Source organism: Paraburkholderia piptadeniae (genome assembly GCF_900007165.1).
Taxonomy (GTDB): Bacteria; Pseudomonadota; Gammaproteobacteria; order Burkholderiales; family Burkholderiaceae; genus Paraburkholderia; species Paraburkholderia piptadeniae.
In genome coordinates this window covers 1-56224 of sequence record NZ_CYGY02000064.1, presented here as the reverse complement: position 1 = coordinate 56224, position 56224 = coordinate 1, and the positions used below count along the sequence as shown (strand labels likewise).

Below are 56224 nucleotides of genomic sequence, written 5' to 3'. Positions count from 1 at the left end.
GCCGCACGCGCGCTCGTCCGTATTCGCTGACTTGTCCCTACGTCTTTCTCCACTGCGGCGCAGGCCGTCGATGTGCATGTGCGGCGCAGGCCGTCGATGTGCATGTGCGACGCATGCCGCGCGCTTCGTCTATTCTTCTGTCTTTTCCTCTTCGTGTGCAGCCTCCGGCTGTCTCAAGCTCAATGATCCGTTCGCTTCATGTCGGCGCGCTTGGCGCGATCGCGCTCTCCTTCGCCCTCGCCTTCGCGCCGACACCCGCGCGCGCCGATGGCGACGACACCGCGCTCACCAATCTGATCGCGCTCGTCTCGCAGCGTCTGTCGCTGGCCGAGCCTGTTGCGCGCTACAAGTGGGCGCACCATCAGCCGATAACCGATACGCCGCGCGAGCAGGCGCTGCTCGCCGACGTCGGGAAGCGCGCGACGAACGCGGGCGTCGATCCCGCGTTCGCGCGCGCGTTCTTCCAGGATCAGATCGACGCGAGCAAGGAAGTGCAGAACGCGCTGTTCGATTCGTGGCGCGCAACCCGGCCGCCCGAAGGCGCGGCACCCGATCTCGCAACCAGCCTGAGGCCGCAACTGGACAAGCTGACGCAATCGCTGATTGCCGCTCTCGCGCGCGTGCAGACGCTGCGCGCGCAGGACGATTGCCCGACACGCGTCGCGCGCGGCATCGATAACTGGAAATCGCTCACCCGCTACGACAACACGCGCAATGCCGCGCTCATGCGAGCGCTCGGGCATGTGTGCGAAGCGGGGGGCGTCGGGGCGACGGGCTAGGCCGCGTCGATCACTGCCGTAGCCGGCGCGGCCACGGCCTCGCCCAGCGCGCGGGACAGCGGCAGCACGCGCAGTCCGCGCGCGAGGTGCGTCTGGAGGATGCGCCATGTCGACAGCTCGAACGCGCCGCGCGTGCCGGCAGCAAGCAGCGCCGAGGCTTCGGCCAGCGACGGCGCGTGTCCGAGATAGCGCCACCCGTCGACGACATGAAAGACGCGCGCGCCTTCTGACGCATCGCGCTCCTCGAACGCAATTGCGCCTTCGAAAGGCCACGGAGCATCGACGGGATCGGCGCGGCTCACGCGCGGCAAACGGTTGAGCGGCGGACGCAGCGTCGCGATCCACTGCGCTTCCGCGAGCAGTGCGCCAATCTCGCCGCCCGTCGCGCGCCACTCGACGCGCCGAACCTGCTGCGCAAGCCTGATCTCTTTCGACGAACGGCGCTCGCCCGTCAGATGCGAACGCAGACGCTGCCGCACGCGCACGCTTCGACCGACGTACAGCGGCGCGTCGGCCTCGCCATAGAACGCATACACGCCGCAGCCGGCCGGCGCGGTATCGAGCAGATCCTCGGTGATGTCGCCCGCCAACTGGTAGCGACGCATCGTCTTGTCGATCTGCGCGCGCAGCACGTCGACGGGGACTAGACCGTGCAGGCGCTGCCAGAACTGCCAGAGCAGATCGGCGTCGGCGAGCGCGCGGTGTCGGTCCGACGGCACGAGCGCATGCCGCTCGACAAGCGCATCGAGTCCGTGGCGCTTTTCCGCCGGAAACAGCGCACGCGACAGGCGCACGGTGCACAGCACGTCCGGATTGAACGCGTAGCCCGCGCGCTGGAACTCATTGCGCAGGAATCCGCGATCGAAACTGGCGTTGTGCGCGATGAAGAGCTTGCCTTCGAGCCGCGCGAACAGATCCGCCGCAATCGATTCGAACGTGGGCGCGCCGCGCACCATGTCGTCGGTGATGCCCGTCAACTGCTGGATGAAAGGTGGAATCGGCTGGCCGGGATCGACGAGGGTGGTCCAGCGGGACGCGCCGCTCGGCCCTACCTCGACGATGCCGATTTCCGTGATCCGATGAGTGCCTACGGAGCCGCCCGTGGTTTCGAGGTCGACGAAGGCGATCGGCACATCGAGGGCCGGATCAGGCAGAAACGGTACGGACATGGGAAAACTTGTGCAATGCGGGACTTGGTACAAGTATGCCCTATCGACGGCACTGCTTGCGCACACGATTTTCACGTCATGGGAATTTGCGGTCGACCGTTACCGCGCTCGCCGGATTATGTTTACTCGGCTTGCCCGTCATAAATAAATCATCAATCAGGGATTACGCTAGTTTCCGGATTAACCTCGATCGATTTGCACGCGGGAGCAACGTTTTCGAACTCTGCCCGCCAAGGCGGCATGGATTCGAACGCCGCATTAATGTTCATCGCGCGATTAATGATAAACCCTCGCAAAAGCGAGGGTTTATCCTCAGAGCGAACGTTCGATGAAAATCAGAGCGGCTGGATGTTGGCAGCCTGCTTGCCCTTCGGGCCGGCCTTGACGTCGAACGACACCCGCTGGTTCTCTTTCAGCGACTTGAACCCTTCCGCACGGATCTCCGAGAAGTGCGCGAAGAGATCTTCGCCGCCCGTGTCGGACGTGATAAAGCCATAGCCTTTAGCATCGTTAAACCATTTGACGACACCGGTTTCCATATTCCACTTTCCTCGATATTTGACTGAACAGGCAATGCCCTTTAATGCCGATTACGATTCACGAATTTCAAAAAACGGAAATATACGCGTAAAGCACAGATTAGCGTCCCGCTATCGAAAATCCAGCATCGCATTTATACGGGGAACCGGATAGAGGCGTCAAGCGGTTTCAAATTGACGTTTGGATGCTCGTCAAACCGGTCATAAAAACGAACGTAAGCGTGAGAAATTTTAAAGTATTCAGAATAAAATCGGTCTGTATTGCCGGTTTCTGTCTGCTATAACAAAGAGACGGGCGCAAATTTTTCCGCTATGTAACAAATCGTGTCTTTCGTAAGTGTTTCCACGGGTTGTTAAGGTAACACCTGAGACGCAAGATTTCAGCCAGCAGTTCGCAATTGGAGAAATGCCATGTTGTTCGATACCCTCCTCCGCATCGCCGCCCAACTGTTCCACTCCCCGAAAGACTCGCCGCGCGCCGACGGCTCCGCGCAGCGCACATCCGCGCTGGAGTTCGATCCGATGTGGCACGGCGATCACTGGCAGAACCTGCTGTCATCCCCAATGGACGCGCGTCACTATGTGATCGAAGATTGGAGCCTCACGCCGGGACTCGAATTTGCTCCCGTCGTTCCGGATGGAAAGCATCAATAAATCGGTGCAGTAAGCGCAGGCAAAAAAAAGCGCGACTTGGAGAAAGTCGCGCCGACAAAGGTTTGGAGATCTTTTTCGTCAACGAAAAAGTCTGCTTCGGAAAGCAGAAATTTGAGTATAGCGCCGGCTACGGATTTGAATAGATGCGCATCTCGCAAACTACTATTTCAGAGCTGACAACAATCTGAATTCCGCCATTTTCACGTTGTTTTCGCACATCATTTCGTGTCGTAATTGAACAACGCATAAAGGTTGACACCCTCCCCTGGCACGACTCAATCGGCCTGAAAGCCTTTCTGAATAAGGCTTTCAGGCCTTCGCTCGATAATTTCCTATCCTGTAATACTTTATTGCGAAATTCGGAACGGCCATCTGGCAAGCCACGTCTCTACACTTTGGCTACCCGGAAACGAACGCACGTCGGTCACCGTGCGTTGTTCACGCGATTTGCCTCTCGCAGCGCTCGCGTGAAGTTTCCTTCAAGCCTGGGTACTAAAACCCATCCTGTTCTCGGAGTTACAAAGATGAAAAAGACTCTCATGGTCGCTGCCCTGACGGGCGTATTTGCAACGGCTGCGCATGCGCAAAGCAGCGTCACGCTGTACGGCTTGATCGACGCCGGCATCACCTACACGAACAACCAGCACGGCCATAGCAACTGGCAAGAAACGACGGGTTCGGTGAACGGCAGCCGTTTCGGCCTGCGCGGCGCTGAAGACCTCGGCGGCGGCCTGAAGGCAATCTTCACGTTGGAAAACGGTTTCGGCATCAATGACGGCACGCTGAAGCAAGGCAGCCGTCTGTTCGGCCGCCAGGCGTTCGTCGGTCTGGCAAGCGACCAGTACGGTGCGGTGACCCTCGGCCGTCAATATGACAGCATGGTCGACTATGTTGCCCCGCTGACGCTGACGGGTACGCAATACGGTGGCACGCAGTTCGCCCACCCGTTCGATAACGACAACCTGAACAACTCGTTCCGTATCAACAACTCGGTCAAATACACGAGCGCGAACTACGCGGGCTTCAAGTTCGGCGCGTTGTACGGCTTCTCGAACCAGGCTAACGGCTTCGCGAACAACCGTGCATACAGCGCGGGCGCATCGTACAGCTTCGCAGGCTTCAACTTCGCGGCTGCTTACCTGCAACTGAACAGCAACGGCTCGCTGGCAAGCAACACGGCGGCGTTCAACTCGGGCGGCGCAGTGACGGGCGACAACACGTTCTTCGCGCAGCGTCAACAAACGTGGGGCGCAGGCCTGAACTACACGTTTGGCCCGGCAACGGCTGGCCTCGTGTACTCGCAGACGAACCTGTCGGGCCTGTCGGGCATCGGCGCGGGCGCATCGGGTCAAACGGCCGGCGTCGGCGGCTTCGGCGGCAGCAGCGCTCACTTCCAGAACTTCGAGGCGAATGCACGCTACGCTCTGACGCCGGCAGTCAGCATCGCTGGTTCGTACACGTACACCCGTGCAAGCCTGGCTGGCACGCGTCCGCACTGGAACCAGTTCAACCTGCAAACGGCATATGCACTGTCGAAGCGCACCGACGTGTACCTGCAGGGCGAATACCAGCAAGTCAACGAAAACGCGATCGTCAATGCAGACATCAACGGTCTGGCTGCTTCAGGCAACAACAAGCAAGTCGCTGTGACGGCTGGCCTGCGCCACCGCTTCTAAGCATCAGCAGTACTCGCAGCATGGAAAAGGCGCCGCTTGCGGCGCCTTTTTTTCGTCCTCGTTTTTCGCGCTGGCCCTCGTTTTTCGGCCCTCGGTGCTCTTCATCGGCGACGCTACACAGCCGTCACGGGCCTTTGGAGCCGCCTACGCGTCCCCCTCTTCCTCGCGCGTCGGATAGGTCACGTCCAGCACATCGATCGTTTGCGGACCCGCAGGCGTATGCAACGTCACCTGATCGCCGATCTTCGCTTTCAGCAACGCGCGCGCGACCGGCGAGATCCAGCTGACGTGCCCCTCGTCCAGATTCACCTCGTCGATGCCCACGATCTTCACCGTGTGTGTCTCGCCGTCTTCCGTCGCGTATTCGACGGTCGCGCCGAAGAACACCTGATCCGTGTTTTCCTGCCGGCTGCTGTGCACGACCTCGGCCAGATCGATGCGCTTGGTCAGAAAGCGGATACGACGGTCGATTTCGCGCAGCCGCCGCTTGCCATAGATGTAGTCGCCGTTTTCGGAGCGGTCGCCGTTCGATGCCGCCCACGACACCAGCTTGACCACGTCGGGCCGCTCGTCGTCGATCAGATGCAGCAGTTCATCGCGCAAGCGCCCGTAGCCGGCAGGCGTGATGTAGTTCTTCGCGCCCGCGGGCACGTCGGGTTGAGCGGCTTCGAAGTCGTCGTCGCTCTCGTCAGTCGATTCTTTGACAAAGGCTTTGTTCATGATGATTCAGCGTTAAAGCGGACATCCCAATACCAAGCGTACATGATACGGCCACTGTCACAAATTTCAGGGTTAGCCCTTCCCTTTTTCCGAGACATTGCTATAATCTCATTTCTGCGTGCGGCTGTAGCTCAGTTGGATAGAGTACTTGGCTACGAACCAAGGGGTCGTGGGTTCGAATCCTGCCAGCCGCGCCACCTCTTTCGAGGGCCTTCCTTCAGGAAGGCCCTTTCGTTTCACCGGGTTGCACGCGATGCAGTACGCGTCACCACCCAGCAGTTCAAGTTTAGCGTGCGGCTGTAGCTCAGTTGGATAGAGTACTTGGCTACGAACCAAGGGGTCGTGGGTTCGAATCCTGCCAGCCGCGCCACCCATGAAGGGCCTTCCATCCGGAAGGCCCTTTGTCTTTCTGCGACCGTTTTTGCCTTCTTTCCCCGATCGTCCTGCGCGTGAGGCCTCGTCAACGCGGCGTCGACTTGATATCGCCGATCTCGCCATCAGGCTTCGGCAGTTCGTTCTCGATGCCCAACGGCGACGCCTGCTCGCCGATCGGCGTCGCGCGCATCCCAAAGAGCGCCTGAGGCTGGCGCAGCACATCGTCGACGGTATCGCCGAAGCGGCTGATCACGAAGGCTCTCAGCAGCGCGTTACGCAGCGATTCACCATGCGCCGACACCGTCCCGTGCCCGCCCTCGAAATCGGCGACGCAATGTGCCGAGCCGTCGCGCGTGCGCTCGCGCACTTCGAGCCGCTGCGCACGTTCGAGCACGACGGCCGCCGCTTCCCAGGACGTCGACGGCGTGAAGCGCCCATCCCAGGCACGGCCGCGGTCGTTGCCGCGTATCGAGACGACGCGGCCGCTATCGGTGAAGTGGATTTCGCGCACGAAGTCGTGCAGGCTGCGTGCGACCCAGTAGTCGAGCGCGAGGCCGGAGAGATCAGCTACGTTCATCGCGTCGTTCCCGTGAAAACAGGCAGAAGCTTGCGCGCAGTGGTGCAAACGGCGCGCCCGCCGCTCAACTTCGATTTCAGTAATCGGCGCGCTCGCGTTCGATCCGCATGCCGCCGTCGTGATGACGATGCCCTTCCTCGCTCGGACGTTCGCGCGCGATGCGCATCACGTCGGGATTGGTCCGCACGCGGCGCATCACGTTCGCGAGATGCACGCGGTCGCTCACCTGAATGACGAAACGCAGCACCGTCGATTCTTGCGACTGATCTTCGTCCATCGCAATGTGGACGATATTCGCGTCGGCGGACGTGATATCCGCCGCGACGCGCGCGAACACACCCTTGGTGTTCTTGACCAGCACCTTGACCGCGACGTCGAACAGACGCCCCGGCTGCGGCGCCCACGCGACGTCGATCCAGCGGCCCGGGTCGCGCCTGTGAATGCGCTGCGCGACACGGCAATCCGTCGTGTGGATCGCCATGCCGAGGCCGATGCCGATATAGCCCATGATGTCGTCGCCGGGAATCGGCCGGCAGCAGGCGGAAAGCTGCACCGACATCCCTTCCGTGCCCGTGATGACGACGGGCGGCGCACTCGGCGTCGCGCCCTGCTCGGCACGCGGGTTCTCGTCGTCGGCTTCATGGCCTTCGCGGCCGCTCATCAGCACTTCGATGCGCTTGGCCATCACCGCGGCGACGCGCCGGCCGAGACCGATATCCGCGAAGATTTCCTGACGGTTCTTGTTGCCCGTCCACAGCACGAGCTTGTCCCAGACTTCCGGCGTGACGTCGGTGAGCGACAGCCCATAGCCCTTGAGCGACTGATCGACGAGGCGTTCGCCCAGCTGCACCGACTCGTTCAGGCGCATCGTCTTCAGATAGTGGCGGATCGCGGTACGCGCCTTGCCCGTGCGCACGAAGCCCAGCCACGCGGGATTCGGCTTCGAATACGGCGCGGTGATCACTTCGACGATATCGCCGCTCTTCAGCTCGGTGCGCAGCGGCAGCAGTTCGTTGTTGATCTTCACCGCGACGCACTGGTTGCCCAGATCGCTGTGGATCGAATACGCGAAGTCGAGCGCCGTGGCGCCGCGCGGCAGCGCCATGATCTTCGACTTCGGCGTGAACACGTAGACGGCATCCGGGAACAGATCGATCTTCACGTGTTCGAGGAACTCGCTCGAATCGCCGACTTCGCTCTGAATGTCGAGCAATGACTTGAGCCACTGATGCGCGCGCTTCTGCACGTCGTTCAGATCAGCGCCGCCGTTCTTGTACAGCCAGTGCGCGGCGACGCCCGCCTCCGCGATCTCGTGCATCTTGCGCGTGCGCACCTGGAACTCGATCGGCGCACCGAACGGCCCCACCAGTGTCGTATGCAGCGACTGGTAGCCGTTGACCTTCGGAATCGCGATGTAGTCCTTGAACTTGCCCGGCACCGGCTTGTAGAGCGCGTGCAACGCGCCGAGGCACGTATAGCATTCAAGCGCGCTCTCGACGACCACGCGAAAGCCGTACACGTCGAGCACCTGCGAGAACGACAGCTGCTTGTCGCGCATCTTCTTATAGATGCTGAAGATGGTTTTCTCGCGGCCCGTCACCTCGGCGTCGAGCTTCGCATCCGAAATCGCGCGCTGCACCGATTCGAGAATCTTGCCGACCACTTCGCGGCGATTGCCGCGCGCCGCCTTCACGGCCTTCTCGAGCGTCGCGTAACGATGCGGATTGAAGTTCGCGAAGCTCAGGTCCTGCAACTCGCGATACGTGTTGTTGAGGCCGAGCCGGTGTGCGATCGGTGCGTAGATGTCGAGCGTCTCGCGCGCAACGCGGCGGCGCTTTTCCGGCGGCACTGCGCCGAGCGTGCGCATGTTGTGAAGCCGGTCCGCGAGCTTCACGAGAATCACGCGCACGTCGCGCGCCATCGCGAGCAGCATCTTGCGGAAGTTCTCCGCCTGCGCTTCCTCGCGATTGCGGAACTCCATTTTGTCCAGCTTCGACAACCCGTCGACCAGTTCCGCGACCTTCGCGCCGAAGCGCTCCGCGAGTTCGGTCTTGGTCACGCCCTGGTCTTCCATCACGTCGTGCAGGAGCGCGGCCATGATCGACTGCGCGTCGAGCTTCCAGGCCGCGCAGATCTCCGCGACGGCCACTGGGTGCGTGATGTAGGGTTCGCCGCTTTGACGGTATTGCCCGAGGTGGGCTTCGTCGCTGAAGTGGAAAGCCGCTTTGACTTCCTTGATCTCTTCCGGGCTCAGATAGCCGGATAGCGCGGACGTCAGCTTGGCGATCGAGACGACGTCATGCCGGCGCGGCTGCTCCGGCGTGGCGGTCGGTCCGAACAGATGGCGAAACGATTGTTCGAGGACCGCGTCGATGTACTTGCGTGCAGACGATGGCGATTCGCTATCGTGTTCGTGGGCAGCGTGTTCCACTTCCGTTGCGGATGGCGAGGGGTTGGTGCTCATGGTCGCCTCCGTTTTGCGATTGTGCCGTCTGCACGCGTTGGGTTGAGTTACATGACGATCGAAAGTTGAAGCGCGCCTTAGACGGGCACCTTCTTCAGCATTTCGACGCCAACCTGGCCAGCCGCAATCTCACGCAGCGCGAGGACCGTGGGCTTGTCGCGGCTTTCGATTTTCGGCGTGTGGCCTTGAGCGAGCTGACGTGCGCGATAGGTCGCGGCAAGCGCCAGTTCGAAACGATTCGGGATCTGTTTCAGACAGTCTTCGACGGTAATGCGGGCCATGTTGATAATTCCTTCTCTGTATGTCGGTTATTCTACCTTATGTCCTCGAGAGCTCGCCCGTATCAGACGTGCGGCAAGTGAATGCCGAGCTGCATGAAGAGGTCCGTGTGGCGCGCGTATTGCGATGTGAAGCGCGAGCGTGTCGCCGAGACGAGGCACTGCAGTTCGGCGAGCGCGTGATCGAACTTTTCGTTGATCACGACATACTCCGCTTCCGCCGCGTGCGCCATCTCGCTGCCCGCTGCGAGAAGGCGTCGCGTGATCACGTTCGGCTCGTCCTGGCCACGCTTTTTGAGGCGCTCTTCGAGCGCTTCGAGCGACGGCGGCAAGATGAAAATCTCGACGGCATTGCGGAACTGCTTCTTCACCTGCTGCGCGCCCTGCCAGTCGATTTCGAGCAGCACGTCGTGGCCGCTCTTCATCTGCTCTTCGATCCACACGCGCGAAGTGGCGTAGTAGTTTCCGTGCACTTCCGCGCTTTCGAGAAACTCGCCCGCATCGTGGCGCGCGAGGAAATCTTCGACGGTCGTGAAGTGATAGTGCTCACCGTCCTGCTCTTTCGGACGAGGCGGACGCGTCGTGTATGAAATCGACAGACGGATCGCGGAGTCGCGCGCGAGCAGCGCGTTGACGAGCGTCGACTTGCCGGCGCCCGACGGCGCGACGACCATGAACAGGTTGCCGGGATAGACGCCTGCGTATGGATTGCGTTTGGCTTCGGTCATGCTGGTGATACTCCCGTATTACTCCAGGTTTTGTACTTGTTCGCGCATCTGCTCGATGAGCAGCTTGAGCGTCATCGACGAATCGGCGAGTTCCTTCGCGGCCGCCTTCGAGCCAAGCGTGTTCGCTTCGCGGTTGAGCTCCTGCATCATGAAGTCGAGACGCTTGCCGACCTTGCCGCCCTTCTGGATGACATGGCGCGTTTCGTTCAGATGCGCGGTGAGGCGCGACAGCTCTTCCGCGATGTCGATGCGAATGCCGTACATCGTCACCTCCTGACGGATGCGCTCGGCGATCTCTTCGCGCGACACGATCGTCGCCGCCGTATCCGGCGCGGCGATGCCGAGCGCTTCCTGCAGACGCTCGACGATCTTCTGCTGATGCTTCGCAATCAGATCCGGCACGAGCGGCGTGATCTTCGTGACAATAGCTTCCATCTCGCTGACGTTGTTGAGCAACATCGTCGCGAGCTGCGCGCCTTCACGGCCGCGCACGTCGATCAGATCGCCGATCGCCTGCTTGCCGCATTCGAGCACGGCATCGCGCAGCACTTCCGGCGACACGCCGCTTTCGGCGAGCACGCCCGGCCAGCGCAGGATTTCGCCCGTGCGCAAACGTCCCGCGTCAGGAAACGCGTCGAGCACCGCGCGTTCCAGCACCGCGAGCTGAGCGAGCGCATCGCGGTTGAGCGCGCCCGCGTTCGCCGCCTGCTCGCTGCGCTGCAGGTTGATGCGGATGTCGACCTTGCCGCGCGAGAGCTTGTTCATCAGCATTTCGCGCAGCGTCGGCTCGCAGACGCGCACGTCTTCCGGCATCCGGAAGTTGAGGTCCAGGAAGCGCGAGTTCACCGTGCGCAATTCCACGGACACGCTGACGCCGCCGTTGCCCGATGCCGCTGCGAGTTCGCGCGTGGCGCTCGCATAGCCAGTCATACTGTAGATCATGATAGGTCTCGCGATTGCGGTCGCGCGAATGTGCGATCACATCGCACGACCAGGGATTCGAGTCGCCTGGCGTGTACGAGACGCGAGGCAGGGAACGCGCATTATCCCATTTTTGCCGGGCCGGCCGGGCGCAGGGACTCGCCGGACGGCGCCTGCGGGTGAACCCGGCCATGAGGCATTTTGCATGCGCTGCGACGCGAGCAAAAATCGCATAGCGCGACGACGCATGCATCGACCTCGTTCGGCGCTCGCGCTCGCCGTTCATGCACCGATGCATCGGGGCGCGTGGCTATTGGCGAGTCGGTCGGAAAACAGTTGCGCACGGGCGTCGCCGGACCGATCGGCGGTAAAATTGCAGTTTCCTTCCGCCCTTCTTCCCTTTGATTCCGACGATGAACGACATCACGAAACGCCCCAGCGGCCGCGCCGCCGATCAGCTGCGCGACGTGCGCATCACGCGCCACTATACGAAGCACGCGGAAGGCTCCGTGCTCGTCGAATTCGGCGACACCAAGGTGATCTGCACAGCGAGCATCGCCGAGACTGTGCCCGCATTCCTGCGCGACCGCGGCCAGGGATGGCTCACGGCCGAATACGGGATGCTGCCGCGCGCGACGCACACGCGCAGCGACCGCGAAGCCGCGCGTGGCAAGCAGACGGGACGCACGCAGGAAATCCAGCGCCTGATCGGCCGCGCGCTGCGCTCCGTGTTCGATCTCGAACGCCTGGGCACGCGCACGCTGAACATCGATTGCGACGTGATCCAGGCCGACGGCGGCACGCGCACGGCGAGCATCACGGGCGCGTTCGTCGCCGCGCACGATGCCGTCGCGAAGCTGCTCGCGACGGGCCGCATCGAAACGTCGCCGATCACCGACTATGTCGCCGCCGTTTCCGTCGGCGTGTTCGACGGCGTGCCCGTGCTCGATCTCGACTACGACGAGGACTCGCAGTGCGATACCGACATGAACGTCGTGATGACGGGCGACGGCGGCTTCGTCGAGATTCAGGGCACGGCGGAAGGCGTGCCGTTCTCGCGCGGCGAAATGAACGCGCTGCTCGATCTCGCGCAAAGCGGCATCGCGACGCTGATCGCGAAGCAGAAGGCGGCTCTGGAGATAAAGGATGAATGACCGTCGCGACGGCGCGGCGCTTTCGATGCAGCCGGCGCTGCACAAGATCGTCCTCGCGTCCAACAACGCGGGCAAGCTGCGCGAGTTCGCGGCGCTCTTCGGCAAGGCGGGGATCGAGCTGATTCCGCAAGGCGCGCTGAACGTGACCGAAGCGGAAGAGCCGCATCCGACCTTCGTCGAAAACGCGCTCGCGAAGGCGCGTCACGCGTCGAAACTGACGGGCCTGCCCGCGATCGCCGACGACTCCGGCTTGTGCGTGCGCGCGCTGCGCGGCGCGCCGGGCGTGTATTCGGCGCGTTACGCGCAGCTCGCGGGCGGCGAGAAGAGCGACGCGGCCAACAACGCGCGCCTCGTCGAGCAGTTGAAGAACGTGGACGATCGTCGCGCGTACTACTTCTGCGTGCTCGCGCTCGTGCGTCACGCGGACGACCCCGAGCCGCTGATCGCCGAAGGCCGCTGGCACGGTGAGATGCTGGGCGCGCCGCGCGGCGCGAACGGCTTTGGCTACGACCCGTACTTCTATCTGCCCGCGCTGAGCGCGACGGCGGCCGAACTCGACCCCGCCGTGAAGAACGCGAGCAGCCATCGCGCGATCGCGTTGCAGCAACTGTTCGCGCGGCTGAAGGAGGAAGCGTGAGCCACGCATCGACGACGGGGGCGGGCGTAATCAAGGCGTTCACGTCGCCCGGCAGCATCCGTCTGACATCGCTGCCGCCGCTCGCGCTCTACGTGCATTTCCCGTGGTGCGTGCGCAAGTGCCCGTACTGCGATTTCAACTCGCACGAGTCGAAGGGCGGCGCGTTTCCCGAGGACGATTACCTCGACGCGCTGCGCAGCGATCTCGAACGCGCGCTGCCGCTCGTGTGGGGCCGGCAGGTGCATACCGTGTTCATCGGCGGCGGGACGCCGAGTCTCATGTCCGCGAAAGGACTCGATCGGCTGCTGTCCGACGTGCGCGCGCTGCTGCCGCTCGATGCCGACGCTGAGATCACGCTCGAAGCGAACCCCGGCACGTTCGAAGCCGACAAGTTCGCGCAGTTTCGCGTGAGCGGCGTGAACCGGCTGTCGGTCGGCATTCAGAGTTTCAACGAAACGCATCTGAAGGCGCTCGGCCGCATTCACGATGCCGCGCAGGCGCGCCATGCCGTTGAGGTCGCGGCAAAGACGTTCGACAATTTCAATCTCGACCTGATGTTCGCGCTGCCGAAGCAGACGCTGGCCGAATGCCAGGCGGACATCGAGACGGCGCTGTCGTACGCGCCGCCGCATCTGTCGCTGTATCACCTGACGCTCGAGCCGAACACGCTGTTCGCGAAGTTTCCGCCGCCGCTTCCCGACGACGACGCTTCCGCCGACATGCAGGACTGGATTCACGAGCGCGCGCGCGAAGCGGGCTATGAGCGCTACGAGGTGTCGGCGTATGCGAAACCGCATCGGCAGAGCAAGCACAATCTGAACTACTGGCGCTTCGGCGACTATCTCGGCATCGGCGCGGGCGCGCATACGAAGCTGTCGTTTCCGAACCGTATCCTGCGGCAGATGCGCTTCAAGCATCCCGCGACGTTCATCGAAGAAGCGCGTTCGGGTAACGCCGTGCAGGAAGAGCATGAAGTCGGCGCGCGCGATCTGCCGTTCGAATTCATGTTGAACGCGCTGCGGCTAGTTGAGGGCTTTCCCGTGCATCGGTTCATCGAGCGCACGGGTCTGCCGATGACATCGATCGAGCCAGCGTTGCAGGAAGCGGAGCGTCGCGGCCTGATCTCGCGCGACCATGAGAAGATCGCGCCGACGCCGCTCGGACAGGCATTCCTCAACGATCTTCAAGCGCTGTTTCTGAAGGAGCCTTGATCGGCTCCATCGTTTGTTGCCCGTGAGCGAAGCGTTTCAGGTTACAATTTCGGGCTCGGAGGGTTGGCAGAGCGGTTGAATGCACCGGTCTTGAAAACCGGCAAGGCTTTACGGCCTTCGTGGGTTCGAATCCCACACCCTCCGCCATCTCGCCTCGAGCAGCGCTTCGAGCGCCGCGCCTCTCACCTCCTTCTCGGTTGCTGCAACGTTCGCTCGCGGACATGCAAAACCTGCTCGTTCGAATTCCGGTCCTGCCCGCACCACACGATCGTCAAACAACGCATGTCGCTCAAGCGGCGAGCGAATGACGACGAGCACGGCAATTCACACCCATTGCGCGCTACCTCTCACATCGGTAGCAACGCTCATTGAATCGCAATATGCATCGCCTACGATGAAGAGACATCTCGCGTGCGAGTTATTGCGATGCCCACCCTCTCGCTTCACAGCCGCGTCAATCCAGCAATCAGGCGAGCGGCGGCACTCGCTCTTGCGCTGTTCGGTACAGCAGCGTGCAACTTCACGATCACTCCGCCTCAACGACCGGCGGCCGTCGTGCCGCCCGCCGCTATCAACAGCGCGACGCTCGATCAGTACCGCTCGGCCGTCGCGCAACGCATCGTCGAGCGCAACCCGTCTTATGTGCTGCGAGGCAATCCGCAGGCGATGCTGCGCTCGCTCGTCGTCGTGTCGTTCGTCGTCGATCGCGATGGACAGATCGTGGCATCGTCGGTGTATCGCACGAACGGCGACGATGAAGCGGAGAGCACCGCGCTCGCCACGTTGCGACGCTCGGCGCCGTTGCCGCTGCCGCCCGCGAAACTGCTGAACACGAAAGGCCAGGTTGAGTTGTTCGAAGACTGGCTCTTCAACGACAACGGCAAATTCCAGTTGCGTACGTTCGCATCGCCACAGGCGCAGACGCTCGACTAACAGAAAAGCGCGCGGCAGCCGGCCGCGCTCCGAACGCGCGCCTTGCTGCGCGCCGCCCGCCGTCGCTATAATTTTTTAAACACCCGCCGGGTTAGCCGGCAATCGCTGCGTGCCACAAGCCTACCCGCTCGCCTCGCGCAGTCCGACCGTCACGTTGCCGCGCCACCCGCGCGCGCGTCCGTCCCGTTTGTATCGTGCTTCGCTTCGACGCCACGCGTTGTTCTTCGCGACGATCGAAGCCGTCAGCATGATGCAAGCTGTCGATTCGTTGCAGTTGCAACGTCTCGCGTCGCGAGTCCACCGCCTGTATCGAGCTTGCATCGCGCTTGCACACCTCGCCGCTTGAACCACGGTTTGCATCGCGGTCCGTGGCGCTGTTTGCACCGCCGTCTGCACGATCACGCGCGCGCACCCGCTACGCTCACACCAGACACACAAAGACGCACCGCCCGCCCCTCGCGGCTGCGTCACGACATTTGGAGACCCTGCATGTCCACCTCGCCCCTCTCCCGCGCGCAGTCCGGCGCGGGCCGCCAGAGCAGCGCTTCGCGCGTGATCTTCGCGAGCTTCATCGGCACCGCGATCGAGTTCTACGACTTCTACGTGTACGCAACGGCCGCCGCGCTCGTCATCGGACCCGTGTTCTTCCCGCACGGCTCGGCGACGGCTCAGGCGTTGTCGGCATTCGTCACGTTCGGCATCGCGTTCATCGCGCGGCCCATCGGCTCGTTTCTGTTCGGACACTTCGGCGACCGCATCGGCCGCAAATCGACGCTCGTCGCCTCGCTACTCGTGATGGGCGTGTCGACGACGCTGATCGGCTTCGTGCCCGGCTACGATTCGATCGGCAGCCTCGCGCCCGTCCTGCTGTGCGTCCTGCGCTTCGGCCAGGGCATCGGACTCGGCGGCGAATGGGGCGGCGCGGCGCTGCTCGCCACCGAGAACGCGCCCGCGGGCAAGCGCGGCTGGTTCGGCATGTTCCCGCAGCTCGGACCGTCGATCGGCTTTCTCGCGTCGAACGGCCTGTTCTTCGGTCTCGCGCTGTCGCTGTCGGACGAGCAGTTTCGCAGCTGGGGCTGGCGCGTGCCGTTCATCGTCAGCGCGGTGCTCGTCGCGCTCGGCCTGTACGTGCGCCTGAAGATCGCCGAGACGCCCGCTTTCCAGGCCGCGATCGAGCGTCAGGAGCGCGTGCGCGTCCCCGTCGCGACGCTGCTCGGCCGTCATCTGTGGCCCGTGCTGCTCGGCGCGTTCGCGATGGTCGTCTGCTACACGCTGTTCTATATCTCGACGGTGTTTTCGCTGTCGTACGGCGTGTCGACGCTGCACTTCTCGCGTCAGAGCTTCCTCGGCATGCTGTGCGTCGCCGTCGTGTTCATGGCGCTCGCGACGCCGCTCTCCGCGTGGGCAAGCGACCGCTTCGGCCGCAAGCCGGTGCTGATCGTCGGCTGCATCGCCGCGATCCTGTCGGGCTTCGCGATGGCGCCGTTGCTCGGCAGCGGCTCGATGGCGCTCGTGCAGCTGTTCCTCATCATCGAACTGTTCCTGATGGGCGTGACGTTCGCGCCGATGGGCGCGCTGCTGCCTGAACTGTTCCCGACCAACGTCCGCTATACGGGCGCGGGCGTCGCCTACAACCTAGGCGGGATTCTGGGCGCGTCGGTTGCGCCGTACATCGCGCAGATGCTCGCCGCAAAGGGCGGTCTGTCGTGGGTCGGCCTGTATGTGTCGGCTGCCGCCGTGCTGAGTCTGCTCGGCGTGCTGTGCATGCGCGAGACGCGCGATGCAAGGTTGATGTAACGCTTCGCGCCGCCGTCTGTTCCAGCGAAGCAAACGGCCCCTGCGCAAGCGATCTGCGCCGGGGCCGTTCCGTTTGAATCATCAAACGATCTCAAAGCCGAAAGCCGCCGCTCCTCGATGCGGACACCGGCGCTGAAAAGCCGACTCCGGGCGAACGCGGACAGGGAAACCCCCGTTTTCGCGGCCCTTTTTGGCATGCCTATACTCGAACCGACAACAAGGTGGTTTGAGGGAGGCATCGATGGACTTACATCTTCACAACGCGGACGTCGTCGTGATCATCGCACTCGCGCTGCTCGGCTCGCTGCTGCTCGCGCTGCGCTTCAAGCCGGCGACGTGGAAAGGCATCGTCGTCGAAGCGGTTGCGGCGAACGCGGCGGCCATCGCCGCCGTCGTCGCCTTCGAAATGCTGATGGCCTGAGCGGTGGCCATCAGCGTCCGTTACCCGATCAGCGGTAGTAGTAGTCATGATGATGGTGATAGCCGCCGCCTTCCGGCACCACGATACAGCCACTGAGCGATGCAGCCAGCAGCGCGCCCGTCACCAGAGCCAACATCAAGCGTTTCACGTTTTTTCTCCCTTTGAGTCAGTGTCGTTATTCGAGCGAACCCCGAATGACCTCGATTGAACACGAACCCGTCCGGGACGAGCGTTGCAATTTGTAAGCGTCCACTGGGGTTGTGTTACACGGGAGAAAACGCCTCGCGACGCGCCGTGCCGTCGTCCGGCAGGCAATCCGTGCGTCGCGATCTGACCCAATGCGCATGAAGACCGCCGGGAAAGCCTCGGCAGGCACGCCAACGCGCGATCCATGCGGCGGCCGCGCTAATGGCCCAGGCGAATTGGTCCGAAGGCAGCGCCGATGCCAAATGAAAAGCGACAGTTTTAACAGCCGTGTAATGCCAGAAAGCGGCGGAGAGCGAGGCGGGCGCGAGGCAAATGGACGGCGGCAGCGAACGAATGGCCGCGAAACCGGCATAAAACCGGTCCCCAAGGCCGCTGAAAAAATCAATGAAAAATGGTTGAACTTGTCCGTACCCGCGCTGTCTTTACGGATGTTGTATCGGTTTGTTCTGCAGGTTTCCTCTCGGTCCGCGCTTAAGGCGTGGGCTTTTCAGAGGCGTTTCGCGACGGCGTCCGAAATTGGGCGAACTGCGCGTGCGCCTCTTTTCTTTTTTGCGGGCCACCCTGATCCACGCGAACAGGCCTCAGGCCGCCGCTACCGACTTCCCGCGTCCGTCCAACGTCAGTGGGTCCGTGTGCACGTGATCGATAGCTGCGAGCGCCTCGGCGATAGGCGGCACGGAGTTGCCATCTCCAATCGACACCGATCGGAACGGCACGTTGTTGCCGAAGATTTCGCGCGATGTCGCGATGAAGATCATCACCGTGCGCTTCTGGAGCGCGTGCGCGAGATGGACGAAGCCGGTGTCGACGCCGATCACGAAGTCCGACGCCGCGATCACCTGTGCGATTTCGGTGACGCTCAGTTGCGGCAGCAGTTCCGCACCTTCCACTTCGTTGACGATGGCAAGGCCCTCTTCGCGCTCGGCAGGTGATCCCCACGGCACGGCGACGTGAAAGCCGCGTCGCACGAGATCACGCGCGATCGCGATCCAGTGATCGGCCGGCCACTTCTTGTCGTCCTTCGATGCAGCGTGGAACAGCATCGCGAGCGGCCGGCCGCCCGTGTCGACGAGCGGCTTCGCGGGTGCGGGAATGCGCAGGTTGTAATCGGCGGGGCCTTCGAGCGGGTAGCCGAGCGCCGTGCTCACCGTCTCGCGCATGGCGTTCCAGGCGTTCCTGTCGCGCGGCGGCGCGAAGCGGCCAGTGTAGGCGAACGCGGCGCCGCGCTCGCCCAGGTCTTTCGACCGGTAGCCGAGCCGCTGCCGCGAACGCGACAGGAACGCGATGATCGCGCTTTTGTAGACGCCGTGAATGTCGAGTGCGAAGTCGTAGCGGTGCGCGCGCAATTCGCCGATGGACTGCGCGATGGCCTTGAAGTCTCCCCAGCGGCGCGCCTTCTTGAAGCGGCGCAGCGGCGCGCAGAGCACGCGGTCGGTGCCCGGATTCCAGCGGGCGATTTCCGCAAAGGATTCGTCGACGGCCCAGTCCACCTTTACGCCAGGAAACGCGCGCTTGAGGTCCGAGACGATCGGTTGCGCCTGTATTACGTCGCCCATGGAGGTGACTTTGACGATGAGAATTCGCTTCATTGATTGCCCGTTGAGCCTGCGCGATCGCAATCGATAATTTTAGCCGAGATCAAAAGAATTGCCTGAAAAGCGCGCAGAGGCAAATCTTGCGGTAGCCGCTCTGTCGTTACCGGGCGTTACGTGCCTCGACAGACGGCGGCCGCCCGGCACCCGCGAGGCTTCCTGCTGGCTCGCATCCGTCGCGGCCTTTTCGCGTGTCCGTATCGCGCGCCACCGCGCGCCCTTCGCGGCGCCGACGCCGCTCGCGCCGCTATAATTCCCGCTTTGCCCTTCGCCCGCTTCCCATGTCACCCATGCTGTCCTCGAGCATCGGCCGACGCGTACGGCGTCTCTGGCGCCAGTACGGCATCTTCTGGCTGGGCGCGATCGCCGTCGGCCTGACGGCCGTCTTTTATGCGCGGCTGATCGATCTGGGCTACAACGCTTTCCTCGGCCTGCAGAAGCAGCACTGGTGGCTGCCGCTGGCGTTGACGCCCGCCGTCGCGGCCGCGTCCGTGTGGCTCACGCGGCGCTTCTTTCCAGGCGCTGAAGGCAGCGGCATCCCACAGGTCATCGCGACACTGCACACGAACCCGGGCGCATCCGGCGCGCGGCTGCTGACGTTCCCGATCCTGCTCGGCAAGATCGCCGTTTCGTTTCTCGCGATTCTCGGCGGCTTCACGATCGGACGCGAAGGGCCGACTGTGCAGGTCGGCGCCGCGCTGATGTTCAACCTGCGCCGGCTCTACCCGCGCTCGAACTCGCAGATCGAACGGCAGCTCGTGCTGGCGGGCGCGGCGGCGGGTCTGTCGGCGGCGTTCAACACGCCGCTCGCCGGAATCGTCTTCGCCATCGAAGAACTCACGCGCAGCTTCGAAGCGCGCGCGAGCGGCGTGCTGATCACGGCGATCATCATCGCGGGTATCGTCGCGCTCGGACTGAACGGCAACTACACATACTTCGGCACGATCGACATCGGCACGCACTTTCCCGATCTGTTCGCGGTGGCCGTCGTCGTCACGGGCATCGTCACGGGCATTGCAGGCGGCGTGTTCGGCTGGCTGCTGCTCAACACCGCGCGCTGGATTCCCGCGCCGCTGCGGCAGTTGCACGCCGAGCGGCCTGTCGCGTTCGCCGCGTTGTGCGGCGTCGTGATTGCGCTGATCGGACTGATCTCGGGCGGCACGACGTTCGGCAGCGGCTACGCGGAAGCGCGCGGACTGCTGTACGGCAGCGAGCATCTGTCGGTGTTCTATCCGCTGCTGAAGCTGGCGTCGGTGGTCGGCTCGTATCTGCCGGGCATTCCGGGCGGCATTTTTGCGCCTTCGCTGTCGATCGGCGCGGGCTTCGGCAACGTGCTGCACATGCTGTTCACCGACATGCCGCTGCCGATGCTGATTGCGCTTGCAATGGTCGGTTATCTCGCGGCGGTGACGCAGTCGCCGATTACGTCGTTCGTGATCGTGATGGAGATGATCAACGGGCATGCGCTCGTGATTTCGCTGATGGCGACTGCGCTGATTTCGAGCCGCGTCGCGAGGCTGTTTGCGCCGCCGTTGTATGAGGCGCTTTCGTTGCGCTATATGGCGCCGCTGCCGGCGCCCGCCGCTTCGCCGGAACTGCCCGCGGAGCCTTCCGAGTCCGAAGCGCAGGGTGAGCGCGAGTAGTCAGCAACCGCTAGCAACCGCCGGCAACAGAAACACGCCCGCGAAAAAATCGGGCGCCGTCCCACGCGGAACGCGCGCCCGACCTCCCACAACGTCAATACACAACGACGCCCATCGGATGATAGTAGACAGGACGTGCCGGTACGACGACGCAACCGGCCAACGTGACCGCCAGCACGGCGATCGCGAGCAAGGTCCTTTTTCTCATGTGATGACTCCCTTGATGGTTGCGTAAGCGCGCTCTTGGGCGCGTTCGGGCAACGGACATCGATGTTGCGCACGCGATGGAATTAACGCGCGGCATCGACATCCGCTGGACGTTCATTCAGCCGGTCAGGCCCAATGGCCTTCGACCCAGCGCCAGTTCGGACCATGCTCGACCCAGTGGCCAGGCACCCAGTGATACCCGACGCGCTGGACCTGCCAGTGACCCGGCACCCACGCATAGCGGCCGTGGTCCCAACGCCAGTGCCCCTTGTCCCATGCATAGCCCGCGCGCGGTGCGGGCACGGCTTCGAAGCGCTCGACGGGCGGCGCGCCCGGCGCCACGATGACCACTTCGGCAGCCGATGCGGACGCGACGGCGGACAGACCGGATACCACGAGCACAGCGGAAGCGGCGAGCAGACGAATCGATCGGTTCATGTTTTCACCTCATGTGTCAGCGCCGATGATGGCGTTGTCCGTTCAATGCGCGAGGTGACGAAGGGGCTGACAGAAGCCGTGTTACGGCATGCCCTCAAGTGCAACGGTTTATTTCGGGGGAGCTTGAGAAGACGCGCAGAAAGAAGCGCAGTAGAAAGCGCGCGATGAAAATGCGCGATGGAAACTCACGATGGAACCGCACGATAACGACGCGCGAAACGCAGGCACGAAAATGCACGCCACCGTACGACGATGGCGCGCATCACGCGATAGACGAAGTTGAAGCTAAAGACCGATCAGACCTGCGGAATCTCGATCTTGACCTCGAGCACTTCGAGATCGTCGTGGCGTTCGAGATTGACGCGGATATCGTCGTCCGAGATCTTCACGTACTTCGAAATCACGGCGACGAGTTCACGTTGCAACGCGGGCAGATAATCGGCGGGCGCCTTGCCGCCGACGCGCTCATGCGCGATGATCAGCTGCAGGCGTTCCTTCGCTATCGACGCGGACTTTTTCTTCTCGCCCAGCAAAAACGAAAGAATCGACATCAGGTGCGCCTCCCTTTACTTGGTGCCGAAGAGGCGCTGCAGCAGGCCCGGCTTTTGATAATCGGTAAAGCGAAGCGACTTCTGCTCGCCGAGGAAACGCGACACGACGTCCTTATAGGATTCCGCGACATCCGTGCCGTCCATGTGCACGGCAGGAAGGCCCTGGTTCGACGCGTGCAGCACGGCTTCCGATTCCGGAATCACGCCGATCAGCTCGATGCGCAGGATTTCCTGAATGTCGCTGAGCGACAGCATCTCGCCTTCGCTGACACGCTTCGGGTTGTAGCGCGTGATGAGCAGATGCTCCTTGATCGGCTCCTTGCCTTCGATCGCGCGCTTCGTCTTCGACGACAGGATGCCGAGAATGCGGTCCGAGTCGCGCACCGACGACACTTCCGGGTTCGTCACGATCAGCGCTTCGTCGGCGAAGTGCATCGCGAGCAGCGCGCCCGATTCGATACCCGCCGGCGAATCGCAGACGATGTATTCGAAGTCCATCTTGGTCAGGTCGTTGATGACCTTCTCGACGCCTTCCATCGTCAGCGCATCCTTATCGCGCGTCTGCGACGCGGGCAGGATGTAGAGGTTCTCGCACTTCTTGTCCTTGATCAGCGCCTGGTTCAGATTCGCTTCGCCCTGGATCACGTTGATCAGGTCGTACACCACGCGACGTTCGCAGCCCATGATGAGATCGAGATTGCGCAGGCCGACGTCGAAATCGATCACCGCCGTTTTCGAGCCGCGCAGCGCGAGACCCGAGGCGAAACTCGCGCTGGTCGTCGTCTTGCCTACGCCACCCTTGCCCGAAGTCACCACAATGATTTTTGCCATTACCCTTTACCTTGTGTTCGTCAATTCGTCTATTGAGTCCGGCGGTAGTTCCATCGCGCGACACGCGCACTGCATGCGCGGCTCACGCATCAGGTGAGCCGCAGCGGTTCGATCATCAGTTTTTCGTCTTCGAGCCAGATCTGCACCGGCTTGCCGTGCACGTCGGCGGGCAGCGGGTTTTCGGTCGTCCGGTAAATGCCCGCGATCGAAATCAGTTCCGGTTCGAGACACGTGCAGAAAATGCGCGCGTCGTGATTGCCATGCACGCCCGCGAGCGCGCGGCCCCGCAACGGCGCGTAAATATGGATATTGCCTTCCGCGATCACTTCGGCGCCGTTGCTCACCATGCCGAGGACGACCAGATCGCCCTTCGCGTAGATGCGCTGGCCGGAGCGCAGCGGCTTGTCGACCACCATCGTCTGCGACGAGATGCGCACGGGTTCGGCAGCGGCTGACGGCGCCTGCTCCGGCTCGGGCGCCGCGCTTTCGGCCGCGGGTGCTGCGCTTTTTTCCGCTGCGCTCTTTTCCGCCACACGCTTGCCCGCTTCATTGCCTTCGTCGCCGTTGCCTTTGCTCGCGCGCGGATCGCGCGCATCGAGCAAAGGCAGCCCCGCTTCGTTCGCCCACGCGTGCTGCGCGCTGTCGGCCACGACGCCGATCGGCCGCATGCGCACGCTGTCGAGCAGCTTCGCGATGTCGGCGAGTGGTACGCGTTCATTCTCGGCGAGACGGCGCACGTCGATCGCAACGGTATCGTTGGCGAAGAATTCGGGCGTCGCCTCGAAGCGCCGGGTCAGTTCGGCACGCATCTCATCGAGGTTGGTCGTCTTGACGACAAACAGCAGCGTGTCGACCGCGCCACTGCGCAGTTCAAAAAATGGCGATTTCCTGGGCGACATAGCGTTCGGCAAAAAATTTTGCGTATTTTACAGGCGTCCAGGCGAACGGTGAGCTTTTTTGCCTATAAGTCTTCACGCGACAGCAAAATGCCGCGTGCGCGCCAGATCGGCGCAGGACGAACCGGCAAAAAGCGTAAAAACGAGCGGCGGAAGATGAGGAAGAAGCCGGCCGGAGCGTGCTGGACAGGCGCCCCGCGAAGCCGTCGTGCACCGGGCGGCTAGCCAGGCGTGTCGGTATCGTCGGCCGAAGCCGCGTGGTGCGGTACATGCCGCACGAGCAGTGTCTGAAACTGGTCCGGCGCGCGCGGAATGCGCTCGCGTTCGCCCGTCGGGCCGAAGCCGAGCCGCTCGTAGAAGCGCATCGCGTTGCGGTTCTCGTCGGCGATCCACGCGTAGATCTCCGTTGCGCCGCCTGCCGCGAGCCAGTCGCTCGCCGTGTTGACGAGCAGCTCGCCGCCGCGCAGATGCCGCACAGCGGGCGCCACCCAAAGCTCGCTCACGAACGCGCGGCGCGACGCAGCGTCTTCGAAGCAGGCGCCGATCAGGCCGGCCGGATGGCCTTCCGTGTAGAGGATGAACGACGTCGACGTGGTGGAAGCAGCATGCCGCGCGGCCGTCTGTTCGAACTTGGACGCATCGGCAGACATCGCTTCTTCCAGTGTCTCGTCGAATGCGTAAGGCGCTTCGCGCAGCGATGCGGTACGAAGCTCACGGAAGACAGCACCCTGATCGGCTGCGATGCGGCGAACGGTCAGTGAAGGACTCATGCGGTCGAAATCCCTTGAAATCCCTTATGTCATCCGGGTGAAACGCTAGGGCGTAGCTTCAACCGAACGGGCGCGCGAGTCAAATCTTTAATTCGGCGCAGTGCGTGCGGGCACGCATGGGTTGACATGCCGACAACGAAGCCGGCGTGCCTATCCGCCCGTTTTTGTGCATTGCGTCGAGCGCAATGGGTGCCGGCCTTCCGCTCCGGCCTTTCCGCGCGCAACGACGCGAGATCCCAGATGCCAGATTTCAAGCCGACCGGCACCGCGCCCCGCGCGTCAGGGCGCCTCGTAGCGCCCCGTGCCGTCGGGCCAAGGCGTGAGCAGCTCGTAACCGTCGTCGGTGACGGCGACCATGTGCTCCCATTGCGCGGACAGCGAGCGGTCTTTGGTGACGACCGTCCAGCCGTCGCGCATCACCGTCGTGCCCGCACGGCCCGCGTTCACCATCGGCTCGATCGTGAACACCATGCCCGGCTTCAGGCGCACGCCCTGCCCCGGCTGGCCGTAGTGCAGCACCTGCGGGTCCTCGTGATACACCTTGCCGATGCCGTGTCCGCAGTAGTCGCGCACGATCGAGAAGCCCTCGCGCTGCGCGACCTTCTGGATCGCATGGCCGACGTCGCCGAGCGTCGCGCCCGGCTTCACCTGGCGAATGCCCGCGAGCATCGCTTCGTAGGTCGTGTCGATCAGCAGCTTCGCGACCGCGCTCGGCTCGCCGACCGTGTACATGCGGCTCGTGTCGCCGAAATAGCCGTCCTTGATGACGGCCACGTCGACGTTGATGATGTCGCCGTCCTTGAGAACCTCGCCGCGATCGGGAATGCCGTGGCACACGACGGAGTTGACCGACGTGCAGATCGTCTTCGGAAAGCCCATATAGCCGACGTTCGCGGCAATCGCCTTCTGCGTGTTGACGATGTAATCGTGGCAGATGGCGTCGAGTTCGCCCGTCGAGATGCCGGGCTTCACGTGTTCGCCGATCATCGCGAGCACGTCGGCGGCGAGCCGGCCGGAAACGCGCAAACGCGCGAGGTCTTCGGAAGTCTTGTAGGTGATGGCCATGTCGGAAAAACGTTGGCGGCACGCAGCGCGCGGCGCGCGCAGGCTGTGCGATCAGGCGATCGTGCTGGCGCGCCATCTTGCGTTGGTGGCGCTGGACGCGGCCCGCATCGCGGCCCTGCATCCGGTTGTCGATCAGTCCATTGTACAGAGTCTGCCCGCGAGGCCTGTCCGCACTATGCGCCAAACCACACGCCAAACCATCCGCCAGCCCCCGCACCGGCCACGCTCGTTACGCGCGCGCTCACCCTGGCGGCGAACGCCGGATAGCCTCCGCGATGTCGCGGCTCACCAACGCTAGCGCCCGGCTGTGCGCCGCCACGAGCGCCTCCTCGTCCGCGCCCTGCACCTGTTCGCGCACCGTCGAGCGGCCCGTCAGCAGCGCCGTGTGGCCGGCGAGGCGCACGGTCCACAGCGCGTCAATCGCGACGGCCTCGCCCGGCATCGAATCGAACTGCACGATATCGACGCGCACGCGGCACGCCTCCGTGCCCGCCACCGTCTGCGACGACACCGACACACGCTGCGAGCCGAGCAGCCGCGCCAGATCGGCGGCGATCACATCGGCGACGCCGCTTTTGAGCGGCTCGCCCCAGCGCGCGAATTCGTTGAGCTTCACCTCGTTGCCCGACATGCGCGTCACGAGCTGCGGCCGGTCGACGAGTTCCGGCACTGTCACCGGACCGACCACCACCGACATGGACAAGGGCGCGCCCGTGCTTTCGAGCGTCGCGTCGGAACTCAACGTATAGAAGTTCGAATGCGGCGAACCGCACCCGGCCAGCACCGCCGCTGCCGCGACGCAGAGACACGCACCGTGCGAGAGCATCGATCGCTTCACTTTGCGTCCCCCGGTTTGCCGCGCAGCAGCGCTTCGGGATGCTGCTGCAGATAATCGGAAAGCGCGCGGAACGATGCCGCCGTGCGCGCGAGCTCGCGGATCGCATCGCTCGTGTCCTGCTGCAGCGCCGAGTCGGGCTGGAGCGCGCTGTTCGCTGTATTGAGCGTGGTCTGCGCGGCCGACAGCGCGCTCTTCGCCTGCGGCACGACCTGCGTGTTGAGGCTTTGCAGCAGCGCGCTGGCATTGGCGAACGTCTGCTGCGTGTTCTTGCCGATCTGCTCGAGCGGCAGCTTGTCGATGCGCGCGACGATCCGGTTGAACGATTCCTGCAGCGATTGCAGGCCGCTCGGCTCGGTCGGCAGTTCGGGCGGCGTGCGGCTCCAGTCGATTTTCGCCTGCGGCGCGTGCTGGAAGAAATCGAACGAGATGTACAGCTGGCCCGTCAACAGGCTTCCCGTCTTGAGTTGTGCGCGGAAGCCGCGCGACACGAGGAAGTCCGCCACGGCTTTCGGGTCGGTCACGAGGCGTCCTTCGGATGGCTCCTCGTGACGCGACGTGAAGCGCTCCGGATAGAACTTGATCTCGACAGGAATGCTGATCTCCTTCGTCACAGGGTCGAAGCGCGTGTAGATGCCCGACACTTCGCCGATCACGATGCCCCTGAAGTCGACGGGTGCGCCCACCGTCAGGCCGCGCACCGACTCCTTGAAGGTGAGCACGTACGTATCGACGATGCGGTCCTGCACCTTCAAAGCATCGGCGCGTGTCGGGAACAGCGTGAACGACGTGCGCACCTGCGCTTCGGGCTCTGAGAGCGACGACGAAGGGGTGTCGAACGCGAGGCCGCCGATCAGGATCGACACTAGCGATTGCGTGTTGATCTTCACGCCTTCCGTGCCCAGCGCGACGTCGATGCCGCCCGCCTCCCAGAAGCGCGAATCGCTCTTCACGTAGTGGTCGTAGGGCGCGTTGACGAAGATGTGCAGCGTGATGCCGCCGCCGTCCTTGTCGAGCTCGAACGATGTGACCTGGCCGACGCGCAGGCGCCGGAAATAGACGGGCGAACCGACATCGAGCGAAGCGAGGTTCTCTGCGTGCAGCACGAATTCGCGGCCCGGCACGTCGCTTGCGAACACGGGCGGCGTTTCGAGCCCGACGTAATCGCGCCGCTCCTGCTTTGCACGGCCGATGTCCATGCCGATGAACGCCCCCGACAGCAGCGTGCTGATACCCGACACGTTGCCGCCCGCGATGCGCGGACGCTCGACCCAGAAGCGCGTGTCGTCGACCAGCATGTCGGTCGCGTCGCGCGTCAGTTCGGCCGTGGCGACCACGTTCTTGTAGTCCCGCGAGAGCGCAACCTTCTTCACGACGCCGATATCGACGTCCTTGAACTTGATCTTCGTCTTGCCCGCTTCGAGTCCTTCACCCGTCTTGAACTGGATCGTGATGGTCGGACCTTGCGACAGCACGGCTTGCACGGCAAGCCAGATGCCGATCAGCACCGCGACGACAGGCACGAGCCAGATCCACTGGATGCGCCAACGCTTGCGCGGCACCGCTACAGCGTCGGGCAGATCGGGCGGCCTGCTCATTGCGTTTCCCTCGTATCCCAGATGAGCCGCGGATCGAACGACATCGCGGCGAACATGGTCAGCACGACGACCGCGCCGAACGCGATCGCAGCGGGACCGGCGCGCACGGTGGCGAGCGCGTTGAATTGCACGAGCGCCGTGAGCACAGCGATCACGTAGATGTCGAGCATCGACCAGCGCCCGACCAGTTCGACGATGCGATAGATGCGCGCGCGCTGATCGGGCTGCCACGTCGAGCGGAAGTTGGCCGACAGGGCGAGAAAGCTGATCGCGAGAATCTTCAGCATCGGCACGGCGATGCTCGCGATGAAGACCAGCACGGCAAGCGGCCACGAACCCGAGGTCCACAGATAGACGACGCCGCTCATGATCGTGTCCTTCTGCGCGCCGAACAGCGAGCTCGTATCCATCACGGGCAGCACGTTCGCGGGGATGTACAAGATCATCGCCGCGATCAGATACGCCCACGTTCGCGCGAGACTATCGGGCTTGCGCAGGTGCAGATGCGCGCCGCAGCGCGGGCAATGCCCGGGATGCGCGTGCAGATGCACGGGCGCGTGCACGTTCGCATAGTCGCGCGCATCGCGGGCTTCCGCTGGCGTGGGGCGCGTGAGCAGGCCGCAGTCGTGGCATACGCACAGGCCGCAGGCCGCTGCCGTCGCAGCGGGAAACGGCGTGTCGCTGTCGAAACCGGGACCGGCGTCGGGCATGCCTTCGAGACGCGTCCACAGATCGCGCACGTCGAAGGCGGACGCCGCGGCCGCGAGCATCAGCATCAGCGCGCCGAACGACCACAACGCCGGGCCCGTCACCACCGACGCGATATGCGCGAGCTTCACGAGCGCGACGAGCAGACCGAGGATCAGCACTTCCGTCATGCCCCACTCCTGCGCGATGCGCAGCGTGCGGAACACGACGTCCGCGCGATACGGCGTGCGCCCGAGCCGCAGCGGCAACAGCAGCCACACGAGACCCAGCGCCTGGCAAGCGGGCATCAGTATCGTCGTAAAGAAGATCAGCACCGACAGCGGCCACATGCCGTCCCGGTACAGAACGCGCACGGCGCCGAACAACGTCGTCTCGACGAGATCGCCGTTCACCGAAAGCCCGACGATCGGAAACGAGTTCGAGATGATCCACAGCACGCAGGCCGCGAGCGCATACGCGAGCGTGCGATCGAGGCTGTTCGCATGACGCCGGTACAGCGTTGCGCGGCAACGGCAGCAGTGCAGCACGCCTTCGGGCGGCACGTCGCTCTCGCGCTGGAGCAGATCGCATTCGTGGCACGCGATCACAGGCATCGTCCGCGCCACGTGGCCGAGATAGCCGGAAGACATTGCATCGCTCATTTCACGTCCTGCGGCGATGCATCGGCGGGACGGGCGGCGTCGCTCGCATGCGCCGGCTGTGCCGCCGCCGCTTGTGTCGCTTGCGCCGCTTGTGTCACTTGCGTCACTTGCCCCGCTTGCGCCGCTTGCGTGGTGAGTCCCTCCGCATCGACGACCCAGCCGCCGCCCATCGCCTTGTACAGATTCACATACGACACCAGCACGCCCGCCTGCGTCTGCGTCTGGCTCAGTTGCGCATTGAAGAGGCTGCGCTCGGCATCGAGCACTTCGATATAGCTCGTGTAGCCGCCCTCGTAGCGCAGCCGCGCAAAGTGCGCGTAACTCGCGAGCGCATCGACCTGACGTCCCTGCACCTCGAACTGCTCGCGCAGTTTCTGCGCTGAAATCAACGCGTCGTCCACTTCCTGGAACGCGACCTGGATCGCCTTGCGATACGAGTACAGCGCCTGCTGCTGCACCGCTTCGGCCTGCTTCACCTGGCCCGTGATCGCGCCGCCCGTGAAGATCGGCTGCGCGACCGAGCCGGCGAACGACCACACGCGCGTCGGCCCCGTAAAGAGTTTCGAGAACTGGCCGCTTTGCGTGCCGAACAGGCCCGTCAGCGAAATCTGCGGGAAGTACAGCGCCTTGGCTGCGCCGATCTGCGCGTTCGCCGCGATCAGGTCCTGCTCGGCCTGGCGCAGGTCGGGGCGCCGCTCGAGCAGATCCGACGGCAGCCCCGCAGGCACCGCGGGCGCCACGAGTTCGGCGAGCGCGCGTCCGCGCAGGATGTCGCCCGGATTGCGCCCGAGCAGCACCGACAGCGCGTCTTCCTGCTGCGCGATCTGCGCCTCGATCTGCGGAATCCGCGAGCGCGAGTCCTCGTACTCGGACTGGCTCTGCGCGAGCTCCATCTGCGAAACCTCGCCGCCCTTGAAGCGCAGCTCGAACACGTGCACGGAATCGGCGCGGCTCTCCGTGGTCGCCTTCGCGATCTCCAGTTGCCGGTCGAGGCTGCGCAGATTGATATACGACGACGCCACCGACGACACCAGCGTCAGGATCGTGCCGCGCTTCGCTTCCTCGCTCGAAAGCAGACTTGCGCGCGCGGACTCCGTGAGGCGCCGGTTATGGCCGAACAGGTCGATCTCCCACGACGCCGACAGCGCCGCCGTGTACGTGTTGAACACCGGGTTGTTCACGTTCGCGAGCAGTGGCGAGCCCGTCGGCAGACGCTGGCGCTCGGCGTCGAAGCTCGCGCCGATCTGCGGCAGCAGCGCCGCGCGCGTCGTGACGAACTGGCCGAGGAACTGGTCGACGCGCGCTGCGGCGATCTTCACGTCGTTGTTGTTCGCGAGCGCCGCCGTGATCAGGTCGTTCAGCACGGGATCGTCGAACTGCTTCCACCATTCGGTGTTCGCCACATCCGACGCGTAGTTGTCGGGGAAGCGATACGTCGCCGGCACGTCGAGTTGCGGGCGCGAGTAGTTCGGCCCGAGCAGGCAGCCGCTCAGCGCGAACGTGCACAGCACGCACGCGAGCGCGCTGGCGACGGGCATAGGCGAAGCGCGGCGCAAGCGACGCACGCGAAGCGGAGGAAGCGGAACGCGGCGCATGTCAGTCGCCCTCGCGTGGAGCGGACGGCGTGATCGTCGGTCCGCCCGTGCCCGCCGGTCCCGGCACGGAAGGCGGTACCGTCTTCGAAGAAGGCTGTACTTCAGGCGAAGAAGGCGGCGTCTCCCCCTTCTTCTTGCCGCTCTTCTCCGACATCGTTTCGAGCGCCCAGAAGAACATCGGGATGAAGAACACGGCAATCGCCGTCGCGCCCAGCATCCCGCCGATCACGCCCGTGCCGATCGAGTGGCGGCTGTTGGCCGATGCACCCGTCGCGATCGCGAGCGGCACGCAGCCGAGAATGAACGCGAGCGAGGTCATCACGATCGGGCGCAGCCGCTCCTCGGCCGCCGTCATCGTCGCGTCGAACACGGACTTGCCCGCCTCGCGGTTGATCACCGCGAACTCGAAGATCAGGATCGCGTTCTTCGCCGCGAGCGCCACCAGCATCGTCAGGCCGATCTGGAAGTACACGTCGTTGTTGAGCCCGCGCAGCATGATCGCGAGCAGCGCGCCGAAGAGCGCGAACGGCACCGCCATCAGCACGCCGAACGGCAGGCTCCACTTTTCGTACTGCGCCGCGAGGATCAGGAACACCATGATCAGCCCGAACACGAACACGAGCCCCGACGTTCCGCCCGACTGCTTCGCCTCGAACGCCTCGCCGCTCCACGCGATGCCGTAGTCCGATGGCATCGACGCAGCGAGTTCCTCGAGCGCGCTGATCACCTGGCCCGACGCATAGCCGGGCGCCGCGTTCGCGGTGATCTTCACGGCCGGGAAGTTGTTGAAGCGCGTGATCAGATCCGGGCCCGTCACGTAGTGCGAAGTCACGACCGACTTGAGCGGCACCATGCTGCCCGTCTTGCTGCGCACGAAGATCTGCGTGAGGTCCTCGGGCTTCAGCCGATACGACGGCTCGGCCTGCAGGATCACCTGCCACAGGCGGCTCGAACGGTTGAACTGCGACACGTACAGCGAGCCGAACATCGTCTGCATCGCGCTGTAGACATCCTCGACAGGCACGCCCAGCGTTTCGGCCTTGTCGCGGTCGACGTCCACGAGCAGTTGCTGCGAGTCCGCGTTGAAGGTCGACGTGACGCCCGTCAGCTCGGGACGCTGCTTGGCCCTCGCGACGAAATCGTTGACGACGGCGGCGAACTGCGCGATGGTCGCGTCGCCCTTGCTCTGAATCCACATCTCGGTGCCGCCCGTGGTGCCGAGACCTGGGATCGACGGCGGATTCAGCGGCACGACGATGCCCTCGCGGACCTGCGACAGCGCCTTGTATGCGTCGACGAGCACGGCGCGCGCATTCTGCGTGCGGATATTGTCCGACTTGTAGCGCTCGTCGAAACTCTTGAAGCCCACGAAGAAGGTCGACGAGTTGTTCTTGTTCTGGCTGTCGAGAATGCTGAAGCCATCGACGGTCGTGATGCTGCCGACGGCGGGCTGCTTCATGAAGTACTCGGACACGCGGTCCGACACCTGGCCCGTGCGGTCCAGCGACGCCGCATCGGGCATGATCACGGCGCCCAGCAGATAGCCCTGGTCCTCGGGCGGCAGGAACGCGGTCGGGATCGAGCGCATCATCATGACGGACAGCGCGATCATGCCGGCAAAGAGCAGCAGCGCGATCACGAAGCGCTTGATGATGACGCGCACCGCACGCGTGTAGCCCGCCGTCATCCGCGCGAACTGGTTGTCGAACCAGCGGAAAAAGCCCTTCTTCTCGTGATGCCCGGGCTTGAGCAGCAGCGATGCGAGCGCGGGCGACAGCGTGAGCGCGACGATGCCCGAGATCACCACCGAAATCGCGATCGTGATCGCGAACTGCTTGTACATCTGCCCGGTGATGCCGCCGAGAAACGCCACGGGCACGAACACCGCGCACAGCACGAGCACGATCGCGACCACGGGGCCCGCCACTTCGTCCATCGCCTGCTTGGCGGCCGTCTTCGGATCGAGCTTGTGCACCGTCATGTTGCGCTCGACGTTCTCGATCACGACGATCGCGTCGTCCACCACGATACCGATTGCGAGCACCATGCCGAACAGCGTGAGCATGTTGATCGAGAAGCCGAGCGCCTCCATCCCCATGAACGTGCCGACGATCGACACGGGCACGGCCAGCACCGGGATCAGCGTCGCGCGCAGGCTCTGCAGGAACACGAACACGACGATCACCACCAGCACGACGGCCTCGAAGAACGTGTGCACCACGTCCGAGATCGACGCCCGCGTGAACTCGGTGGTGTCCATCGCGATCTCGTAGTCGATGCCCTCGGGGAACGACTTCTTCATCTCGGCGAGCGACGCGCGCACCTGCTTTGACACGTCGAGCGCGTTGGCGCCCGGCTGCTGGTAGACGGCGAGCACGGTGGCGGGCTTGCCCTGGAAGCGGCTGCGGATCGAATAGTCCTTCTGGCCGAGCTCGGCGCGCCCGATGTCCTTCAGGCGCACGATCGCCGCGCCCCCGCTCTGCGCGCGGATGATGATGTTCTCGAACTCGCCCGGCTCGGTGAGCCGTCCCGATGTGGTCACCGCGAACGACTGCTCGACGGGGTTGCCCGTCGGCGACTGGCCGAGGCGCCCGACCGCGAACTGCTGGTTCTGGTTGGCGACGGCGCGCTGCACGTCGGCGGCCGTGATGCCTAGCTGCGCCATGCGGTCGGGGCGCAGCCAGATGCGCATCGCGTAGTCGGGCGTGCCGAAGATGCTCGACTGGTTCGCGCCGGGTATGCGCTTGAGCGCATCGAGCACGTAGACGTTCGCGTAGTTCGCGATGTAGGTCGCGTCGTAGCGCTCGGTGGGCGAGTAGATCGCGATCACCATCATGAAGGCCTGCGACTTCTTCTGCACCTGCACGCCCTGCGCCGTCACCGACTGCGGCAGCTGCGGCAGCGCGAGATTCACGCGGTTCTGCACGTCGACCTGCGCGAGCTCGGGGTTCGTGCCGATCTGGAAGTACGCGTTGATCGTCAGGTTGCCCGTCGACGAGCTCGACGAGCTCATGTAGATCATGTTGTCCGCGCCGTTGACCTGCTGCTCGATCGGCGCGGCGACGTTGTTGGCGACCACGTCGGCGCTCGCGCCCGGATAGGTCGCGGAGATCGTGATCTGCGGCGGCGTGATGTCGGGGTACTGCGCGGTCGGCAGCGCGAGCATTGTCAGCGCGCCGCCCAGCGTGATGACGATCGAGATGACCGAGGCGAAGATCGGACGGTCGATGCAGAAGTGAGAGATGTTCATCGGATCGGTTGCGCCGGACGGCGTCGGGTCGTCATCGGATCAGGGACTCGTGCTGCTGCTCGTTCCGCTGCTGCCGGGATGCGCCTGCGTTTGTAGTTGCGTTTGCGGTTGCGCTTGTGTTTGTGCTTGCGCCAGCGTCGATGCCGGTGCCGACGCCGCCGCAGCAGGCGCGGATGCGGGCGCTGGAGCGCCTGGCGCAGCCGGCGCGCTCACCACCTTGATCGTCGCATCCGACGACACGCGGATCGCGCCGTCGACCACCACGCGCTCGCCCGGCTTCAGCCCTTCATTGACGAACCAGTCGTCACCGTGCCAGTCGCCGACATCGATCACACGCTGATGCGGGTTCCCGTTCTGGTCGAGCACCCACACGAAGTGGCTCTTCGCGCCCTGCAGCACCGCGCGCTGCGGCACGAGAATCGCGTTGGGCCGCACGGCGCCCGACACCTTCGCACGCACGAACTGGCCGGGCTTGAGCGTGCCGTTGGGATTCCCGAACACGGCGCGCACGAGGAAGGTGCCCGTCTCCTGGCTGAACGCGGGGTTCGTGAAGTCGATGCGCCCCTGCTGCGGATAGATCGAGCCGTCGGCGAGTATCACCGTCACGTCGAACTCGTTGTCGGGCGGAAAGCGCAGCAGGCCCTTCGTGACCTGCTCGCGATAGCGCAGCAGCTCGTTCTCCGAGATGCTGAAGTTCACCCACATCGGATCGAGCTGATAGACGTAGGTGAGCAGCCCCGACTGCGTGGGCGTCACATAGCTGCCGTCCTGCACGCGCGCGAAGCTGGAAAGGCCCTTGAGCGGCGAGCGGATCGTCGTGTAGCTCAGGTTCAGCTCGGCCGTCTGCACTTCGCCCTGCGCGGCGATCACGGCGGCTTCGGCCTGCTTCTCGTTGCCCGTCGCATCGTCGAGGTCCTTCTTGCTCAACGCGTTCTGCGCGGCGAGCGGGACCACGCGCGCGAGGTTCTGCTTGGTCACGAGCAGTCGCGCCTGCTGCTGCGCGAGCGCGCCCTTGGCCGTTTGCAGCGCGGCCTCGAACGGCTTGCGATCCATCACGAACAGCACCTGGCCGGGCTGAACGAGCGCGCCTTCCGTGTACATGCGCCTCTCGAGAAAGCCCTCGACGCGCGCGCGGATCTCGACCTCGCGCGAGCTTTGCGTCTGCGCGGTGAATTCGAATGCGACGGGTGTTTCCTTTTGCGCGACCGTGACCACCGTCACCTCGACGGGCGGACGGGCCGCCTCCGCGGGGGCCTTCTTGCAGGCGTTGAGGGAAAGGGAAAGGACGCACACGAGCGCCGACGCCAGCGCGAGACGCGGCATCATGCGGCCCGCGCGCCGCACGGCGGCTGAGTCCGCCCCGAACAACGCAACTTGCGATCGACAGTTCATCGTGGCCCCCTTCGATCGCCGCGTCATTGCACCGTATATCCGCGTCCGTTCATGCATGCTGCAAGCGCGCGGTTCCATGTCGCCATCTGCTGCGATGTCTGCTGTTGAGCGGCCTGCTGCTGCTCCTGCGCGGCGGCCGCCTGGCGGCGCTGCCGCGAACCGCCCACCACCGTGCCCGCGATTGCACCCGCTGCCGCGCCCTTGCCGGCGTCGCCCGCGATCGCGCCGATCGCCGCGCCCGTCGCCGCGCCGCCTGCCGCGCCGCGCAAGCGCTGTCCCGACTGCTGGGGCGGCGGCGGCTGGTTCGCCGCGTTCTGCGCGAGCACGGCGGGATTGACACCCGTGTTCTGCGTCACCCAGCTCTGGCATTGCGACATGTCGTTAGCCTGCTTCTGCTGGCTCTGGCCCTTGGCCGGGTAGAAGATCGGCTGCTGGGCCGATGCAACGTCTGCCAGCAGCAACGCGGCAAGCATCCATGTGACAGGAAGCGCCTGTTTCATGATCAATCTCCCCAAGTCGATACGTTTGCCCGTCGTACCCGTTGCTCGCGCATCGCGCGGCGGGCGAATCCAGATGCGCCAGTCGGCCTGGCAACTCCAATGCAATGAAGTGTGGAATCCGGCCATGGCAAAGACAATTGGACCTTGGTCCAATACCCTTTTTTGGCCGCGCGGACCTCGCACGCAAGCGTTCGACGCCCTTCGTTCGCGCGACGAGAAATGTCATAGCGGCGCAGCGATGCCGAGCACGGCACACACTGTCCTGATGAAAAGCACGTCGTTGAATGGCTTGCGCAAATAGGCCCTCGCACCCGCCGCAAGCGCGGCTTCGCGCACGCCCGCGTCGTCGTGGGCGGTGATGAAAATGACGGGCACGGTGCTGCCCGCCAGCCGGCGCTGGACCTCGATCCCGTTGGAGCCGGGCATCTGCACGTCGAGTATCACGCAGTGGGGGCGATACGCAGGCGTGGCCGACAGCACGTCGAGAAACTCATCGCCACTCGCGTACGTGTCGGCCGCAATCCCGACGGAGCGCAACAGGCGCTTGATCGCCCTGCCCACCGACGCATCGTCGTCCACGACGACGACGAATGGTTTGTCTGTGCCCATTCTGAATAGTCCATTGACCGGCCGCGCGCACACAGCGATGCGTGAACGCTTCAGCAATAGACTATGAGACTGCGGGCGCCCGTGGTATTGGACCTTGGTCCCGTATCCGCTCGCGCGTGGCCTCGCGCGCAACATGGGGTGCGCTCGTATGCGGTGCCTGCGAACTGAAGGGATTGCGTGTGACACTCGCAACGGCGATCTTGTCGGCGATGCGCACAAGCTCGGCGAGCGAACTGACTTCCATCTTCTGCATCACGCGCGCGCGATGCGCCTTCACGGTCTTCTCGACGGTGCCGAGTTCGCACGCAACCTGCTTGTTCAGACGGCCGAGCACGATGAGATTCATCACTTCGCGCTCGCGCACCGTCAGACGCCCGACGCGGCTGAGCAGCACTTCGAGCTCGTGCATCGCGTTCGAGACTTGCACCGAATGCGCGAGCGCCTGTTCGATCGCACGCAACAGGTCGTCGTCGCGCACGGGCTTGGTGAGGAAATCGGTCGCGCCCGCCTTGATTGCGCCGACCGTCATCGCGATGTCGCCGTGTCCCGTCAGAAAGATGATGGGCAAACGCTCATCGAGTTCGCGCTGCAATTCGAGTCCGCTCAGATCGGGCAACTGCACGTCGAGGACCACGCAGGCGGGCGCATGCCCGGCGCACGCATGATCGAGAAAGTCGCGCGCCGAGCCGTACGCCTCGACGCCGTAGCCGGCGGATTTGACGAGACGCGTCAGCGCGCGGCGCACCGACGGGTCGTCGTCGACGATATAGACGAGTGCGGCCGCTTGCGTCGCGACATCGCTCATCGTGTCGTTCGTGCCGTTCATGTCGCTCATGACGCCGCCTGCGCAGCGCCCGCGTTGCATGCGTCTCGCGATGCGGGCAACGCGATATAGAACGTCACGCCCTGATCCGGATTGGTCTCGGCCCACAAGCGGCCGCCGTGCATCTGCACGATCGAGCGGCTGATCGACAGACCGAGCCCCAGCCCCTGCGGCTTCGACGTGACGAACGGCTTGAAGATGCATTCGAGCTTGTCGGCCGTCAGTCCATGTCCCCGGTCTCGCACGGCAATGCGCACCATGCCTTCGCGATCGGGTTGCGCAAAGAGCGCAACCACGCGGCTGGGCGCGTCGCACTCGCTGACGGCATCGAACGCGTTGAGCAGCAGATTCAGCAGCACCTGCTGGAGTTGCACCTTGTCGCCGCGCACGGGCGGCAGTCCGTCGTCGATAACATGCGACACATGGATGCCGCGCGCGACGGCATCGCTATGCACGAGCAACGCCACATCGCGCAGCAATCCGCCGGCATCGAGATTCGCGAGTTGCTGTTGCTCCTCCTTCTTCACGAAGGCGCGCATCCGGCGTATCACTTCGCTTGCGCGGCCGCTGTCGTCGACGATGTCCTTGAGGATGTCGCGCACTTCGGCAAGGTCGATCGGCTCCTTATCCATGAAGCGCTGCGCGGCCTGGCCGTTGCTGAGGATAGCCGTCAGCGGCTGGTTCAGTTCGTGCGCGAGCGACGCGGCAAGCTCGCCCATCATCGAGACGCGCGTCAGATGCGCAAGCTCCCGGCGATTGCGTTCGAGTTCGAAGCGCTCGGTCATATCGGTGATGAACGCGACGGTCGCGACGCGTCCTTCGTAACGGATCGTGCTCGTCGCGATCTCGACGGGGAACTCGCTGCCGTCGCGGCGACGCGCGCGCAGATTGCGCGTGGCGGTCACGGCCGGCCCGCTCACGTTCTGCGACGCGCCCGTGCCCGCGCAGCGCTCCTGCGACAGCGCCGGCGCGACGAGGCCGACACACGCGCCGCTCAGCACGCCGCGCCGATAGTCGAAAAGCCACTCGGCCTGCGCGTTGGCGAGCACGATCACGCCATGCTCGTCGAAGACGACGGACGCGACGGGCAAACATTCGAACACGTCGGCAAGCTCCGTCATCGTGCCGGGCTGCCGACGCGTGACGGCAAAGAGACCGGCGGCGCCGCGCGTCGGCCGCAAGTGCGCAACAGCATCCGTCACGCGATGAAGCATCGGCACGACAGACGTGCCATTGCGCGTATGCGCGAACACCCCCTCGCGAGCGGAAGCGACCCGTCGCGGATGAAGCGACCACCAGATGACGATTGCAGCCACCGCGACCGTGACAGCAGAAATGGCGATGTGCATGGCTTACCGTTCCTCAAGACGTTTGCACCTGAAAAGCCGCGGCAAGTGCGAACGTCTTCGTTGTTGTGCGCGATGCAACGGGTGCGACGGCGCTGGAATCGGGCGCGCGACGACTCACCTTCACGAATAGAGCTGCGACTACGTGCTACTAATGCATTCCGTCGTTGAATGAATGCAATGACATGAAGCAAAAAGAGAATCGGACTACAGCGATTGCTTCATATGAATCTTCATATGGACCGCAAAATATTCCGCAAAGCTATTCCGTGAATAATTGCGATTAATTTTTTACTTGTTCGCCTGGCTCTGGGCGGAAAAAAGTGCAACTTCATCCTATGCAGAAAGCGCACCTTAGTAAAGCGCAGATCAGCGAATCAACGAGAAATAAGCCTTGCTTTATTTGGCGTCTGACGAAGCCATTTATCGAAGCACTGAATTCGAATATTTTTGAAACCGGAAACGATTTAAAGCGGGGGTTTGATGCGCGATCCGAAACGGCTAATCGTTTTATTTCGTATTTCGGACCGCTGAGCGGATAGAGGATGGTGAATGCACTCGCTCTACGTTATGCGAAATCGGATGGCCCCGGCGGAGGCACGCCTTGGGTTCGTCATCGTGGACTCCAATTGCGACGCAATGACCATACCCGTTTTTTGTGCGGATGCGGCGGCGTATCGCGCGAACCATCCGCATTAGAAGGCTTCGCGCGATGTGCGGACGAACATATGTCGGAACCGCTTCACCGGAATATTGAAAAGGAAAATTTAAGGACGGGCCAGCTACGCGCTTGTATTTGCGAATTGCGAAGGCCGATGGTGCCCTGATGATTGCGTGACCGTCATATGCACGCGGATCGATGCATAAATCGACGCACAAACGAAAACAGGCCCCGAAGGGCCTGTATCGCTTTGCATCTTGGCGGAAAGGGTGGGATTCGAACCCACGATACGGTATAACCGTATACCGGATTTCGAGTCCGGCGCATTCGACCTCTCTGCCACCTTTCCTGATTCTTTGACTTCCCACCAAGGTGGTCTTGTCTGCTTTACATCAACTTCACACTAAGCGGGTCGCTGCTTGTGTGAGACGAAGATTATAGAACACCTGTTTTTGAATTCCAAGTCCTTTTTCGCAGAAAGTTGAAAAAGGACCTGGACGACTGGGCAAGCCCGGTTCGCTCAGCGCGCCGCCGTCGCTTCCAGGCGCTCGATGCCGCCCAGATACGGACGCAGTGCCACCGGCACAGTCACCGAGCCATCGGCGTTCTGGAAGTTCTCCAGCACGGCGACGAGCGTGCGGCCCACGGCCAGCCCCGATCCGTTAAGCGTATGCACGAGTTCCGGCTTGCCCTGCGGGTTGCGATAGCGCGCGTGCATCCGTCGCGCCTGGAACGACTCGGTATTCGAGCAGCTCGAAATTTCGCGATACGTGTTCTGCGCGGGCAGCCACACTTCGAGGTCGTACGTCTTCGAAGCCGAGAAGCCCATGTCGCCCGTGCACAGCGTGATCACGCGATACGGCAGTTCGAGCTTCTGCAGAATCGTCTCCGCGTGCATAACCATCTGCTCCAGCGCGTCATACGACGTTTCCGGAGAAACGATCTGCACCATCTCGACCTTGTCGAACTGATGCTGGCGAATCATGCCGCGCGTGTCGCGGCCATACGAACCCGCTTCCGAGCGGAAGCACGGCGAATGCGCCGTCAGCTTGATCGGCAGCTCGCTCGCGTCGACGATGCTCTCGCGCACCGTATTCGTCAGCGAGATTTCGGACGTCGAGATCAGATACTGTGTGACCGTGTTTTCGCCGCCGCCCTTTTCGACGCGAAACATGTCGTCGGCGAATTTCGGCAACTGGCCCGTACCGAGCAGGATTTCGGGATTGACGATGTACGGCGTATAGATTTCCGTGTAGCCGTGCTGCTGCGTATGCGTGTCGATCATGAACTGCGCGAGCGCGCGATGCAGGCGCGCAATCTGTCCGCGCAGCATCGTGAAACGCGCGCCGGAGAGCTTCGCGCCCATTTCGAAGTCCAGACCGAGCGGCGTGCCGACGTCGACGTGATCCTTCACCTCGAAGTCGAACTGCCGCGGCGTGCCCCAGCGGCGCACTTCGACATTTTGCGTTTCGTCGTTGCCGACGGGAACGCTCTCATGCGGCAGATTCGGCACGCCGAGCAGCAGATCGGACAAGCGCTTCTGGGTCACTTCCAGCTGGACCGCCGACGCCTTCATCTCGTCGCCGATACCGCCCACTTCGGTCATCACCGCTGAAGTGTCTTCGCCGCGCCCTTTCATCGCGCCGATCTGCTTCGACAGACTGTTGCGCTTCGCCTGGAGCTCTTCGGTACGGGTCTGGATCGCGCGGCGTTCGGCTTCGAGCGAGGAGAAAGCCGCGACGTCGAGGTTAAAGCCGCGATCGGCGAGGCGTTTCGCGACGCCGTCGATATCTTTGCGCAGCAGCTGGATGTCAAGCATGGGATGGGGCAACAGTTCGTTGTGTGAATGGGCGATTTTAGCGCACCGGCGTGGGTCGCCGGCGGCGTTGTCGGCTCTGGCGCAAAGCGCGCTTGATCAACTCTTCTTCCTGTTCTCGCTGCGCCATTGCGCATCGAGTTCGGCAAGGCGCGTGAGCTTCTCGCCGATCTTGCCTTCGAGCCCGCGCGGCGTCGGCTGATACCAATGCGGCTCGCGCATGCCATCGGGCAGATAGGTTTCGCCTGCCGCGTACGCGTCCGGTTCGTCGTGCGCGTAGCGGTACTCGTGGCCGTAGCCGAGTTCCTTCATCAGCTTCGTCGGCGCGTTGCGCAGGTGGATCGGCACCGCGCGCGACTGGTCCTTGCCGACGAAACCGCGCGCCGCGTTGTACGCGTTGTAGCCCGCGTTCGACTTCGGCGCGACGGCCAGATAGATCACGGCCTGCGCGAGCGCGAGTTCGCCTTCGGGCGTGCCGAGGCGCTCGTAGGTTTCGGCGGCGTCGAGCGCGATGCGCGCGGCGCGCGGATCGGCGAGGCCGATGTCCTCCCACGCCATGCGCACGATGCGCCGCGACAGATAGCGCGGGTCCGCGCCGCCGTCGAGCATGCGGCAGAACCAGTACAGCGCGCCGTCGGGATTGCTGCCGCGGACCGACTTGTGAAGCGCGCTGATCTGGTCGTAGAACGCGTCGCCGCCCTTGTCGAAGCGCCGCAGGTTTTCGGCGAGCGCGCTCGCGAGCAGTTCGCCGTCGATCTCCGTCTTGTTCTGCCGGGCCGCCGCGCGCGCGACGATTTCCATGTTGTTCAGCAGCTTGCGGCCGTCACCATCTGCCGAACCGATCAGCGCGTCGCGCGCCTCGTCGGTAAACGTGAAGCCGCCCAGTTCCTGTTGCGCGCGGTCCAGCAGTTCGCGCTGCTCGTCAGTATCAAGGCTCTTGAGCACGTAGACGGCCGCCCGCGACAGCAACGCGCTGTTCACCTCGAACGACGGGTTCTCCGTGGTCGCGCCGACGAACACGAACAGCCCCGACTCCACATGCGGCAAGAACGCGTCTTGCTGGCTCTTGTTGAAGCGATGCACTTCGTCGACGAACACGAGCGTCTGGTGGCCGTTCGCGCGATGAATTTGTGCCGTCTCGACGGCTTCGCGGATGTCTTTCACGCCCGAGAGCACCGCCGACAGCGCGATGAACTCCGCATCGAACGCGTCGGCCATCAGGCGCGCGAGCGTCGTCTTGCCGACGCCCGGCGGGCCCCAGAGGATCATCGAGTGCGCCTCGCCGGACTCGAACGCGACGCGCAGCGGCTTGTTCGGGCCCAGCAGATGCTTTTGCCCGATGACTTCGTCGATGCTGCGCGGCCGTAGGCGCTCGGCGAGGGGAACGTTGGCGCGGGTTTCTTCAAACATGGCGTTTTGGGGATAATCTCGGCTTTTCGGGTATAAACGGTCGCGATGCACCACATGCACTGATGGGACACGCGACGATCTGCCCCTGAACGGCATGCAACCGCGTCAAGCCGGCCCACGGGCGAACGGCGGCGCATGCAGAGTTGTGCATTATGACAGCCGCAGCGCGGCAAGGCCGGCGGCAAACGTCATAGGCGTTTTCTGATAGGCGGGCCGCAATGCGCGTACCGTGACGGAACACGGCCGCAACGACGACGCCCCGACAACAACAGACAGGAAAGAGATTCGATGGCTCAAGATTCAATGACCGGCGAGGCCGGTTCGACTTACGCGCCGCTCAAGCCGGTGCCGGATTCGCGCCGCGCGTTCAGGACGGGCGACGCATTCGCGCTGTGGTTTTCGCTCGGCATCGGCCTGCTGGTCGCGCAGGCCGGCGCGCTGCTCGTGCCCGGGCTGTCGCTGCCGCACGCGCTGCTGGCGATCGCAATCGGCAGCGTGATCGGCGTCGTGCTGCTCGCGCTCGCGGGCGTGATCGGCACGGATACGGGGCTCGCGGCGATGTCATCGCTGCGTCCGACGCTCGGCGTGCGCGGCGCGTCGATTCCCGCCGTGCTGAATATGATCCAGCTGGTCGGCTGGGGCGCGTTCGAAGTGATCGTGATGCGCGATTCCGCCGACGCGCTGTCGAAGCAGGCCTTCGGCTTTTCGGCGCCGCTGATCTGGACGCTGATCTTCGGCGTGCTCGCGACGTTGCTCGCGATCAGCGGCCCGCTGTCGTTCGTGCGGCGCTTTCTGCGCACGTGGGGCATCTGGCTGCTGCTCGCGGGCGCCGCGTGGCTGACCTGGGCCGTGCTGGCGCAGCACGAAGTGGGCACGCTGATGCATCGTCCGGGCAATGGCGAAATGTCGTTTGGCGGCGCCGTCGATCTCGTCGTCGCGATGCCGCTGTCGTGGCTGCCGCTGATCGCCGACTACACGCGTTTCGGCCGAAAGGCGGGCGAGACGTTCCGCGGCACGATCTTCGGCTTCGGCATTGCGAACGTGTGGTTCTACGCGCTCGGCGCGGTGTACGGGCTCGCCGCGGGCGGCGGCGATGCGCTGCTGACGACGGCGCTCGCGCAAGCAGGCGGCGGCCTCGCGCTGCTGCTGGTGCTGATCGACGAAATCGACAACGCGTTTGCCGACGTGCACTCGGCGGCCGTATCGACGGGCACTTTCTGGACGCGCGCGAGCGTGCCGCTGTTGTCCGCCGGGTTCGGTGCGCTGTGCACGCTGATCGCGCTCGCCGTGCCGATGGCGAAGTATCAGAACTTCCTGTTGCTGATCGGTTCGGTGTTCGCGCCGCTGTTCGGCGTGGTGCTGGCCGATCACTTCATCGTGCGCCGGCGCCGCATCGACGCAGACTCGCTCGCCGATACGCAAGGCCGCTATGGCTTCTCGGGCGGCTGGCACGTGAGCGCGTTCGTCGCGTGGGCGATCGGCATTGCCGCGTATCAGGCGATCAATCAGTGGCTGCCGAACCTCGGCGCGACGCTGCCTGCGCTGGCGATCGGCGGGCTGTGCTATCTGGCGTTCGTGTCGGCGCGCAAGCAGGCTTACGCGTAGGCCATATTCATTTGATCAACAAGCCGGCGCGCGTTGACGCGCCGACCACGCTTCGAGCGCGAGCTTCACGCGCTCGATCACCTCGCCCCACTCGCCGGGCTGCCGCTGATGAAAGAGACGCGTGCGCGGATACCACGGCGTATCGTCGCGATCATGCAGCCAGCGCCAGCAGCCGTCGTAGCGCGACAGAATCCACACGGGCCTGTCGAGCGCGCCCGCCAGATGCGCGATCGACGTATCGACGGTAATCACAAGATCGAGTTGCTCGACGATCGCGGCCGTGTCGGCGAATTCGTGCACGTCGTGCATCGGATCGAATGGACGGAGTTCAGCTGGCAACGTATCGATTTGCGGTTGCGTCGACGCGCCCTTTTGCAGACTGACGAACGTGACGCCGGGCACGCACAACAATGGCAGATAGGCGCGCGCGTCGAGCGAGCGGCGGCGATCGACCGCGTTAATCGCCGGTTGATCGGAGCGCGGATCGCCAGCCCAGACGAGCCCCACCCTGAACTTGCCAGCGGGCAGCCTGCCTTTCCATCTGGCCGCGCGCGGCGGCGGCACCCGCAGATAAGGCGTCGCGCCGGGAATGCTCGCGAGCGTGGTGTGCAAGCGGTGCGGCAGGCTCATCGTCAAGCACGCAAAGTCGTGCGGCGGAATTTCATGCTCGCCGTCGAGCGGAATGCATTCGTCCACGCCTTCGATGGTTTCGAACAGACTCTGCAACACAGGCGAACACGCGACGCTCAGCTTCGCGAGACCTCGCGCCTTGAGCATCGGCAGATAGCGGCAGAACTGGAGGCTGTCGCCGTGCCCCTGCTCTGGCCACACCAGCAGCGACTTGCCCGCGAGCGGCTCGCCGCGCCACATCGGGAAATCGACGGGCGGCGGCGCGACCTTGCGCTGCGGCCACGCGGGATCATAGCGAGCTTCGAACAGGGCCCATCCCTCTTCCAGACGTCCGACGGTGAGCAGCAGATGTGCGAGGTTGATCTTCACCTCGAAGTAGTCCGGACGCAGTGCGAGCGCCTGTCGGTACGAGGCTTCCGCTTTGGCGAAACGCCGTTGCGTCTTGAGCACCACGCCCAGATTGAAACGCGCCTTGACCTCGTGCGGATGGGCGGCAAGTGCGTTCCTGTACGCCGCCTCGGCTTCGGGCGGGCGCATCTGGTCCTGATACAGCACGCCCAGGTTGACGTAGGTATCGCCGTCGTGGGGCTGAAGCTCGATAGCGCGCAGATAGGAGGATTCCGCTTCATCCGGATGGCCGAGTTGCGCAAAGAGCCGCCCGAGATTCACGTATGCGCCCGCATGGTCCGGCGCGATGGACAGTGCCTGCCGATAGCACGCCTCGGCTTCCATCGGGCGGCCCAGTTCCTTGAGCACGACGCCCAGATTGTTGTGCGCGTCGCAGTAATCGGGCCTCGTGTCGATCGCGCGTCGCCAGTACGTCTCCGCATCGTGCAGATGTCCGATCGACAGATGGCACGCGGCGGCCAGATTGAGAACCTGCGCATCGACCGGCTGTGCATGCAGCAGCGGCTCGATCAGCGCCAGCGCTTCGTCGAAACGGTCTTTGCCATACAAAGACACGGCGGCTGAATAACGGTCGATGGCGGGGTCGAGATTCTGCAAATCGCCGTACATGACTTGATCCTGGGAGATGGTTTCGGAAGGAGTGCGAGAGCATTCGAAGCGGGCCGGCGCGCTCTCTTTATGATTTATCCAAGAATTACGGTCGGATGCGCGCCAAAACCGGTGTAGCGTAGCGACGCGGGGGACGCGTCTCTAGCTCACATTTCTGAAAATGCTGTCTTCGCGTCGCCGCGCGATGGCAGCAGAAACGACAACGCCCATAACGGACGTCATGGGCGTTCTATCGACGATCTTCGGAACCGTCTCGTTGCCGACGGCGCGTTTCAGCCGCCGCCGGCATGTACTACGGCTATCGCGTCGCTGGCCGATACTCGACACCCGGCAGCACGCACAGCATTTCGAACGCGAGATTGGCGCCGAGCAGCGCCGTCGTACCGAACGGATCGTACGGCGGCGCGACTTCCACCAGATCGCAGCCGACGATATTCAGACCATGCGCGCCGCGAATGATCTCGAGCGCCTGCGGCACGGTCAGCCCGGCGATCTCGGGCGTACCCGTGCCCGGCGCGAAAGCGGGATCGATGCCGTCGATATCGAACGTGATGTACACCGGGCCGTCGCCCATCTTCTCGCGCACGCGCGACATCAGCGGCGACAGCGACTGGTTCCAGCACGCCTCCGCCTGCACGACCTCGAAGCCCTGGTCGCGGCACCAGTCGAAGTCTTCGGCCGCGTAGCCCGTTCCGCGCAGCCCGATCTGCACAACGCGCTCGCAATCCAGCAGGCCCTCTTCGACCGCGCGGCGAAACGGCGTGCCGTGCGCGATCTTCTCGCCCATCATCGTGTCGTTGACGTCCGCGTGCGCGTCGACGTGAATCAGACCGACCTTGCCATATTTGCGATGAATCGAGCGCAGGATCGGCAGCGCGATCGTGTGATCGCCGCCTAGCGTGATCGGCTTCGTCCCGTGTTGCAGGATTTCGTCGTAAGCGCGTTCAATGCGGCCGATCGAATCCAGGAGGTTGTACGGATTGATCGCAACGTCGCCGATGTCCGCGACGCGCAGCGAATCGAACGGCGCGGCGCGTGTCGCCATGTTGTACGGGCGCAGCAGTACGGATTCCGCGCGGATCTGGCGCGGGCCGAAGCGCGCACCCGTGCGGTTCGACGTGCCCAGATCGAACGGCACGCCGACAAAACAGGTATCGAGCCCTTGCGGCGACCCGACGTTCGGCAGCCGCATCATCGTGGCGATACCGCCCGCGCGCGGCATCGCGTTGCCCGACAGCGGCTGCGGCCGCTCGGTGAGGTCCGGGGAAACGAAATTCGAGGAAGTATTCATCGTAGTTCGCCAATGGCAAGCACAGCGTCTCAATAAAGCGAGGAATCCAGACGTCGCAAAGCGCGCGACGCCGGAGCATTTCTCATTTTTGTGCGCTTCCGGCGGACATAAAATGCCGACGAAATAAACTTCACATTGATCGGCATCGATGTATCCTGCCGCATGTTCTCCCAACTGACCGATCTCGATCTGCGCCTGATCCGCGTGTTCCTCGCCATCGTGGACGCGGGCGGCGTTTCGCCTGCTCAGGCTACATTGAACATAGGCCAGTCGACGATCAGTACCCAGCTATCGACACTGGAAACGCGACTCGGCTACCGCCTGTGCGAACGCGGCCGCAGCGGATTTAGCCTGACCGCGCGAGGCGAGCAGTTCGTCGACGCGGCGCGCACGCTGCTTTTCGCCGTCGATGCGTTCGGCGTGCAAGCGCGCAACGTCGGCCGGAAGCTGGTGGGCACGCTAGGAATCGGGATGATCGGTCATACGCCAGTGTCGGAAAGCGCGCGGATCAGCGATGCGATTGCGCGCTTCCGTGCACGCGACGAATCCGTGCGATTTTCGATTCTCGTGCGCTCGCCCGGCGAACTCGAAGAGTTGCTGTTGAGCGGTCGGATTCAGATCGGCATCGGATATTTCTGGCATCGCGTGCCGTCGCTTGAGTACACGGAGATCTTTTCCGAGGAACAGCTTGCGTATTGCGCGAAGGGGCATCCGCTGTTCGCTCAAGCGGGCAACGTGACGCCGGCGCAAGCCGCGCAGCACGAATGGGCGTGGCGCAGCTATCCGCTGCCAGAGGCCGAAGCATCGACGACGCCGGGCAACGTCACTGCCGTCGCCGACAACATGGAAGCCGTCGCGATGCTCGTGCTGTCAGGTCATCACCTCGGCTATCTGCCGGGGCACTTTGCCGCGCCGTATGTGAAGGAGGGTTTGCTCGCCGCGCTAAACCCGCAGCAGATGAGCTACCGCGTCGCGTTTCACATGGTTGCGCGGACGCGGCAGCATCGGACGGACATCGTCGATGCGTTTATCGACGATATGAAGGCCGCGCATCCGGCGCCCGGCCTTCAAGGGTGAACGCGACGTTCAGCCGTTGATCACGTCGGCGCCCTTCGGCACCGTGAACTTGAATGCGTCGGCGGGCAACGGCGGGTTCTTCTGGATGTTCGAAAATTTCAGCAGCGTCACGTTGCCGAAGACGTCGTGCAGCTCCATCGCCTCGAGATTGCCGTCACGAAAGCCGATGCCGACACGCTGAAACTGCGTATCCTTCGACTTCGGAATCAACTCGAGCCAGTCGATACCCGCCTTCACGCCGGCGTCCTTCAGCGTGAAGTTCTTCTCGAGATCGTTGCTGCCGAACAGGATCGCCGCCGGGCTCGCGCCAAGCGCGCCGCCCAGCTTGCGCACCGTCACCTGGTTCAGGTCCTTGTCATAGACATAGAGCTTGTCGCCGTCGGCCTGCAGCAGTTGCGCGTATGGCTTCTCATACGCCCAGATGAACTTGCCCGGCCGCGCGAACGTGAACGTGCCGCTCGACACCTTGTTCTGCGTCGCGCCTTGCGTCGATAGCACGCCGCTTGCCTGTTGCTGCGCGTTGCTGGGCGCACGCACTTCGGATTGCACGAATTCGCCGCGTGCCGAACGCACTTGCGAGACGAACTGCTTCAGTTGCTCAGTGCCGCTTGCGAATGCATGCGACGCGACGAGCACCGATGCGCCGAAAGCCAGCGTGCGCGTCAGACTGCCAAGACGGGTCTTAGACCCAACGATTTGCAGCATGTTGTTTTCTCCCTTGTGTCGTACAAGCTGGTCGCTTGTATCGGTTCCGATGCGCACGGAATGTGAAACCAAAACAGCGGCCACGCTTCAACGCGTGCCGCTGTCCGTCATCAGTCGCATGAATGAAGCGCCGAGTGTCAGTCCGTTTCGCGCGCGGGTACCAGAATTTCGCGGTTGCCGTTCGACGACATCGCCGACACCAGCCCCGACTGCTCCATCTGTTCGAGCAGACGCGCGGCGCGGTTGTAGCCGATGCGCAGATGCCGCTGCACAAGCGAGATCGACGCGCGGCGGTTCTTGATGACGATTTCGACCGCCTGATCGTACAGAGGGTCGGACTCGCCGCCACCCGCTCCGGTTCCCGCGGCATCCGCGGAACCCTCGTCGCCTTCGCCCGATACGCCGCCTTCCAGCAGCCCTTCGATGTAGTTCGGCTCGCCCTGCTCCTTGAGCTTGTCGACGACGCGATGCACTTCGTCATCGGACACAAACGCGCCGTGCACGCGTATGGGCAGACCGGTGCCCGGCGGCAAATACAGCATGTCGCCCATGCCGAGCAGCGATTCCGCGCCCTGCTGGTCGAGAATGGTGCGCGAGTCGATCTTCGACGACACCTGGAACGCCATCCGCGTCGGCACGTTGGCCTTGATGAGGCCGGTGATGACGTCGACGGACGGACGCTGCGTCGCGAGAATCAGGTGAATGCCCGCCGCGCGTGCCTTCTGTGCGATACGCGCGATCAATTCTTCGACCTTCTTGCCGACCACCATCATCAGGTCAGCCAGTTCGTCGATCACGACGACGATATTCGGCAGACGCGACAGCGGTTCAGGATCGTCCGGGGTCAGGCTGAACGGATTCGGAATCTTGTCTTCGCGCTTCGCCGCTTCGTCGATCTTGTTGTTGAAGCCGGCGAGATTGCGCACGCCGAGCTTGCTCATCAGCTTGTAGCGGCGCTCCATTTCGGCGACGGTCCAGTTCAGCGCGTTGCCGGCCTGGCGCATATCCGTGACGACGGGGCACAGCAGATGCGGAATGCCTTCGTAGACACTCATTTCGAGCATCTTCGGATCGATCAGGATCATTCGCACCTGTTCCGCGCTCGCTTTGTAGAGCAGCGAGAGAATCATCGCATTGATACCGACTGACTTGCCCGACCCCGTCGTACCCGCGACCAGCAGGTGCGGCATCTTCGCGAGGTCCGCGCACACCGGCTTGCCGCCGATGTCCTTGCCGAGACCCATCGTCAGCGGCGAGCCGGCGTCGGCATAAACGGTCGAGCCGAGAATCTCCGACAGCCGCACCGTCTGACGACGCTGGTTCGGCAGTTCGAGCGCCATGTAGTTCTTGCCCGGAATCGTCTCGACGACGCGGATCGACGTGAGCGACAGCGAGCGCGCCAGGTCCTTCGCGAGATTCACGATCTGGCTGCCCTTCACGCCAACAGCCGGCTCGATTTCGTAACGCGTGACTACGGGACCAGGATAAGCGGCGACCACACTTACATCGACGCCGAAGTCCTTCAGCTTCTTCTCAATGAGACGCGACGTGAATTCGAGCGTATCGGCGGAAATGGTTTCCTGCGTTGCGGGCGCGGGATCGAGCAGCGAGATGGCAGGCAACGTCGAATCGCCGGGCAGGCTCTCGAAGAGCGGCACCTGACGTTCTCTTTCGACGCGCTCCGACTTCTCCGGCTTCGTCACAGGCGGCACGATCACGACGGGCTCGTGCTCCTCGGCCTTCACGCGGCTCTGTTCGACCTTGCCTTCGCGCTTCACGGCAGCCGCTTCGCCGAGCTTGCGGTCGCGGCCGGCCTCGCGGCGCAGCTTCGCGAGCGTCACGCCGGAGATGATCGAATCGCCGACCTTCTCGCACACCGACAGCCACGAAAAACGGAAGTACAGCGACAGGCCGATGGCGAGCGCAATCAGCAGCGCCAAAGTGCCGCCCGTGAATCCGAGCGCATGCGACACGCCCTTCGCGACCGCCTCGCCGATCACGCCACCCGGCGCGCGCGGCAACTGCACTTTGAGCGACCACATGCGCAGTGCCTCGATGCCGTCGCAAGCGAGCAACATGAGCGCAAACGCGAACACGTCCGCGAGCCAGCTGTTGTCAAGAGGCGCGTTTTCGTCGGGTTCTTCGTGACGCGTGATGCGCTTGTAGTTCGCCGAGATGCGGCGCGCGAGCAGCACGATCCACCACCAGGCGGAGAGGCCGAAGAGCAGAAGGAGAATGTCGGAGGTCCAGGCGCCGACGCGGCCGGCCCAGTTCGAGATGTGGTCGACCTGCGCCGCGTGTGTCCAGCTCGGGTCGCGGCGGCTGTAGCTGATCAGCGCCATCACGAGGAAAACGCCGAGCGCCAGCTGGAGAATCCAGCGGATTTCGGTGAAAAGGCGCGACATGCGGTGAGGCAATGCCTGCGCGTTCGCGGAATAGGTAGCTTTTGCCATTGAGCCTGTTGCGTGTGCGGCCTGCAGCGGTTTCAGGTGCCGGTTCAGTTGCCCTTCAATTCGCCATCGGGACCGGTTCAGGTGCCGACGGGGTCACTCACATCCTGCCGGCAAGCCGCCTGTCGTTCATCGGCGACTATTGTAAACGCACTGTTGCGCGCAAGGCTGTAAATGACGGTAACGTCGGCCGAACGGCCAGGAATGTCGTAATTCCCATACGCTTTCCGGCGAAATCGACGTGTTTTCGGCCGACTTTCGCACCGACGCCGTTGGCATCGGCTATCGCCTCGATCGCAAAGCTTCATGAAGCAGCCGCTTGCCCTCCCCTTTATAATACGGGGCTGATACCCACCTATCGTGTCAAGCAGGTTTCCCGGCTCGACGCCAGTACCGCCGGTCATTGCAGCCGATGTTCCGCCGCTGACCGACGCTTTTAACGGATTTCGATCATGCCCGCTTCCCCGACCAAACACGCGAAGGTTCTGATTCTCGGTTCCGGCCCTGCCGGTTACACGGCGGCCGTCTATGCGGCGCGCGCCAACCTGTCGCCGGTGCTCGTCACGGGCCTCGCGCAAGGTGGCCAGCTGATGACCACGACGGACGTCGAAAACTGGCCCGCCGACGCCAAGGGCGTGCAAGGTCCGGAATTGATGACGCGCTTCCTCGAGCACGCCGAGCGCTTCAACACCGAAATCGTGTTCGACCACATCCACACGGCCAAGCTGGATGAGAAGCCGATTCGCCTGATCGGCGATTCGGGCGAGTACACGTGCAATTCGCTGATCATCGCGACGGGCGCATCGGCGCAATATCTCGGCCTGCCGTCGGAAGAGCTGTACATGGGCCGCGGCGTGTCGGCGTGCGCGACCTGCGACGGCTTCTTCTACAAGAACCAGCACGTCGCCGTGGTCGGCGGCGGCAATACGGCCGTTGAAGAAGCGCTGTATCTCGCGGGCATCGCGAAGAAGGTGACGGTGATCCACCGCCGCGACAAGTTCCGCGCCGAGCCGATCCTGATCGACCGGCTGCTGGAGAAGGAAAAGGAAGGCGTCGTCGAGATCAAGTGGGAGCACGTGCTCGACGAAGTGAAGGGCGATGACGGCGGCGTCAACGGCCTGCGCGTCAAGAACGTGAAGACGGGCGCGACCACCGATATCGATCTGCAAGGTCTCTTCGTCGCGATCGGCCACAAGCCGAACACGGATATCTTCGAAGGCCAGCTGGAGATGAAGAACGGCTACATCATCACGAACGGCGGCCTGAGCGGCAACGCAACGGGCACGAGCGTGCCGGGCGTGTTCGCGGCCGGCGACGTGCAGGATCACGTGTACCGTCAGGCGATCACGAGCGCGGGCACGGGCTGTATGGCCGCTCTGGATGCGCAGCGTTATCTGGAAAGCATCCACGAGTCGATCGGCGAGCGCGCGATGAGCGCTGAGGCTGAGCGTTCGATTTGATGCGTTTTCCGCTGTCTCGTTCGGTCGATGGCTTGTGTAGAACGGGGAACGCGGATCGGTAGAATAGCGGCATGCAGCAGGCTTGCCGCGCTTGTTGAGATTCTCAATGTCTGATAGGGCCGCGGCGTGATGCCGGCGGCCCTTTTTGTTTTCTGCTTCGATCGCCATGCCTAAGAATCTGCCCCACCCGAGCGAACCGAAACGGCCGCGTACTGCGGCTTCCAGTCCTTCTGATGCTTCGGCGTCGTCTGACACTGGCGCTTCGGCTTCTTCATCTTCGTCGAAGAAGCCGTTGGTCGAAGCTGGTGTGGGGTTGGCCGGGCTGGGTGGATTGCGCGATGCGTTGAAGGGTGCCGCTCAACGCGCTCAGCGTGAGAAGGCTGCGGCGGTGCAAGCGTCGCGCGAGGCGGCCGCGGATGCCGATCTGTTTCGGCGTGAAATCGGCGCAGTCGCGCCGCTCAGCGCGAAACCTCGCGCGTCGGTGACGCGCACGCCGCCAGCGCCCCTTCCCATGCAGACGAAACTCGACGAAGAAGCCGTGTTGCACGAAGCGATTTCCGACGAGTTCGATCCCGAAGTGCTGCTCGACACCGATGAGTCGCTTTCCTACTGTCGGCCCGGTGTGAGCCAGGAAATCGTCAAGAAGCTCCGACGCGGCGCCTGGATCGTGCAGGCGCAGCTTGATCTGCATGGGATGCGTCGCGAGGAAGCGCGTGAGGCTTTGTCTGAGTTCATTCGTGAGGCGAGCAAGAAAGGCCTACGGTGTTTGCGTGTGATTCACGGGAAGGGACTGGGGTCGGTTGGGAAAGAGCCTGTGCTCAAAGGCAAGGTTCGCGCTTGGCTCGTGCAGAAGGAAGAGGTCATCGCGTTTTCGCAGGCTCGTCCGCATGACGGCGGCGCGGGTGCTGTGCTTGTTCTGTTGCAGCCTGGGTCGGTGGGTTCCGGGACTGGCTCAGGCTCGGGAGCTTCTTCGCCGTCTTCGTCCGGTAAAGTCTGAGAAGGCTTTTCAACGATGCATCCTCGGCTCACTCTCGCGCTTGCCATCATGGAAGCGCTGGCTATTCTCGCCTACGCAATCTCGGGGTTTATCGAAGCTCGGACGAAACGGCTCGATGCTGTTGGGACTTTTCTTGTCGCGATGGCTACGGCGTTTGGTGGTGGGACGGTTAGAGATATCTTATTGGATCGTCGACCGTTCTATTGGGTCGAACATCAGTGGTATGCGATTCTGATCTTCGTTCTGAGCTTCTTTGCGCCGTTTGTGCTTAAGGCTTATACGCGGGTTTTTAATGAGCGCGTGTTGCTGGTGGCTGATGCGGTCGGGCTTGGGCTCTTCAGCATCTCGGGGACGTCGCTAGCGCTCGATGCTCGGATGCCGTGGTTCGTGGCTTCCATGATGGGTGTTGCTACTGGTGTATTCGGCGGGATTATCCGAGATGTGATCTGCAATGAGGTTCCGCTGATTCTCCGAGACTCACGACCTTACGCGACTTGTGCGCTCGTTGGGTGCTGGCTTTACCTGCTGCTGGATTACGTCAACTTCGATACGGTCTACAGCGTGTTGATTGCTACGGGGTTTATTCTTGTGGCGAGGTTGGTTACGTTTAAGCTGGATGTTAGGTTGCCGCATTAGCCACGCTTGGAGCGCCAATCCTTCGTAGACTTTGAGCAGTTCCATCATTGCGGCGCATTCTTCTTATGTCCAACCACACGCAATACAACAGGGTATTTGGCAGACTATTGGTCACGCGATGTTCATGTCTTCACGGAGCGACGTCTGCCAAGCGGTATCACCTGCATCGATCAACCCTGACCATGTACCCTGAAGATTGCGTCCGCCAGACGGGAACCAGTTGATACCAGCTTCGACAAAACTCGAAGCTGCTCAATGCTCGCCATTTTCTCGGTCTTTACAGGGTAGTTGATTGAATGGTCAATCTCTCCCCAGGCTTCTTCGAAAAGCGTTCTCACTTGAACCTCACATGATATGCCTTCCTGCAAATTCGCGGGTGCCAACACGTAATGCACGCTTGTGTAATACGAGGGCTTCACAGATGTCCTCAATTTGAAACCCTTGAAATAATCCGCAGACTCTGGGTCCCATGTATACGCTATTGGTTTTTCAACAAGCCTCCATACTTTCGATTTAACCCTTTTCATGATGAATTTGTTGATTTCGGAAAATTGACCCTGGTAAAGATGCAATACTCTCAATCCAGCAAAGTCAGTAATTTCCGAAAAGAGATTCCCTTTTGTGATCCGACGCCCCTCCGCATGCTTCCGGGCAATCTTGCCCAACAGATGATCTTCATCCTTTAATCGCCCGCGAAGAGAGTGTATTACGGTTGGCGTCCCCGTATTTAGTTCGGGCGCCGAGGAAAATTCAGCCTCGACAGAGCGCAAAAATAATTCAAAATAACGTCGCTTTTGCTTATAAAGGTCGACTAGCGGAGCGTTGTCGTCAGCACTATTCTGGCGCGGTTTTGAATTTTTCGTCATTTTTTATCCGATCATCTGCACACGCTGAACGAGAGATTCTGCAAACTCGGCATATTTTCCCTTAGTGGCAAGGATGTCCGGCTTCTGTCCATTGACCGTGTTCTGATGTTCCTTTTCCAACGTCGCCAGACCTGGAATTTCCCACATAGGGACGCGATAATGTTGAGCGAGAGTCGGAAAGGTATTATGCCCGTGCATAATGGACTCTCCACCGATCGGTTGGGCCAAAACCGTTTCTGAAATATTTCGGAGATCTTTACCAATATGCTCATTAATCACATTTGGAATTTCCAGTGCATATTTTAAATGAGCTTGAGCCAGATTCCACGGCGCCGTTGCCTTAGTGTACTTGCGGGCATTATAGATTGTGTAGCCTAAAAACTGAACGAATCGAGACGGAAAGAGCTTTCTTTTATCAGTCGATATCAAGCGATAAATGATTTCGAATTCTTCACGCCATTTTTTCAACGAATTTCCAATATTTCGAATTCCATAAAGGGAAAACATATCGGGCGCGGCAGGAACGAAGAATCCGTCCACAGTCGAAATGATCGCCTTATTAAGAGCACCAAGACTAGGCGATGTATCAACGATAATATAATCATATTTATTCTTTTTTGAATACTCCTCCGCCAGTGATCGAATCCTTGTAATTGTTCTAATCGCCAACGCGTCGCCGCGATATGCATCGCTCCAACGCGTTGAAATTTTCTCTTCGAATTCGTGTATCGACAAACGCCCCGGAATCAGATGCAGATTCGGATTGACCTTATAGGGTGGGGGAAGCTTTTCGTATTCTCCCGTGCCGTCGATGGTCGGCTGCAAGAGATAGTGCAATGAACGAGGCGTCCGATGCAGTCTTTCTAATTCAGTCGCGTTTTTCTTCTTCCGAACTTCTTCGATACCAAGTTCTACGACCTCATCTTCAGCCGCCCAAATGGAATGGATCGTTTCAACGTCGATCGAATATATCGTGAGGTTGCACTGGGGATCGGCATCCAACAGCAAGACCTTATAGCCGGCCTGACTCAAGGCGTGAGCCAAATGGTACGTTAGAGAGGTGGCTCCGGAAA

Annotated in this window: 49 protein-coding genes and 4 tRNA genes; 18 read left to right on the top strand and 35 right to left on the bottom strand. The window is 63.0% G+C overall.

The genetic code is table 11. From position 1 onward, the window contains the following. The first annotated feature begins 182 nt into the window (after positions 1–182). Positions 183–779 (top strand): chorismate mutase, encoded by a 597-nt coding sequence (locus BN2476_RS30940; protein WP_087738002.1) that lies wholly within the window; start codon positions 183–185, stop codon positions 777–779. Here the strand turns inward: BN2476_RS30940 and BN2476_RS30935 are convergent. Further along, positions 776–1948, bottom strand: a complete 1173-nt coding sequence (locus tag BN2476_RS30935; protein WP_087738001.1) for an exonuclease domain-containing protein — start codon at positions 1946–1948, stop codon at positions 776–778. The two genes, BN2476_RS30940 and BN2476_RS30935, sit on opposite strands and share 4 nt — an antisense overlap. 335 nt (positions 1949–2283) lie before the next feature. Further along, positions 2284–2487, bottom strand: coding sequence for a cold-shock protein (locus BN2476_RS30930; RefSeq protein ID WP_087738000.1), 204 nt, complete (start codon positions 2485–2487; stop codon positions 2284–2286). 411 nt (positions 2488–2898) lie between these two features. Here BN2476_RS30930 and BN2476_RS30925 point away from each other — a divergent pair, with 411 nt between their 5' ends. Next, complete coding sequence (locus BN2476_RS30925; RefSeq protein ID WP_087737999.1) at positions 2899–3141, top strand: hypothetical protein; 243 nt, start codon at positions 2899–2901, stop codon at positions 3139–3141. A gap of 524 nt (positions 3142–3665) precedes the next feature. Next, positions 3666–4817 carry a porin gene (locus tag BN2476_RS30920; protein WP_087737998.1) on the top strand — a complete coding sequence of 384 codons (1152 nt, stop codon included), beginning with the start codon at positions 3666–3668 and terminating at the stop codon, positions 4815–4817. 144 nt (positions 4818–4961) lie between these two features. Here BN2476_RS30920 and greB read toward each other — a convergent pair whose 3' ends face one another. Continuing rightward, the gene (gene greB / locus BN2476_RS30915; RefSeq protein WP_087737997.1) at positions 4962–5537 is read right to left on the bottom strand and encodes a transcription elongation factor GreB; all 576 of its coding nucleotides are present in this window, start codon (positions 5535–5537) and stop codon (positions 4962–4964) included. A gap of 120 nt (positions 5538–5657) precedes the next feature. On the opposite strand from greB, the gene BN2476_RS30910 reads away from it, so the two are divergent. Further along, positions 5658–5734: transfer RNA gene (locus BN2476_RS30910), tRNA-Arg, on the top strand. Positions 5735–5830: 96 nt separating this feature from the next. Then, a tRNA-Arg gene (locus tag BN2476_RS30905) sits at positions 5831–5907 on the top strand. A 90-nt stretch (positions 5908–5997) separates the two neighbouring features. Here BN2476_RS30905 and BN2476_RS30900 read toward each other — a convergent pair. The 5 genes from BN2476_RS30900 to BN2476_RS30880 all read right to left on the bottom strand — a co-directional run bounded on the left by BN2476_RS30900 (position 5998) and on the right by BN2476_RS30880 (position 10901). After that, a complete protein-coding gene (locus tag BN2476_RS30900) occupies positions 5998–6489 on the bottom strand; it encodes a phage protein NinX family protein (protein WP_087737996.1) in 492 nt (163 codons plus the stop codon). A gap of 76 nt (positions 6490–6565) precedes the next feature. Continuing rightward, entirely contained in the window at positions 6566–8953 is a 2388-nt protein-coding gene (locus BN2476_RS30895; RefSeq protein WP_087737995.1) for a RelA/SpoT family protein, read from the bottom strand. Positions 8954–9030: 77 nt separating this feature from the next. After that, complete coding sequence (gene rpoZ, locus BN2476_RS30890; RefSeq protein WP_087737994.1) at positions 9031–9234, bottom strand: DNA-directed RNA polymerase subunit omega; 204 nt, start codon at positions 9232–9234, stop codon at positions 9031–9033. A gap of 62 nt (positions 9235–9296) precedes the next feature. Beyond that, positions 9297–9959: a guanylate kinase gene (gmk, locus tag BN2476_RS30885; protein ID WP_087737993.1), complete on the bottom strand. Its 663-nt coding sequence runs from the start codon at positions 9957–9959 to the stop codon at positions 9297–9299. Between the two features lie 18 nt (positions 9960–9977). Next, positions 9978–10901 (bottom strand): YicC/YloC family endoribonuclease, encoded by a 924-nt coding sequence (locus tag BN2476_RS30880; protein ID WP_087737992.1) that lies wholly within the window; start codon positions 10899–10901, stop codon positions 9978–9980. A gap of 392 nt (positions 10902–11293) precedes the next feature. On the opposite strand from BN2476_RS30880, the gene rph reads away from it, so the two are divergent. The 5 genes from rph to BN2476_RS30855 all read left to right on the top strand — a co-directional run bounded on the left by rph (position 11294) and on the right by BN2476_RS30855 (position 14815). Then, entirely contained in the window at positions 11294–12034 is a 741-nt protein-coding gene (gene rph / locus BN2476_RS30875; protein ID WP_087738081.1) for a ribonuclease PH, read from the top strand. Next, positions 12027–12671, top strand: coding sequence for an RdgB/HAM1 family non-canonical purine NTP pyrophosphatase (rdgB, locus tag BN2476_RS30870; protein WP_087737991.1), 645 nt, complete (start codon positions 12027–12029; stop codon positions 12669–12671). The genes rph and rdgB overlap by 8 nt, the downstream gene beginning before the upstream one ends. Beyond that, on the top strand, positions 12668–13882 hold the full coding sequence (gene hemW / locus BN2476_RS30865; protein WP_087737990.1) for a radical SAM family heme chaperone HemW: 1215 nt from the start codon (positions 12668–12670) through the stop codon (positions 13880–13882). The genes rdgB and hemW overlap by 4 nt, the downstream gene beginning before the upstream one ends. Before the next feature lie 57 nt (positions 13883–13939). Then, positions 13940–14029, top strand: a tRNA-Ser gene (locus BN2476_RS30860). Positions 14030–14308: 279 nt separating this feature from the next. Further along, positions 14309–14815: an energy transducer TonB gene (locus BN2476_RS30855; RefSeq protein WP_087737989.1), complete on the top strand. Its 507-nt coding sequence runs from the start codon at positions 14309–14311 to the stop codon at positions 14813–14815. 120 nt (positions 14816–14935) lie between these two features. On the opposite strand, the gene BN2476_RS49380 is transcribed toward BN2476_RS30855, so the two are convergent. After that, on the bottom strand, positions 14936–15064 hold the full coding sequence (locus BN2476_RS49380; protein WP_268957965.1) for a hypothetical protein: 129 nt from the start codon (positions 15062–15064) through the stop codon (positions 14936–14938). Positions 15065–15304: 240 nt separating this feature from the next. Here BN2476_RS49380 and BN2476_RS30850 point away from each other — a divergent pair, with 240 nt between their 5' ends. Further along, entirely contained in the window at positions 15305–16612 is a 1308-nt protein-coding gene (locus tag BN2476_RS30850; RefSeq protein WP_087737988.1) for an MFS transporter, read from the top strand. A gap of 241 nt (positions 16613–16853) precedes the next feature. Beyond that, entirely contained in the window at positions 16854–17033 is a 180-nt protein-coding gene (locus BN2476_RS30845; RefSeq protein ID WP_087737987.1) for a hypothetical protein, read from the top strand. Positions 17034–17821: 788 nt separating this feature from the next. On the opposite strand, the gene waaC is transcribed toward BN2476_RS30845, so the two are convergent. Then, positions 17822–18829, bottom strand: a complete 1008-nt coding sequence (gene waaC / locus BN2476_RS30830) for a lipopolysaccharide heptosyltransferase I (protein ID WP_087737984.1) — start codon at positions 18827–18829, stop codon at positions 17822–17824. Positions 18830–19113: 284 nt separating this feature from the next. Here waaC and BN2476_RS30825 point away from each other — a divergent pair, with 284 nt between their 5' ends. Then, positions 19114–20475 (top strand): chloride channel protein, encoded by a 1362-nt coding sequence (locus BN2476_RS30825; protein ID WP_087737983.1) that lies wholly within the window; start codon positions 19114–19116, stop codon positions 20473–20475. 333 nt (positions 20476–20808) lie between these two features. Here BN2476_RS30825 and BN2476_RS30820 read toward each other — a convergent pair whose 3' ends face one another. The 19 genes from BN2476_RS30820 to BN2476_RS30730 form a co-directional block, all read right to left on the bottom strand. After that, the gene (locus tag BN2476_RS30820) at positions 20809–21120 is read right to left on the bottom strand and encodes a YXWGXW repeat-containing protein (RefSeq protein ID WP_087737982.1); all 312 of its coding nucleotides are present in this window, start codon (positions 21118–21120) and stop codon (positions 20809–20811) included. Positions 21121–21416: 296 nt separating this feature from the next. After that, a complete protein-coding gene (minE, locus tag BN2476_RS30815) occupies positions 21417–21671 on the bottom strand; it encodes a cell division topological specificity factor MinE (RefSeq protein WP_012400068.1) in 255 nt (84 codons plus the stop codon). A gap of 15 nt (positions 21672–21686) precedes the next feature. Further along, positions 21687–22502, bottom strand: a complete 816-nt coding sequence (minD, locus tag BN2476_RS30810) for a septum site-determining protein MinD (RefSeq protein ID WP_087737981.1) — start codon at positions 22500–22502, stop codon at positions 21687–21689. An 89-nt stretch (positions 22503–22591) separates the two neighbouring features. Then, positions 22592–23401 (bottom strand): septum site-determining protein MinC, encoded by an 810-nt coding sequence (gene minC / locus BN2476_RS30805; protein WP_087737980.1) that lies wholly within the window; start codon positions 23399–23401, stop codon positions 22592–22594. Positions 23402–23619: 218 nt separating this feature from the next. Beyond that, entirely contained in the window at positions 23620–24168 is a 549-nt protein-coding gene (locus BN2476_RS30800; protein ID WP_087737979.1) for a GNAT family N-acetyltransferase, read from the bottom strand. 279 nt (positions 24169–24447) lie between these two features. Beyond that, complete coding sequence (gene map / locus BN2476_RS30795) at positions 24448–25233, bottom strand: type I methionyl aminopeptidase (protein WP_087737978.1); 786 nt, start codon at positions 25231–25233, stop codon at positions 24448–24450. 241 nt (positions 25234–25474) lie between these two features. Further along, positions 25475–26059, bottom strand: a complete 585-nt coding sequence (locus BN2476_RS30790) for a PqiC family protein (RefSeq protein WP_173819685.1) — start codon at positions 26057–26059, stop codon at positions 25475–25477. An 8-nt stretch (positions 26060–26067) separates the two neighbouring features. After that, positions 26068–27666: a PqiB family protein gene (locus BN2476_RS30785; RefSeq protein ID WP_087737976.1), complete on the bottom strand. Its 1599-nt coding sequence runs from the start codon at positions 27664–27666 to the stop codon at positions 26068–26070. Then, positions 27663–29015 (bottom strand): paraquat-inducible protein A, encoded by a 1353-nt coding sequence (locus BN2476_RS30780; RefSeq protein WP_087737975.1) that lies wholly within the window; start codon positions 29013–29015, stop codon positions 27663–27665. Before BN2476_RS30780 ends, BN2476_RS30785 begins: the two co-directional genes overlap by 4 nt. Then, the gene (locus BN2476_RS30775; RefSeq protein WP_087738080.1) at positions 29012–30553 is read right to left on the bottom strand and encodes an efflux transporter outer membrane subunit; all 1542 of its coding nucleotides are present in this window, start codon (positions 30551–30553) and stop codon (positions 29012–29014) included. Before BN2476_RS30775 ends, BN2476_RS30780 begins: the two co-directional genes overlap by 4 nt. Positions 30554–30611: 58 nt before the next feature. After that, a complete protein-coding gene (locus tag BN2476_RS30770; protein ID WP_087737974.1) occupies positions 30612–33860 on the bottom strand; it encodes an efflux RND transporter permease subunit in 3249 nt (1082 codons plus the stop codon). Positions 33861–33899: 39 nt separating this feature from the next. After that, the gene (locus tag BN2476_RS30765; protein ID WP_087738079.1) at positions 33900–35186 is read right to left on the bottom strand and encodes an efflux RND transporter periplasmic adaptor subunit; all 1287 of its coding nucleotides are present in this window, start codon (positions 35184–35186) and stop codon (positions 33900–33902) included. An 89-nt stretch (positions 35187–35275) separates the two neighbouring features. Then, entirely contained in the window at positions 35276–35752 is a 477-nt protein-coding gene (locus tag BN2476_RS30760) for a glycine zipper family protein (RefSeq protein ID WP_087737973.1), read from the bottom strand. A 222-nt stretch (positions 35753–35974) separates the two neighbouring features. Beyond that, positions 35975–36361, bottom strand: a complete 387-nt coding sequence (locus tag BN2476_RS30755; RefSeq protein ID WP_087737972.1) for a response regulator transcription factor — start codon at positions 36359–36361, stop codon at positions 35975–35977. Between the two features lie 61 nt (positions 36362–36422). Then, on the bottom strand, positions 36423–37166 hold the full coding sequence (locus BN2476_RS30750) for a response regulator transcription factor (RefSeq protein ID WP_087738078.1): 744 nt from the start codon (positions 37164–37166) through the stop codon (positions 36423–36425). Between the two features lie 26 nt (positions 37167–37192). Beyond that, positions 37193–38533: a two-component system sensor histidine kinase NtrB gene (locus BN2476_RS30745; protein ID WP_087737971.1), complete on the bottom strand. Its 1341-nt coding sequence runs from the start codon at positions 38531–38533 to the stop codon at positions 37193–37195. 916 nt (positions 38534–39449) lie between these two features. Then, positions 39450–39540: transfer RNA gene (locus tag BN2476_RS30740), tRNA-Ser, on the bottom strand. 171 nt (positions 39541–39711) lie between these two features. Then, positions 39712–41010 carry a serine--tRNA ligase gene (serS, locus tag BN2476_RS30735; protein ID WP_087737970.1) on the bottom strand — a complete coding sequence of 433 codons (1299 nt, stop codon included), beginning with the start codon at positions 41008–41010 and terminating at the stop codon, positions 39712–39714. A 96-nt stretch (positions 41011–41106) separates the two neighbouring features. Beyond that, on the bottom strand, positions 41107–42417 hold the full coding sequence (locus tag BN2476_RS30730) for a replication-associated recombination protein A (RefSeq protein ID WP_087737969.1): 1311 nt from the start codon (positions 42415–42417) through the stop codon (positions 41107–41109). Positions 42418–42705: 288 nt separating this feature from the next. Here BN2476_RS30730 and cytX point away from each other — a divergent pair, with 288 nt between their 5' ends. Continuing rightward, on the top strand, positions 42706–44022 hold the full coding sequence (cytX, locus tag BN2476_RS30725; protein ID WP_087737968.1) for a putative hydroxymethylpyrimidine transporter CytX: 1317 nt from the start codon (positions 42706–42708) through the stop codon (positions 44020–44022). 15 nt (positions 44023–44037) lie between these two features. Here the strand turns inward: cytX and BN2476_RS30720 are convergent, their stop codons facing one another. Both BN2476_RS30720 and speB read right to left on the bottom strand, forming a co-directional pair. Beyond that, complete coding sequence (locus BN2476_RS30720; RefSeq protein WP_087737967.1) at positions 44038–45669, bottom strand: tetratricopeptide repeat-containing glycosyltransferase family protein; 1632 nt, start codon at positions 45667–45669, stop codon at positions 44038–44040. 298 nt (positions 45670–45967) lie between these two features. Continuing rightward, the gene (gene speB, locus BN2476_RS30715) at positions 45968–46960 is read right to left on the bottom strand and encodes an agmatinase (protein WP_087737966.1); all 993 of its coding nucleotides are present in this window, start codon (positions 46958–46960) and stop codon (positions 45968–45970) included. Positions 46961–47122: 162 nt separating this feature from the next. Between speB and BN2476_RS30710 the strand changes: the two genes are divergently transcribed. Beyond that, positions 47123–48037: a LysR family transcriptional regulator gene (locus BN2476_RS30710; protein WP_087738077.1), complete on the top strand. Its 915-nt coding sequence runs from the start codon at positions 47123–47125 to the stop codon at positions 48035–48037. A gap of 9 nt (positions 48038–48046) precedes the next feature. Here BN2476_RS30710 and lolA read toward each other — a convergent pair whose 3' ends face one another. Together lolA and BN2476_RS30700 are read right to left on the bottom strand one after the other, a co-directional pair. After that, the gene (gene lolA / locus BN2476_RS30705; RefSeq protein ID WP_087738076.1) at positions 48047–48742 is read right to left on the bottom strand and encodes an outer membrane lipoprotein chaperone LolA; all 696 of its coding nucleotides are present in this window, start codon (positions 48740–48742) and stop codon (positions 48047–48049) included. Between the two features lie 137 nt (positions 48743–48879). Further along, complete coding sequence (locus tag BN2476_RS30700; RefSeq protein WP_087737965.1) at positions 48880–51195, bottom strand: DNA translocase FtsK; 2316 nt, start codon at positions 51193–51195, stop codon at positions 48880–48882. A gap of 449 nt (positions 51196–51644) precedes the next feature. Here BN2476_RS30700 and trxB point away from each other — a divergent pair, with 449 nt between their 5' ends. The 3 genes from trxB to BN2476_RS30685 all read left to right on the top strand — a co-directional run bounded on the left by trxB (position 51645) and on the right by BN2476_RS30685 (position 54285). Then, positions 51645–52652, top strand: coding sequence for a thioredoxin-disulfide reductase (gene trxB, locus BN2476_RS30695; protein WP_087737964.1), 1008 nt, complete (start codon positions 51645–51647; stop codon positions 52650–52652). Positions 52653–52818: 166 nt separating this feature from the next. Then, on the top strand, positions 52819–53649 hold the full coding sequence (locus BN2476_RS30690) for a Smr/MutS family protein (protein ID WP_087737963.1): 831 nt from the start codon (positions 52819–52821) through the stop codon (positions 53647–53649). Between the two features lie 15 nt (positions 53650–53664). Beyond that, positions 53665–54285, top strand: coding sequence for a trimeric intracellular cation channel family protein (locus BN2476_RS30685; protein WP_087737962.1), 621 nt, complete (start codon positions 53665–53667; stop codon positions 54283–54285). Positions 54286–54455: 170 nt separating this feature from the next. Here the strand turns inward: BN2476_RS30685 and BN2476_RS30680 are convergent, their stop codons facing one another. Continuing rightward, entirely contained in the window at positions 54456–55151 is a 696-nt protein-coding gene (locus BN2476_RS30680) for a RelA/SpoT domain-containing protein (protein WP_087737961.1), read from the bottom strand. 3 nt (positions 55152–55154) lie between these two features. Further along, positions 55155–56224 (bottom strand): ParA family protein (locus BN2476_RS30675; protein ID WP_143811086.1); only part of this gene is annotated, 1070 nt, incomplete at its 5' end.

What these genes read in the sequence shown, in the direction of transcription:
- rph (WP_087738081.1), top strand. Translation starts at nt 11,294, where the DNA reads ATGAACGACATCACGAAACGCCCCAGCGGCCGCGCCGCCGATCAGCTG.
- BN2476_RS30775 (WP_087738080.1), bottom strand. Translation starts at nt 30,553, where the DNA reads ATGCCCGTCGCCAGCGCGCTCGCGTGCGTGCTGTGCACGTTCGCGCTG.
- BN2476_RS30780 (WP_087737975.1), bottom strand. Translation starts at nt 29,015, where the DNA reads ATGAGCGATGCAATGTCTTCCGGCTATCTCGGCCACGTGGCGCGGACG.
- greB (WP_087737997.1), bottom strand. Translation starts at nt 5,537, where the DNA reads ATGAACAAAGCCTTTGTCAAAGAATCGACTGACGAGAGCGACGACGAC.
- BN2476_RS30700 (WP_087737965.1), bottom strand. Translation starts at nt 51,195, where the DNA reads ATGGCAAAAGCTACCTATTCCGCGAACGCGCAGGCATTGCCTCACCGC.
- trxB (WP_087737964.1), top strand. Translation starts at nt 51,645, where the DNA reads ATGCCCGCTTCCCCGACCAAACACGCGAAGGTTCTGATTCTCGGTTCC.
- serS (WP_087737970.1), bottom strand. Translation starts at nt 41,010, where the DNA reads ATGCTTGACATCCAGCTGCTGCGCAAAGATATCGACGGCGTCGCGAAA.
- BN2476_RS30930 (WP_087738000.1), bottom strand. Translation starts at nt 2,487, where the DNA reads ATGGAAACCGGTGTCGTCAAATGGTTTAACGATGCTAAAGGCTATGGC.
- BN2476_RS30755 (WP_087737972.1), bottom strand. Translation starts at nt 36,361, where the DNA reads ATGGGCACAGACAAACCATTCGTCGTCGTCGTGGACGACGATGCGTCG.
- BN2476_RS30925 (WP_087737999.1), top strand. Translation starts at nt 2,899, where the DNA reads ATGTTGTTCGATACCCTCCTCCGCATCGCCGCCCAACTGTTCCACTCC.
- BN2476_RS30895 (WP_087737995.1), bottom strand. Translation starts at nt 8,953, where the DNA reads ATGAGCACCAACCCCTCGCCATCCGCAACGGAAGTGGAACACGCTGCC.
- minC (WP_087737980.1), bottom strand. Translation starts at nt 23,401, where the DNA reads ATGTCGCCCAGGAAATCGCCATTTTTTGAACTGCGCAGTGGCGCGGTC.
- BN2476_RS30820 (WP_087737982.1), bottom strand. Translation starts at nt 21,120, where the DNA reads ATGAACCGATCGATTCGTCTGCTCGCCGCTTCCGCTGTGCTCGTGGTA.
- BN2476_RS30845 (WP_087737987.1), top strand. Translation starts at nt 16,854, where the DNA reads ATGGACTTACATCTTCACAACGCGGACGTCGTCGTGATCATCGCACTC.
- BN2476_RS30720 (WP_087737967.1), bottom strand. Translation starts at nt 45,669, where the DNA reads ATGTACGGCGATTTGCAGAATCTCGACCCCGCCATCGACCGTTATTCA.
- gmk (WP_087737993.1), bottom strand. Translation starts at nt 9,959, where the DNA reads ATGACCGAAGCCAAACGCAATCCATACGCAGGCGTCTATCCCGGCAAC.
- speB (WP_087737966.1), bottom strand. Translation starts at nt 46,960, where the DNA reads ATGAATACTTCCTCGAATTTCGTTTCCCCGGACCTCACCGAGCGGCCG.
- rpoZ (WP_087737994.1), bottom strand. Translation starts at nt 9,234, where the DNA reads ATGGCCCGCATTACCGTCGAAGACTGTCTGAAACAGATCCCGAATCGT.
- BN2476_RS30785 (WP_087737976.1), bottom strand. Translation starts at nt 27,666, where the DNA reads ATGAGCAGGCCGCCCGATCTGCCCGACGCTGTAGCGGTGCCGCGCAAG.
- BN2476_RS30690 (WP_087737963.1), top strand. Translation starts at nt 52,819, where the DNA reads ATGCCTAAGAATCTGCCCCACCCGAGCGAACCGAAACGGCCGCGTACT.
- BN2476_RS30900 (WP_087737996.1), bottom strand. Translation starts at nt 6,489, where the DNA reads ATGAACGTAGCTGATCTCTCCGGCCTCGCGCTCGACTACTGGGTCGCA.
- BN2476_RS30935 (WP_087738001.1), bottom strand. Translation starts at nt 1,948, where the DNA reads ATGTCCGTACCGTTTCTGCCTGATCCGGCCCTCGATGTGCCGATCGCC.
- BN2476_RS49380 (WP_268957965.1), bottom strand. Translation starts at nt 15,064, where the DNA reads ATGCTGACGGCTTCGATCGTCGCGAAGAACAACGCGTGGCGTCGAAGC.
- BN2476_RS30770 (WP_087737974.1), bottom strand. Translation starts at nt 33,860, where the DNA reads ATGAACATCTCTCACTTCTGCATCGACCGTCCGATCTTCGCCTCGGTC.
- map (WP_087737978.1), bottom strand. Translation starts at nt 25,233, where the DNA reads ATGGCCATCACCTACAAGACTTCCGAAGACCTCGCGCGTTTGCGCGTT.
- BN2476_RS30790 (WP_173819685.1), bottom strand. Translation starts at nt 26,059, where the DNA reads ATGCTCTCGCACGGTGCGTGTCTCTGCGTCGCGGCAGCGGCGGTGCTG.
- BN2476_RS30680 (WP_087737961.1), bottom strand. Translation starts at nt 55,151, where the DNA reads ATGACGAAAAATTCAAAACCGCGCCAGAATAGTGCTGACGACAACGCT.
- BN2476_RS30825 (WP_087737983.1), top strand. Translation starts at nt 19,114, where the DNA reads ATGTCACCCATGCTGTCCTCGAGCATCGGCCGACGCGTACGGCGTCTC.
- BN2476_RS30685 (WP_087737962.1), top strand. Translation starts at nt 53,665, where the DNA reads ATGCATCCTCGGCTCACTCTCGCGCTTGCCATCATGGAAGCGCTGGCT.
- BN2476_RS30750 (WP_087738078.1), bottom strand. Translation starts at nt 37,166, where the DNA reads ATGAGCGATGTCGCGACGCAAGCGGCCGCACTCGTCTATATCGTCGAC.
- cytX (WP_087737968.1), top strand. Translation starts at nt 42,706, where the DNA reads ATGGCTCAAGATTCAATGACCGGCGAGGCCGGTTCGACTTACGCGCCG.
- BN2476_RS30920 (WP_087737998.1), top strand. Translation starts at nt 3,666, where the DNA reads ATGAAAAAGACTCTCATGGTCGCTGCCCTGACGGGCGTATTTGCAACG.
- BN2476_RS30940 (WP_087738002.1), top strand. Translation starts at nt 183, where the DNA reads ATGATCCGTTCGCTTCATGTCGGCGCGCTTGGCGCGATCGCGCTCTCC.
- BN2476_RS30855 (WP_087737989.1), top strand. Translation starts at nt 14,309, where the DNA reads ATGCCCACCCTCTCGCTTCACAGCCGCGTCAATCCAGCAATCAGGCGA.
- BN2476_RS30745 (WP_087737971.1), bottom strand. Translation starts at nt 38,533, where the DNA reads ATGCACATCGCCATTTCTGCTGTCACGGTCGCGGTGGCTGCAATCGTC.
- BN2476_RS30765 (WP_087738079.1), bottom strand. Translation starts at nt 35,186, where the DNA reads ATGATGCCGCGTCTCGCGCTGGCGTCGGCGCTCGTGTGCGTCCTTTCC.
- BN2476_RS30800 (WP_087737979.1), bottom strand. Translation starts at nt 24,168, where the DNA reads ATGAGTCCTTCACTGACCGTTCGCCGCATCGCAGCCGATCAGGGTGCT.
- minD (WP_087737981.1), bottom strand. Translation starts at nt 22,502, where the DNA reads ATGGCAAAAATCATTGTGGTGACTTCGGGCAAGGGTGGCGTAGGCAAG.
- BN2476_RS30880 (WP_087737992.1), bottom strand. Translation starts at nt 10,901, where the DNA reads ATGATCTACAGTATGACTGGCTATGCGAGCGCCACGCGCGAACTCGCA.
- waaC (WP_087737984.1), bottom strand. Translation starts at nt 18,829, where the DNA reads ATGAAGCGAATTCTCATCGTCAAAGTCACCTCCATGGGCGACGTAATA.
- lolA (WP_087738076.1), bottom strand. Translation starts at nt 48,742, where the DNA reads ATGCTGCAAATCGTTGGGTCTAAGACCCGTCTTGGCAGTCTGACGCGC.
- BN2476_RS30850 (WP_087737988.1), top strand. Translation starts at nt 15,305, where the DNA reads ATGTCCACCTCGCCCCTCTCCCGCGCGCAGTCCGGCGCGGGCCGCCAG.
- minE (WP_012400068.1), bottom strand. Translation starts at nt 21,671, where the DNA reads ATGTCGATTCTTTCGTTTTTGCTGGGCGAGAAGAAAAAGTCCGCGTCG.
- rdgB (WP_087737991.1), top strand. Translation starts at nt 12,027, where the DNA reads ATGAATGACCGTCGCGACGGCGCGGCGCTTTCGATGCAGCCGGCGCTG.
- BN2476_RS30710 (WP_087738077.1), top strand. Translation starts at nt 47,123, where the DNA reads ATGTTCTCCCAACTGACCGATCTCGATCTGCGCCTGATCCGCGTGTTC.
- BN2476_RS30730 (WP_087737969.1), bottom strand. Translation starts at nt 42,417, where the DNA reads ATGTTTGAAGAAACCCGCGCCAACGTTCCCCTCGCCGAGCGCCTACGG.
- BN2476_RS30760 (WP_087737973.1), bottom strand. Translation starts at nt 35,752, where the DNA reads ATGAAACAGGCGCTTCCTGTCACATGGATGCTTGCCGCGTTGCTGCTG.